Source organism: Phytohabitans aurantiacus (assembly GCF_027923225.1).
In the GTDB taxonomy this organism is placed as follows: Bacteria; Actinomycetota; Actinomycetes; order Mycobacteriales; family Micromonosporaceae; genus Phytohabitans; species Phytohabitans aurantiacus.
Window position 1 is genome coordinate 318,704 of sequence record NZ_BSDI01000001.1, and the last position, 57,201, is coordinate 375,904.

Annotated in this window: 52 protein-coding genes, 2 tRNA genes and 1 riboswitch (2 of these 55 only partly in view); of the genes, 27 read left to right on the forward strand and 27 right to left on the reverse strand. The window is 69.7% G+C overall.

What is annotated here, in order from left to right:
• The 4 genes from QMG73_RS01630 to QMG73_RS01645 form a co-directional block, all read left to right on the forward strand.
• Positions 1–408, forward strand: the end of a protein-coding gene (locus QMG73_RS01630) for an ABC transporter (protein WP_407676734.1). It extends 1,380 nt beyond the left edge of the window; only the last 408 of its 1,788 coding nucleotides appear in the window; its start codon lies beyond the left edge, outside the window; the stop codon is at positions 406–408.
• Between the two features lie 76 nt (positions 409–484).
• Positions 485–2,140, forward strand: a complete 1,656-nt coding sequence (locus QMG73_RS01635; RefSeq protein ID WP_281891918.1) for a GTPase — start codon at positions 485–487, stop codon at positions 2,138–2,140.
• Positions 2,137–2,544 (forward strand): hypothetical protein, encoded by a 408-nt coding sequence (locus QMG73_RS01640; RefSeq protein WP_281891919.1) that lies wholly within the window; start codon positions 2,137–2,139, stop codon positions 2,542–2,544. Before QMG73_RS01635 ends, QMG73_RS01640 begins: the two co-directional genes overlap by 4 nt.
• Before the next feature lie 9 nt (positions 2,545–2,553).
• Entirely contained in the window at positions 2,554–3,756 is a 1,203-nt protein-coding gene (locus QMG73_RS01645; RefSeq protein WP_281891920.1) for a hypothetical protein, read from the forward strand.
• 18 nt (positions 3,757–3,774) lie between these two features.
• Here QMG73_RS01645 and QMG73_RS01650 read toward each other — a convergent pair whose 3' ends face one another.
• Entirely contained in the window at positions 3,775–4,251 is a 477-nt protein-coding gene (locus QMG73_RS01650; protein WP_281891921.1) for a hypothetical protein, read from the reverse strand.
• 428 nt (positions 4,252–4,679) lie between these two features.
• Here QMG73_RS01650 and pdhA point away from each other — a divergent pair, with 428 nt between their 5' ends.
• From pdhA to QMG73_RS01685, 7 genes are all read left to right on the forward strand, one after another.
• The gene (gene pdhA, locus QMG73_RS01655) at positions 4,680–5,813 is read left to right on the forward strand and encodes a pyruvate dehydrogenase (acetyl-transferring) E1 component subunit alpha (protein WP_281891922.1); all 1,134 of its coding nucleotides are present in this window, start codon (positions 4,680–4,682) and stop codon (positions 5,811–5,813) included.
• A complete protein-coding gene (locus tag QMG73_RS01660) occupies positions 5,810–6,799 on the forward strand; it encodes an alpha-ketoacid dehydrogenase subunit beta (protein WP_281892197.1) in 990 nt (329 codons plus the stop codon). Before pdhA ends, QMG73_RS01660 begins: the two co-directional genes overlap by 4 nt.
• A gap of 5 nt (positions 6,800–6,804) precedes the next feature.
• Positions 6,805–8,121: a dihydrolipoamide acetyltransferase family protein gene (locus QMG73_RS01665; protein WP_281892199.1), complete on the forward strand. Its 1,317-nt coding sequence runs from the start codon at positions 6,805–6,807 to the stop codon at positions 8,119–8,121.
• A gap of 817 nt (positions 8,122–8,938) precedes the next feature.
• Complete coding sequence (locus QMG73_RS01670; protein ID WP_281891923.1) at positions 8,939–9,076, forward strand: hypothetical protein; 138 nt, start codon at positions 8,939–8,941, stop codon at positions 9,074–9,076.
• Positions 9,077–9,353: 277 nt separating this feature from the next.
• Positions 9,354–12,710, forward strand: a complete 3,357-nt coding sequence (locus QMG73_RS01675; RefSeq protein ID WP_281891924.1) for an LppU/SCO3897 family protein — start codon at positions 9,354–9,356, stop codon at positions 12,708–12,710.
• A 157-nt stretch (positions 12,711–12,867) separates the two neighbouring features.
• Entirely contained in the window at positions 12,868–13,989 is a 1,122-nt protein-coding gene (locus QMG73_RS01680) for a lytic polysaccharide monooxygenase auxiliary activity family 9 protein (RefSeq protein ID WP_281891925.1), read from the forward strand.
• An 83-nt stretch (positions 13,990–14,072) separates the two neighbouring features.
• Complete coding sequence (locus tag QMG73_RS01685; protein ID WP_281891926.1) at positions 14,073–15,917, forward strand: NHL domain-containing thioredoxin family protein; 1,845 nt, start codon at positions 14,073–14,075, stop codon at positions 15,915–15,917.
• Between the two features lie 23 nt (positions 15,918–15,940).
• Here QMG73_RS01685 and QMG73_RS01690 read toward each other — a convergent pair whose 3' ends face one another.
• The 3 genes from QMG73_RS01690 to QMG73_RS01700 are packed head-to-tail and all read right to left on the reverse strand — an operon-like array spanning position 15,941 to position 18,130.
• Positions 15,941–16,693: a LamB/YcsF family protein gene (locus tag QMG73_RS01690; RefSeq protein WP_281891927.1), complete on the reverse strand. Its 753-nt coding sequence runs from the start codon at positions 16,691–16,693 to the stop codon at positions 15,941–15,943.
• Complete coding sequence (locus tag QMG73_RS01695; RefSeq protein WP_281892200.1) at positions 16,677–17,519, reverse strand: 5-oxoprolinase subunit C family protein; 843 nt, start codon at positions 17,517–17,519, stop codon at positions 16,677–16,679. The genes QMG73_RS01690 and QMG73_RS01695 overlap by 17 nt, the downstream gene beginning before the upstream one ends.
• Positions 17,519–18,130 (reverse strand): 5-oxoprolinase subunit B family protein, encoded by a 612-nt coding sequence (locus QMG73_RS01700; protein ID WP_281891928.1) that lies wholly within the window; start codon positions 18,128–18,130, stop codon positions 17,519–17,521. Before QMG73_RS01700 ends, QMG73_RS01695 begins: the two co-directional genes overlap by 1 nt.
• Positions 18,131–18,206: 76 nt before the next feature.
• On the opposite strand from QMG73_RS01700, the gene trhA reads away from it, so the two are divergent.
• A complete protein-coding gene (gene trhA, locus QMG73_RS01705; RefSeq protein WP_281891929.1) occupies positions 18,207–18,887 on the forward strand; it encodes a PAQR family membrane homeostasis protein TrhA in 681 nt (226 codons plus the stop codon).
• Position 18,888: 1 nt separating this feature from the next.
• On the opposite strand, the gene QMG73_RS01710 is transcribed toward trhA, so the two are convergent.
• Complete coding sequence (locus QMG73_RS01710; RefSeq protein ID WP_281891930.1) at positions 18,889–19,191, reverse strand: DUF6458 family protein; 303 nt, start codon at positions 19,189–19,191, stop codon at positions 18,889–18,891.
• Between the two features lie 72 nt (positions 19,192–19,263).
• On the opposite strand from QMG73_RS01710, the gene QMG73_RS01715 reads away from it, so the two are divergent.
• The gene (locus tag QMG73_RS01715; RefSeq protein ID WP_281891931.1) at positions 19,264–19,761 is read left to right on the forward strand and encodes a SixA phosphatase family protein; all 498 of its coding nucleotides are present in this window, start codon (positions 19,264–19,266) and stop codon (positions 19,759–19,761) included.
• Here QMG73_RS01715 and QMG73_RS01720 read toward each other — a convergent pair.
• From QMG73_RS01720 to QMG73_RS01735, 4 genes are all read right to left on the reverse strand, one after another.
• The gene (locus QMG73_RS01720) at positions 19,758–20,036 is read right to left on the reverse strand and encodes a DUF6458 family protein (protein WP_281891933.1); all 279 of its coding nucleotides are present in this window, start codon (positions 20,034–20,036) and stop codon (positions 19,758–19,760) included. The two genes, QMG73_RS01715 and QMG73_RS01720, sit on opposite strands and share 4 nt — an antisense overlap.
• Positions 20,037–20,070: 34 nt before the next feature.
• On the reverse strand, positions 20,071–21,927 hold the full coding sequence (locus tag QMG73_RS01725) for an acyl-CoA dehydrogenase (protein WP_281891934.1): 1,857 nt from the start codon (positions 21,925–21,927) through the stop codon (positions 20,071–20,073).
• Between the two features lie 340 nt (positions 21,928–22,267).
• Complete coding sequence (locus QMG73_RS01730; RefSeq protein ID WP_281891935.1) at positions 22,268–23,395, reverse strand: PP2C family protein-serine/threonine phosphatase; 1,128 nt, start codon at positions 23,393–23,395, stop codon at positions 22,268–22,270.
• A 67-nt stretch (positions 23,396–23,462) separates the two neighbouring features.
• Complete coding sequence (locus tag QMG73_RS01735) at positions 23,463–24,005, reverse strand: septal ring lytic transglycosylase RlpA family protein (RefSeq protein WP_407676735.1); 543 nt, start codon at positions 24,003–24,005, stop codon at positions 23,463–23,465.
• A 134-nt stretch (positions 24,006–24,139) separates the two neighbouring features.
• Here QMG73_RS01735 and QMG73_RS01740 point away from each other — a divergent pair, with 134 nt between their 5' ends.
• Positions 24,140–24,685, forward strand: coding sequence for a phosphoribosyltransferase family protein (locus QMG73_RS01740; protein ID WP_281891937.1), 546 nt, complete (start codon positions 24,140–24,142; stop codon positions 24,683–24,685).
• An 85-nt stretch (positions 24,686–24,770) separates the two neighbouring features.
• On the opposite strand, the gene QMG73_RS01745 is transcribed toward QMG73_RS01740, so the two are convergent.
• Positions 24,771–24,844: transfer RNA gene (locus QMG73_RS01745), tRNA-Gly, on the reverse strand.
• 102 nt (positions 24,845–24,946) lie between these two features.
• Here QMG73_RS01745 and QMG73_RS01750 point away from each other — a divergent pair.
• Complete coding sequence (locus tag QMG73_RS01750; protein WP_281891938.1) at positions 24,947–25,879, forward strand: zinc metalloprotease; 933 nt, start codon at positions 24,947–24,949, stop codon at positions 25,877–25,879.
• Here QMG73_RS01750 and QMG73_RS01755 read toward each other — a convergent pair.
• Positions 25,821–26,420 (reverse strand): pyridoxamine 5'-phosphate oxidase family protein, encoded by a 600-nt coding sequence (locus QMG73_RS01755; RefSeq protein ID WP_309299413.1) that lies wholly within the window; start codon positions 26,418–26,420, stop codon positions 25,821–25,823. The two genes, QMG73_RS01750 and QMG73_RS01755, sit on opposite strands and share 59 nt — an antisense overlap.
• A gap of 54 nt (positions 26,421–26,474) precedes the next feature.
• Here QMG73_RS01755 and dcd point away from each other — a divergent pair, with 54 nt between their 5' ends.
• The gene (gene dcd, locus QMG73_RS01760) at positions 26,475–27,053 is read left to right on the forward strand and encodes a dCTP deaminase (protein WP_281891939.1); all 579 of its coding nucleotides are present in this window, start codon (positions 26,475–26,477) and stop codon (positions 27,051–27,053) included.
• A gap of 162 nt (positions 27,054–27,215) precedes the next feature.
• Here dcd and QMG73_RS01765 read toward each other — a convergent pair whose 3' ends face one another.
• A complete protein-coding gene (locus tag QMG73_RS01765) occupies positions 27,216–28,187 on the reverse strand; it encodes a C40 family peptidase (RefSeq protein WP_281891940.1) in 972 nt (323 codons plus the stop codon).
• 12 nt (positions 28,188–28,199) lie between these two features.
• Positions 28,200–28,335, reverse strand: a riboswitch (cyclic di-AMP (ydaO/yuaA leader).
• Positions 28,336–28,474: 139 nt separating this feature from the next.
• A complete protein-coding gene (locus tag QMG73_RS01770) occupies positions 28,475–29,176 on the reverse strand; it encodes a LamG-like jellyroll fold domain-containing protein (protein WP_281891941.1) in 702 nt (233 codons plus the stop codon).
• A gap of 145 nt (positions 29,177–29,321) precedes the next feature.
• On the opposite strand from QMG73_RS01770, the gene QMG73_RS01775 reads away from it, so the two are divergent.
• Positions 29,322–31,289 (forward strand): N-acetylmuramoyl-L-alanine amidase, encoded by a 1,968-nt coding sequence (locus QMG73_RS01775; RefSeq protein WP_281891942.1) that lies wholly within the window; start codon positions 29,322–29,324, stop codon positions 31,287–31,289.
• Positions 31,290–31,334: 45 nt separating this feature from the next.
• Here the strand turns inward: QMG73_RS01775 and QMG73_RS01780 are convergent, their stop codons facing one another.
• The 3 genes from QMG73_RS01780 to QMG73_RS01790 form a co-directional block, all read right to left on the reverse strand.
• Positions 31,335–32,294, reverse strand: a complete 960-nt coding sequence (locus QMG73_RS01780; protein WP_281891943.1) for a C40 family peptidase — start codon at positions 32,292–32,294, stop codon at positions 31,335–31,337.
• A 109-nt stretch (positions 32,295–32,403) separates the two neighbouring features.
• On the reverse strand, positions 32,404–33,408 hold the full coding sequence (locus QMG73_RS01785; protein ID WP_281891944.1) for a hemolysin family protein: 1,005 nt from the start codon (positions 33,406–33,408) through the stop codon (positions 32,404–32,406).
• Positions 33,401–34,699, reverse strand: a complete 1,299-nt coding sequence (locus tag QMG73_RS01790; protein ID WP_407676736.1) for a hemolysin family protein — start codon at positions 34,697–34,699, stop codon at positions 33,401–33,403. Before QMG73_RS01790 ends, QMG73_RS01785 begins: the two co-directional genes overlap by 8 nt.
• Positions 34,700–34,884: 185 nt before the next feature.
• Here QMG73_RS01790 and QMG73_RS01795 point away from each other — a divergent pair, with 185 nt between their 5' ends.
• Positions 34,885–35,118 carry a hypothetical protein gene (locus QMG73_RS01795; protein ID WP_281891945.1) on the forward strand — a complete coding sequence of 78 codons (234 nt, stop codon included), beginning with the start codon at positions 34,885–34,887 and terminating at the stop codon, positions 35,116–35,118.
• On the opposite strand, the gene QMG73_RS01800 is transcribed toward QMG73_RS01795, so the two are convergent.
• Complete coding sequence (locus QMG73_RS01800; RefSeq protein ID WP_281891947.1) at positions 35,063–35,626, reverse strand: VanZ family protein; 564 nt, start codon at positions 35,624–35,626, stop codon at positions 35,063–35,065. The two genes, QMG73_RS01795 and QMG73_RS01800, sit on opposite strands and share 56 nt — an antisense overlap.
• 6 nt (positions 35,627–35,632) lie before the next feature.
• Positions 35,633–37,732, reverse strand: a complete 2,100-nt coding sequence (locus QMG73_RS01805; RefSeq protein WP_281891949.1) for a (Fe-S)-binding protein — start codon at positions 37,730–37,732, stop codon at positions 35,633–35,635.
• A 166-nt stretch (positions 37,733–37,898) separates the two neighbouring features.
• Here QMG73_RS01805 and QMG73_RS01810 point away from each other — a divergent pair, with 166 nt between their 5' ends.
• Positions 37,899–40,547, forward strand: coding sequence for a M4 family metallopeptidase (locus QMG73_RS01810; RefSeq protein WP_281891950.1), 2,649 nt, complete (start codon positions 37,899–37,901; stop codon positions 40,545–40,547).
• A 79-nt stretch (positions 40,548–40,626) separates the two neighbouring features.
• Here QMG73_RS01810 and QMG73_RS01815 read toward each other — a convergent pair whose 3' ends face one another.
• Positions 40,627–40,890 (reverse strand): cell division protein CrgA, encoded by a 264-nt coding sequence (locus QMG73_RS01815; protein ID WP_281891951.1) that lies wholly within the window; start codon positions 40,888–40,890, stop codon positions 40,627–40,629.
• 155 nt (positions 40,891–41,045) lie between these two features.
• On the opposite strand from QMG73_RS01815, the gene QMG73_RS01820 reads away from it, so the two are divergent.
• The 5 genes from QMG73_RS01820 (at position 41,046) to QMG73_RS01840 (ending at position 44,752) form a co-directional block, all read left to right on the forward strand.
• Positions 41,046–41,855 carry a DUF881 domain-containing protein gene (locus tag QMG73_RS01820; RefSeq protein ID WP_281891952.1) on the forward strand — a complete coding sequence of 270 codons (810 nt, stop codon included), beginning with the start codon at positions 41,046–41,048 and terminating at the stop codon, positions 41,853–41,855.
• A complete protein-coding gene (locus tag QMG73_RS01825) occupies positions 41,852–43,120 on the forward strand; it encodes a class E sortase (protein WP_281891953.1) in 1,269 nt (422 codons plus the stop codon). The genes QMG73_RS01820 and QMG73_RS01825 overlap by 4 nt, the downstream gene beginning before the upstream one ends.
• A gap of 9 nt (positions 43,121–43,129) precedes the next feature.
• Positions 43,130–43,420 carry a hypothetical protein gene (locus tag QMG73_RS01830; protein WP_281891954.1) on the forward strand — a complete coding sequence of 97 codons (291 nt, stop codon included), beginning with the start codon at positions 43,130–43,132 and terminating at the stop codon, positions 43,418–43,420.
• Positions 43,421–43,424: 4 nt separating this feature from the next.
• Positions 43,425–44,075 carry an aminodeoxychorismate/anthranilate synthase component II gene (locus QMG73_RS01835; RefSeq protein ID WP_281891955.1) on the forward strand — a complete coding sequence of 217 codons (651 nt, stop codon included), beginning with the start codon at positions 43,425–43,427 and terminating at the stop codon, positions 44,073–44,075.
• 77 nt (positions 44,076–44,152) lie between these two features.
• Positions 44,153–44,752, forward strand: a complete 600-nt coding sequence (locus tag QMG73_RS01840) for a hypothetical protein (RefSeq protein ID WP_281891956.1) — start codon at positions 44,153–44,155, stop codon at positions 44,750–44,752.
• 6 nt (positions 44,753–44,758) lie between these two features.
• Here the strand turns inward: QMG73_RS01840 and pknB are convergent, their stop codons facing one another.
• From pknB to QMG73_RS01875, 7 genes are all read right to left on the reverse strand, one after another.
• Positions 44,759–46,504, reverse strand: a complete 1,746-nt coding sequence (gene pknB, locus QMG73_RS01845; RefSeq protein WP_281891957.1) for a Stk1 family PASTA domain-containing Ser/Thr kinase — start codon at positions 46,502–46,504, stop codon at positions 44,759–44,761.
• Positions 46,501–47,931: a serine/threonine-protein kinase gene (locus QMG73_RS01850; RefSeq protein WP_281891958.1), complete on the reverse strand. Its 1,431-nt coding sequence runs from the start codon at positions 47,929–47,931 to the stop codon at positions 46,501–46,503. The genes pknB and QMG73_RS01850 overlap by 4 nt, the downstream gene beginning before the upstream one ends.
• A complete protein-coding gene (locus tag QMG73_RS01855; RefSeq protein WP_281891959.1) occupies positions 47,931–49,430 on the reverse strand; it encodes a peptidoglycan D,D-transpeptidase FtsI family protein in 1,500 nt (499 codons plus the stop codon). Before QMG73_RS01855 ends, QMG73_RS01850 begins: the two co-directional genes overlap by 1 nt.
• Positions 49,427–50,869, reverse strand: a complete 1,443-nt coding sequence (locus QMG73_RS01860; protein WP_281892204.1) for an FtsW/RodA/SpoVE family cell cycle protein — start codon at positions 50,867–50,869, stop codon at positions 49,427–49,429. Before QMG73_RS01860 ends, QMG73_RS01855 begins: the two co-directional genes overlap by 4 nt.
• 79 nt (positions 50,870–50,948) lie before the next feature.
• Positions 50,949–52,418: a PP2C family protein-serine/threonine phosphatase gene (locus tag QMG73_RS01865; protein WP_281891960.1), complete on the reverse strand. Its 1,470-nt coding sequence runs from the start codon at positions 52,416–52,418 to the stop codon at positions 50,949–50,951.
• The gene (locus QMG73_RS01870; protein ID WP_281891962.1) at positions 52,415–52,897 is read right to left on the reverse strand and encodes an FHA domain-containing protein FhaB/FipA; all 483 of its coding nucleotides are present in this window, start codon (positions 52,895–52,897) and stop codon (positions 52,415–52,417) included. Before QMG73_RS01870 ends, QMG73_RS01865 begins: the two co-directional genes overlap by 4 nt.
• A 5-nt stretch (positions 52,898–52,902) precedes the next feature.
• On the reverse strand, positions 52,903–53,697 hold the full coding sequence (locus QMG73_RS01875) for an FhaA domain-containing protein (protein ID WP_281892206.1): 795 nt from the start codon (positions 53,695–53,697) through the stop codon (positions 52,903–52,905).
• Between the two features lie 210 nt (positions 53,698–53,907).
• Between QMG73_RS01875 and QMG73_RS01880 the strand changes: the two genes are divergently transcribed.
• Positions 53,908–53,993, forward strand: a tRNA-Leu gene (locus QMG73_RS01880).
• A 47-nt stretch (positions 53,994–54,040) separates the two neighbouring features.
• Here QMG73_RS01880 and QMG73_RS01885 read toward each other — a convergent pair.
• Positions 54,041–55,786 (reverse strand): ATP-binding protein, encoded by a 1,746-nt coding sequence (locus tag QMG73_RS01885; protein WP_281891963.1) that lies wholly within the window; start codon positions 55,784–55,786, stop codon positions 54,041–54,043.
• 183 nt (positions 55,787–55,969) lie between these two features.
• Here QMG73_RS01885 and QMG73_RS01890 point away from each other — a divergent pair, with 183 nt between their 5' ends.
• Together QMG73_RS01890 and QMG73_RS01895 are read left to right on the forward strand one after the other, a co-directional pair.
• Positions 55,970–57,043: an NAD-dependent epimerase/dehydratase family protein gene (locus QMG73_RS01890; RefSeq protein ID WP_281891964.1), complete on the forward strand. Its 1,074-nt coding sequence runs from the start codon at positions 55,970–55,972 to the stop codon at positions 57,041–57,043.
• Positions 57,040–57,201, forward strand: the beginning of a protein-coding gene (locus QMG73_RS01895; protein ID WP_281891965.1) for a WecB/TagA/CpsF family glycosyltransferase. 651 nt of this gene lie beyond the right edge of the window; only the first 162 of its 813 coding nucleotides appear in the window; its start codon is at positions 57,040–57,042; its stop codon lies beyond the right edge, outside the window. Before QMG73_RS01890 ends, QMG73_RS01895 begins: the two co-directional genes overlap by 4 nt.

Here is a 57,201-nt window from a genome sequence, read left to right on the forward strand (position 1 = left end):
GAAGCGAGCGGCAAGCGGGCCGTGGCACGGGGCGCCGCCTACGCGGTAAACGCCACCGGCCTCCTCGTGATGATCGGCGTGTTCGCGTCGACGGCGTTCATCCCGACCGGAGCCGAGGTGGCGGTGGCCGGCGGCACGACCGTGGCGGCGCAGAAGGTACTCGAAGCGATCTTCGGCGACCAGGCCATCCGTACCCTCGCCACCAAGGCCCGTGAAGACCTGCTCGCGCGGGTCGACGCGCTGCTGGACGCGGAGGCCGCGCGGTATGGCGACCGGATCGCCGGTGCCGGCATCGGCACCGACCCGGGCCAGGCCCTGCGCGACGCCGCGTCGCGCGTGGAGCGGGCGCGCGCGGAAGCGGCGCTCACCGAAGGCGCACCGCTAGCCCTGCCGGAGATCAAGTCATGAGCGAGCGAAGCGAGCGAATCATCAGGCACAGCGCGCTTGGAGCCTCATGGCCGCCCGGAGCGAAGCGAGGACGGCCATGAGCGTACTGAGCAGGCTCCGTGGCGAGCATCGCATCGACGCCGAGCGGCTGGCGGCCCGGATCGACGCGATCGACCGGTTCATCAAGGTGGTCGACGGTCACCTGCCCGAGCAGCGCCTGATCGCGGCGCACACCACTGTGGAGCGTGCCGGCGCCCGGCTGGCGCTGTCGCGCGACCACACCGTCGTAGCGCTCGCGGGCGCTACGGGCAGCGGCAAGTCCAGCCTCTTCAACGCCCTGGCCCGGCTCGACCTGTCACCGGTCGGCGTGCGCCGTCCCACGACGGGCATGGCTCACGCGTGTGTCTGGGGCAACCTGCAGGGCGCCAACCGGCTGCTCGACTGGGTGGGCGTGCTGCCGCGGCACCGGTTCATCCGCGAGAGCGCGCTGGACGGCGACGACGAGGCGGCGCTGCGCGGGCTGGTCCTGCTCGACCTGCCCGACTTCGACTCGGTGGAGCGCTCGCACCGGTTGGAGGTGGACCGGCTGCTCGGCCTCGTCGACCTGGTGATCTGGGTCGTCGACCCGCAGAAGTACGCCGACCGCGTGGTGCACACCCGGTACCTGCAGGAGTTCCGCCGGCACAAGGATGTCACGGTCGTCGTGCTGAACCAGGTCGACCGGCTGCCGCCTGACGAGATCGAGCCCGTCCTCGACGACCTGCGCCGGCTGCTCGACGAAGACGAGCTCGACGGCGTACCGATGCTCGCCACGACCGCTCTCAACCAGGCTGCCATGGGGGATCTGCGCGCCCTGCTGGAGCACACGGTGGCGGAGCGCCAGGCGTCGCTGCGACGGCTGGCCGGCGACGTCGACGGTGTCGCCGAGCAGCTGTCCGATGTGGTCGGTCCGGCGGTGGCCGAAGACGAGATCGACCGCGCGACGGTGCGCACGCTCACGGACGCGCTGGCCGCCTCGGCGGGAGTGCCGGCGGTGGCTGAGGCGACCGAGCGGGCGTACCGGCACCGGGCGGCGCAGACGACGGGCTGGCCGCTGATCCGTGGCTGGCGCCGGCTGCGTCCCGACCCGCTGCGCCGGCTGCACCTGCCGAGCGGCCCGGTCACGGAAGGCACCCCGATCGGCGCGACCTCGGTGCCGGATCCGACCGCCGCACAGCGCGCCGCCGTCGGCCTGGCGGTGCGCACCGTCGCCGATCGGGCGGCCGCGTCGCTGCCCGACCCGTGGGCCAACGCGCTCAACACGGCGGCCCGTTCCCGCCTCGGCGACGTACCGGACGCGCTCGACCGCGCGGTGGCCGGCACCGACCTGCGGATGGATCACACGCCGGTCTGGTGGCGGCTGATCGGCGGCATCCAGTGGCTGGTCACGCTCGCGGCTGTGGTCGGGCTGGGCTGGCTGGTCACGGGGTACGTGGTGCGGGCGCTCGGCCTGCCCGCGCTGGAGTACCCGAAGGTGGGCGCCGTGCCGCTGCCGACCGTGTTGCTAGTCGGCGGACTGCTCGCCGGTCTCGTGGTGAACTTCCTGGTCAAGCCCCTGATCCGGCACGCCGCCCGGCGGGCCCGCCGCCGCGCGGAGAACCGCCTGCGCGGCGCCGTCACCGGGGTGGCTCGGGAGTACGTGGTGGCGCCGGTGCGATCGGTGCTCCACGCGTACGCCGAGGCACGGGAGGCGCTGGCCATCGCCAGGTCATGAACCGGCTCGTCCGCGGTGGTTTGCTGCTTCTCGGCGGCCTGCACCTCTCGTGGGGCGTGCCGGCGGTGCTGGCGCCACGGTGGTTCTTCGACACGTTCCCCGGATTCGGGCGCGCCTGGACGGCGGCGTATCCGCCTTATAACGCCCATCTCGTGACGGACCTGGGTGCCACGTTCCTGACGCTGGGCGTACTCCTTCTCCTGGCGGCGTGGTTCGCGGACCGCAGGGTGACCGCGGTGGTCCTGGCCGGTGTGCTGGTGTTCTCGACCCTGCACCTGGCGTTCCACGCGCGCCACCACGGCGAGCTGGCCGGCGGCGATCTGACCGCGAGCCTCGCCGCCCTCGTGCTCGGCGTACTCATGCCGATAGCGCTTCTCGTATTGGATAGGCGAAACCGGGCGTAAGGTCTGCTCATGGCCACGCCTACGACCCCCTACGACGCGGTGCTCCAGGCCGCGCGCGACGTGACCAAGCTGGACTGCGCGCTCGACGCGGAGATGCTGGCGACGGCGCTGCTCGGCAGCGTCTACGCGGTGGCCGAAGACGATCGGGCGGAAGCGGTGCGTGAGTTCGTGGCCGAGTTCCTGACCGCGACGTCGCGCCGCCGCACGGCGGCGGCGACCACGATCCGCGAGGTCTTCGCCCGTCTCGTGCCGGAGGCGTCGGGCGCCGCGGGGGTGAAGCGCGGCGCGCAGGCACCGGCATGGGTGGGTGAGATCGGCCGGGTACAGGTGACCGGCTGCTACGCCTACGGCGACGTGTACGGCGACCAGACGTCGTACCTGGCCACGTTCGCGTACGACGATCATGAGGCCGGCGGCCCTGAGCATGCCGTCGTAGCCCTCGTCGACCACAACATCGGCATCACCAAGGACGTCTTCGTGGGCGGGCCCGCCGCCGGCATCGTCGAGCGGGTGCGGGAGATGTGCGCGGGCGACGAGCTGACCTGGTTCCGCGAGGAGGATCCGCGGCGGCTACGCGCCGAGGTGGCCCGCCACCTGCGCATCACCGACGGGCTGAGCAACCTGCCGGATGAGGGCTCGCTCGCCACCGACCGCGCGCTGGCCGGCGCCCGGCTCGCGCTGCTGCCCGCTCCCACGCTGGCTCCCGTCAGCGCCGAGCCGCTCTCGTCCGACGAGCGCACCCTGCTCGTACGGCGGTTTCTCGACTCGTCGGAGGCGGCCCGTTTCGGCCTGACCCACGTGAGCGAGGCCGAACTGCCGTCGCTGCACTTCTGCATCAGCCTGGTCCTGGACCACGCGGTCAGCTTCGCCGAGCCCGACCCGATGCGGTGGAGCCCTGCCGTCGCCAGCCTCTTCCTGCTCGACTGGGTGCACCGGCGCGCCGTGCTCGACATGGACGACGCGGCGATGCTGCCGAGGGTGACACGCGCGTGGGCCGCCTACGCCTGCCGCCAACGTGGCCTGCCGCCGACCGCCCAGTCGCAGACGGACACGGCGATCGAGGAGATGATCCCCGAGTTCGTGCGGCTGTACACGACTGGAGAGCGGCGCAGCCCGGCAACAGCGGCCGTGGCGCAGCTCATCGCCGACGGCGTCGACCCCAGCGACCCGGACGCCCTCGACAGGTGGATCGAGGCACACCGCGACCAGTAGTCAAACCGCGCCCAACAGTCAGGGCGTCGGGCACAGTGACCCGGGTAGCGCCGGCCACGACGGCATGTGTGACGGCGGGTGGGGCGGCCGGGGCAACTGCGGCAGCGTCGGATGCGGCACCGGCGGCCACCAGGGCGTCGGCTGGTGCGACGGCGGGTGCGTCGGCTCGGGCGGGAGCGTGGTCGGCACGGGCGGGCGGGGTGCGGGCGCGGACTCCGTCGGCGCGGGCTGCCGTGGCTGCTCCGGCCGTTTCCCGATAGCGCCCGGCCGGCGCGCGTCCCGTTTCACCGGCCGCCGGTTCGCGGGCAGTCCTGGAGCCGCGTGCGCGGCGGCTGGCTCGTCGCTCGGCGTCGGTGCCGGGGGGACGATCACCGGCCCGGTGGGCGGTAAGGCGATGAAGGGCAGGGCGCTCTCCGGCGCGCCCGGGCCCGTGACGCTGCCGGCTCCGCTGGGGACGCCCGCACCTATCGCGACCAGGATCGGCAGGGACGCCATGGTTGCGAGCATGATCACAACTACCGCGTCTCGCCGGACGGGTCCGGAAAATCCCGGTCCCCGGTGGAGACCAGCCGTCCAGCGGTGGCGCGAATACACCGCAGCAGCGTGGCGTATCAGCCCAAACTTCGCTAGCGCCGCAGAGCGTGTCGGAATGCCAACTTTCAGACTCGACGCGCTCGGGATTGTCGAGGTCACACTGTGGCCACCCTCACCACCTCTGCGAATATGGACGCGATGGCAATGCGGCCGTAATCTCCGCCCACCAGCGGTGAGCAGGCCGCGCGGCCGTCGGCCCCACGCACGACCCGCGCGGCAACCCACACCCGGGCTAGGCGCGGCAAGGAGAAGCCTGCCGAGGCAGGCCTGACACGCTGCGCGGTCCGGGACACCCCCGGCAGCGCCGCACCGACGACAGGGAGAGACCGATGACGAAGGGCAGGGGCGCCGGCGGGGAATCCGCGCCGGAGTTCGTCCAGTTACTCACCCCGGACGGCGAGCGGATCGACAAGGTGACGGGCGCCGACGGCGTCGAGTACACGGTCGACTTCACCGACGACGAATACCGCGGGCTGTACCGCGATCTCGTGGTGGTCCGCAAGCTGGACGCCGAGGCGACCGCGCTCCAGCGCCAGGGTGAGCTGGGCATCTGGGCAAGCCTGCTCGGGCAGGAGGCGGCGCAGGTCGGATCCGGCCGGGCGCTGCGCCAGCAAGACATGGCCTTTCCCACCTACCGTGAGCACGGGGTGCTCTACTGCCGCGGCATCGACCCGATCATGCCGCTGAGCCTCTTCCGGGGCGTCGACCACGGAGCCTGGGACCCGAACCAGTTCCGCTTCAACATGTACACGATCGTCATCGGCGCGCAGACGTTGCACGCGACCGGATACGCCATGGGCATCACCAAGGACGGCAAGGTCGGCAACGACGACGGCGAGGCGGTGATCGCGTACTTCGGTGACGGCGCCAGCGCGCAGGGCGACGTCAACGAGGCGTTCATCTGGGCCAGCGTCTTCAACGCGCCGATCGTCTTCTTCTGCCAGAACAACCAGTACGCGATCTCGGAGCCGATCGAGAAGCAGACCCGGGTGCCGCTGTACCAGCGGGCGTCCGGCTTCGGCTTCCCGGGCGTACGGGTCGACGGCAACGACGTGCTCGCCTCGTACGCGGTCACCCGGGCCGCCCTCGACCACGCCCGCCACGGCCAGGGTCCGACCCTGATCGAGGCGTACACCTACCGGATGGGCGCGCACACCACCACCGACGACCCGACCCGGTACCGGATGGCCGGCGAGGTGGAGTCCTGGCAGGCCAGAGACCCGATCGCGCGGGTCCGGGCGTTCATCGCCAAGCAGCAGATCGCCGGCGACGACTTCTTCACCGAGGTCGACGAGCTCGCCCGCCGCGAGTCGCTGGCCCTGCGCGAGCGCGTGCTCGCCATGCCAGACCCCGACCCGCTGACGATCTTCGAGCACGTCTACCCGCACGGGTCGCCCCTGATCGACTCCCAACGGCAGGGCTTCGCCGAGTACATGGACTCGTTCGAGGGGAGCTCGCACTGATGGCCGAGAAGCTCACCATCGGCAAGGCGCTCAACCTGGGCCTGCGTCGCGCCCTCGAGGCGGACCCCAAGGTACTGATCATGGGCGAAGACGTCGGCAAGCTCGGCGGCGTCTTCCGCATCACCGACGGTCTCCAGAAGGACTTCGGCGAGGAGCGGGTCATCGACACCCCGCTCGCCGAGTCCGGCATCATCGGCACCGCTGTAGGCCTCGCGATCCGGGGCTACCGGCCGGTCTGCGAGATCCAGTTCGACGGTTTCGTCTACCCCGCGTACGACCAGATCGTGTCGCAGGTGGCGAAGATGCACTACCGCTCGCAGGGGCGGGTCAAGATGCCCATGGTCATCCGCATCCCGTTCGGCGGTGGCATCGGGGCGGTCGAGCACCACTCCGAGTCGCCCGAGGCGTACTTCGCGCACACCGCCGGCCTCAAGGTCGTCTCCTGTGCGACGCCGGAAGACGCGTACGTGATGATCCAGCAGGCGGTGGCCTCCGACGACCCGATCGTCTTCCTGGAGCCCAAGCGCCGGTACTACGAAAAGGGTGACGTCGAGGTCGACGCCGACCTCGCTGGCGCGTACCCGCTGCATGCCTCCCGCGTCGCACGTCCCGGCACCGACGTGACCGTGCTCGCCTACGGGCCTATGGTTCGCACCGCGCTCGACGCGGCGAACGCCGCGTCGGCCGACGGCCGGGAGCTCGAGGTCATCGACCTGCGCACGCTCTCGCCGCTCGACCTCGACCCGGTCTTCGAGTCGGTGCGCCGCACCGGCCGCTGCGTGGTCGTGCACGAAGCACCGTCCAACGTGGGCCTCGGCGCCGAGCTCGCCGCCCGGATCACCGAGCAGTGCTTCTACTCGCTGGAGGCGCCGGTGCTGCGGGTGACCGGCTACGACACGCCCTATCCGGCCGCCCGGCTGGAGGAAGAGTTCCTGCCCGACCTCGACAGGGTGCTCGACGCCGTCGACCGCACCTTCGGGTGGTGAGCGGCGTGACCCGGATCAAAGAATTCAACCTGCCCGACCTCGGTGAAGGTCTCACCGAGGGTGAGATCCTCAAGTGGCTGGTCAAGGTCGGCGACACCATCGAGCTGAACCAACCCATCGTCGAGGTCGAGACCGCCAAGGCCGCGGTCGAGATCCCGGCGAAGTGGGCCGGCAAGGTGGAGGCGATCTTCCATGAGGAGGGCACGACAGTCGAGGTCGGCGCCCCGATCATCGCCATCGACACCGACCCGACGGCACCTCCCGTGGCACCGTCCGCGTCTTCGTCGGGGTCCGAAGCACCAGCCCGAACCCCGGTCCTGGTGGGTTACGGCCCGCGCTCGGGCGCGGCCACGCGTCGACCGAGAAAAAGCGCAAATGGTACGCCCACCGCCGCCCCGACCACCGAGCGATCCGTGCCTCCAGTGGCGGCTGCGCCGGTTGTGGAGGCACCGGTTGTGGAGGCACCGCCTGCGCTGGTTCTCGCCAAGCCCCCGGTCCGCAAGCTGGCCCGCGACCTCGGTGTCGACCTTGCCGCGCTCGCCGGCACCGGCCCGCAAGGCTCGATCACCCGAGACGACGTCGAGCAGGCCGCGACGCCCGCCCGTCCGGCACCGACCACGGTCGGCGGCGAGCAGCGGGTACCGGTCAAGGGCGTCCGCAAGCTCACAGCCGACAACATGGTGGCCTCGGCATTCACCGCGCCGCACGTCACCGAGTTCCTGACGATCGACGTGACCCGTGCGGTCAAGGCGCTGGACCGGCTGCGCGCGCTGCCCGACTGGCGCGACGTGCGAGTCTCGCCGCTGCTCCTGGCGGCCAAGGCGGTGCTGGTAGCCATCCGCCGCCACCCGATGGTCAACTCCACCTGGGCCGGCGACGAGATCATCGTCAAGCCATACGTCAACCTGGGCATCGCGGCAGCCACCGAGCGAGGCCTTGTCGTGCCCAACATCAAGGACACCGGGCAGCTGTCGTTGCGAGAGCTGGCCGACGCGCTCAACGGCCTTGTACAGACCGCCAAATCGGGCAAGACGTCACCGGCTGACATGTCTGGCGGCACATTCACAATCACGAACGTGGGCGTGTTCGGTGTCGACACCGGCACGCCGATACTTCCCCCGGGTGAATCGGCAATCTTGGCATTTGGTGCGATTCGTGAGATGCCGTGGGTGCACAAGGGCAAAATCAAGGCCCGCCAGGTCACCACGCTCGGCCTGTCGTTCGATCACCGCATCATCGACGGCGAACTCGGCTCCAAATTCCTACGCGACGTAGGCACCTTCATGTCCGACCCCGAAGCCGCCCTCTTGGCCTGGACCTAACGGTCCCACCCTGCTCCGCCCGGCGGCTTTCCGTCGATCAAGGGCAAATGCACGCGGTTCGATCTCTTTCCGCGTGTGTTTGCCCTTGATCGTTTCGGTTCTCCTTGATCGGCGCGGTCGGCTGCACGCTGACACCGGGTCGAGGTGGCGGCGACGAGCGGCGTCCCCGCCGGCCGCAGGCTGACGCCGAGTCAAGGCCGCGGTGACGTAGAGCGGCGCCATCGGACTGCAAGCTGACACCGAGTCAAGGCGGCGACGAGCGGCGTGTTCGCCGGCCGCAGGCTGACGGCAGGTCAAGGCCGCGGCGCGGTAGGGCGGCGGCGGACTGCAGGCTGACGCCAGGTCAAGGCCGCAGCGACGGGCGGCGTGTTCGCCGGCCGCAGGCTGACGGCAGGTCAGGGCCGCGGCGCGGTAGGGCGGCGGCGGACTGCAGGCTGACGGCGGGTCGAGGTCGCGGGCACGTAGAGCGGCGTCCTCGCCGGGTTGGGCGGCACCGTCGCGTGGTGGCGAGATCTTGCCAGGTCCGTGCTGAATAGCCGCTCCAGCTCGGCAGGTTGGGCGCGGCTGCCGTCGCGGTAATGCGCATACCGCCCATATCGCGCTTCCCGACGCGCCCCCGGCGCGACCGAGCGCCGTGACCTCGGCGCGTCAGGCCGCGAGCGCGAAGCGCGTCGGCGAAAGGGGCTGCGCCACGATCGACATCGCGCGAAACCTTCGATCCTTCGGTGCGTGGTCCACCTCACCTACTAATCGTTGGCGCAGCGCCCATCGGCGCGGTTTAATTGAAACGAACCAAGAGGGGAGCCACCAGACCACCATGAAGATGATCGACCGGTACCGCAATCGTCGCGAGGTCGCCCGCCGCAACCGCGCCATCGAGCGCGCCCTGCGTGCCACCGACTCGCCGGCTGTCCGCGATGAGATCCGCATCATGGCGCAGCGCTACTACGGGTAACGCCGCCACTACCTCGCGACCCGCCCGGCTGCTCCGGGCGGGTCTTTCGTATTTATGGCGTCGCACACCGGGATTCCTCCGTCGTTGAGCGCCCGGTACGGTTGGCGGGGTCGCCGCCCTCGCGCAGCGCACCCGCTGGCGTCGATCGAGGAGATCACCGGCGGGCCGCTGGTCAGGGCTGCACCGCCTGCAGGGCCGGTCTCGCCGCACCGGCAGCCAGGCCAGCCGCGCCCCCACGAGGGGGCGGTACGGCCGAGATGCGATGAGGAGGCGCACCATGACGTCCGAGGGGCCGCAGCACCACGCCCCGGAGCCGGCCGACGCTGCGCCGGGCACCGGCGGAACCGCCCCGTACGGCGTGGCGCACGACAGCGAGTGGGGCGCCCCGCCGCCCCCCGGCCAGCCGCCGACCCCCTGGGGCGCCGCTCCCGCGAGCAATGGCAGCGAGCCGGCTTCTCCCGCACCGGCGTTTCCCGCGGACTGGTCCTCCCAGCCCACCGGTTACCCGCCGCCGCCGGCCTACCCACCGGCGCCGTACCCGCCCGCGAGCGGCTCGGCACAGCCTGTCTCCCCGGCACACCCGCAGTCGACCGGCTCTCCGGCGCAGCCCGTGTCTCCGGCATATCCGCAGGCCAGCGGCTCCGCTTCGCCCTACCCGCAAGCTAGCGGTTCGGCGTCCCCCTACACGCACGGCGGTGGCGAGCCCTCCGGGTTCCCCGCCGAGCCACCCTTCCCCGCGCAACCGCAGTCTCCGGCGTACGGTGCGGAGTCCTCCGGTGACTCCCCGTTCGCGCCGCGCCCGCAGAGCCCGGCCACACCGTTCTCCGCCCAGCCGCCCGCCTACGGCACCGAGCCGCCGTTCGCGGCGCCACCTCAGAGCCCAGCAGCGCCATCCGGCTACGGCACGGACCCATCCTTCGCGGCACCGCCGCAGAGCCCCGCCGGTCCATCCGGCTACGGCGCGGTGCCGTCTGAGTCGCCGTTCACAGCACGGCCGCAGAGCCCCGCCGGGCCGTCCGGCTACGGGGCGGAGCCGTCGGCCGAGTCGTTCTCTGGCCAGCGGTCGGTTTATGGCGGCGACGCCTCGGCCTCCGCGGCAGAGTCCCCGTTCGCGGCACGGCCGCAGTCTCCTGCCCAGCCGCCCACTTACGGCACTGAGTCGGCGTTCTCGAACGAGTCGCCGTTCACCGCGCGGCCACAGAGCCCCGCGGCGCCATCTGGCTACGGCACGGAGCCATCCTTCGCGGCGCGGCCACAGAGCCCGGCCCAGCCGCCGACGTACGACGAGCCATCCTTCGCGGCACGACCGCAGAGTCCCGCCCAGCCGCCGACGTACGACGAGCCGCCCTTCGCGGCACGGCCACAGAGCCCTGCCCAGCCACCCGCGTACGACGAGTCGCCGTTCACCGCGCGGCCACAGAGCCCTGCCCATGCACCGGCCTACGACGCCGAGTCGTCCTTCGCGGCGCGGCCGCAGAGCCCTGCCCAGCCGCCGGCCTATGACGAGTCGCCGTTCGCCGCGCGGCCGCAGAGCCCGGCTGAGCCGCCCGCATACGGCGCGGAGTCCGCGTTCCAGAGCGAGGCGCCGTTCGCCGGTCGGCCGCAGTCGCCTGCCGAGTCATCGGCCTACGGCGCCCGCGCCAGCTTCAGCGTCCCGGTGCCGGCCGACTCCCCGGCACAGCCCGTCTCACCGGCCCGGCCTCAGGGCGAACCGGCCCGGCCTCAGGGCGAAAGCGAGCCTGGCGTCTACGGTGCGTCCCTCGGGCGCCAGCCGGCGTACGACGAGTCCGCGCCCTTCGGCGGGCACCCGCAGGCGGGCGCCTTCGGCGGCGACGCGTTCGGAGGCGAGCAGCCGCGGCCACAGTCGCCCGCCGGGCCACCGGCCTTCGACGCGCCGGACGTCCCACCCGCCAAGCCGCCGACCTACGGTGCGCGGGCTTCGGTTTCTCCCCCTGCAACGGCCGGCGAACCGGTCGGACTGCCACCGGAGGCTTGGGCGCCGGCCAGCGCTTGGCCGCCCCAGCCGCAGCAGCAGAGCTTCCCGGCCGCCTACCCGCCGCCACCGAACGAAGCCGCGTACCCGCCGCCGAACGAGGCCGCCTACACACAACCGCCGAACGAAGCCGCATACCCGCCCCGGGAGCCGGAGCCGCAGCAGTACGAGGCGGAACGGTACGAGCAGGCGCCACCGCAGTCTGACCCGACCGGGCCGGGTGGTCCGTTCGCCGGCCAGCAGGTGCGGGTTCCGGGAGCCAGCCTCGGCAACCCGCCGCCCGACTTCGACGAGCCCAGTAGCGGCAACCTCTTCACTCCGCGCGCCGCGGCCGACCCGTACGGCTCGCCACCGGCCGCGGCAGCCAGCCCGGCTTTCGCCAACGGCTTCGACTATGTGAGCCACGGCGGCCCTTCCGCACAGGACAGCCAGGGCGCCCCACCAGAGGTCGCCCCGCCGGTACCGCAGCCGCGCACGCCGAGGGAGGGCTCCGCGAGCGGACGCGTGTCGGTGCCACAGGCGTCCACACCGACGCCTCAGGCCTCGGAGCGGCCGGTCTCGGCCAGCGCGTCCGTTCCGACCGCCAGCCGGGTCGCACCGCCCTCAGACCAGGCGCCACCGCCACAGATGAGCACCCCGCAGCCGCGGGTGTACGGGCGTCCGGCCGCGGCCGAGCCGCCCGAAGACGCGTACCCGCCGGCTGCTCCGCCGGTCGCCGCGTCCGCGAGCGCACGGGTCGCTCCGCCCCAGGCGCCGCAGTCGCCGGCTGATCCGTACGCCGAGCCGACCGGTATCTTCCAGGGCCCACCGCCCAATGAGGACCGCAGCGCCGGTCAGCAGGCCGGGTTCGGCACCGCCCCGCCAGCCGCATACGGCCAGCCGCAAGCGGCTCCCCAGGAGTACGGCGCGCCGTACGGCCAGAATGACTTCGGGCGAGACAGCGGACCGCAGGGGTTCGGACGAGACGGCGGACCGCAGGCCTTCGGGCAAGGCGGAGCGCAGGGATACGGGCAAGGCGGACCTCAGGGGTTCGGGCAGGACGGCGCGCAGCAGGGCTACGCGCGGGATGGGCAACAGGGCTTCGGGCAGGACGGCGGCGCGCAGGCGTTCGGGCAGGGCGGGCCTCAGGGCTTTGGCCAGGCCGGCGGAGCGCAGGCCGGCGGTGCGCAAGCCGGTCCCAACGCGACGAGCCAGATGAACCTGCCGCACGGCACAGCCCAGATGGGACCCGTGCCGGGCTTCCCGCCCGCCGAGGGCGAGTCCGATCAGGGCCGGTTCGACGCTTTCAAGGCGGAGGAGCCGCCCGCCGAGCCGCCGCCCGCGCCGGCTCGGGAGCGCAACGGCCGGGTACTGGCCATGGTGCTGGTCGCGGCCGTGCTCATCCTCGCGGTGCCGCTCGGCATCGTATGGCTGCTCAGTGGCGGGTCCGATTCGGCGTTCAACCCCGAGGTCGGCTCGTGCGTGAAGCAGTCGGGCAACGGGGCGATCGCCGCTCAGTGCACCGATTCGAGCGCGTTCACCGTGGTGTCCAAGGTGGACAACAAGGCGAAGTGCGAAGACCAGAGCCAGCCGCACATCGTGATCGCCGGCGACGGTGGGAAGGACCAGGTGCTCTGCCTGAAGCCGGCCACCGGTAGCTAAAAGGGTCCTTAGTTGTGTTGCCAAACTATTGACAACATGAATTCGTACATGTGAATCTCTGGGCAGACCGGTGCGGGAGCCACGTAGCCGGGCGCGGGTGCAAGGGCAAGCCCCCGCGCACCTCGCTCCTCGTTGCTGCCATCGCGCTGGAGGTCACATGTCCGCCCTCGCACACGCACGCAGACCGCTCGTCTACCGCACGCTCGCCATCGCGGCCGCGGCCATCGTGCTCCTGACCACGTTCATGGCGAATGTCGCGTCCGCACACGGTTCCACTATCAACCCGATGTCACGCAACTACGGCTGCTGGAAACGGTGGGGGAACGACTTCCAGAACCCCGCCATGGCCACGCAGGACCCGATGTGCTGGCAGGCGTGGCAGGCCGACTCGACAGCCATGTGGAACTGGAACTCCCTGTACCGGGAGGGTGTCGCCGGTAACCACCAGGGCGCCATCCCCGACGGCCAGCTGTGCAGCGGCGGCCAAACCGGAGGCACCCGGTACGCCGCGCTGGACAACCCCGGCAACTGGCGCGCCACGGACGTGGGCAACACGTTCACCTGGACCATGCACGACCAGGCCAGGCACGGCGCCGACTACATCCGGATCTACGTCAGCCGGCAGGGCTACAACCCGCTGACGCAACGGCTGCGCTGGGCCGACCTCGAACTGGTACGCGACACCGGCCGCATCCTGCCGGGCGTCGGCCAGACTGAGACCGACCCGGTGCTCAACGGTGTGTCCATCTCGGCGCAGGTCAGCGCGCCGGGTCGCACGGGCCGCCACATCGTGTACGCGATCTGGCAGGCCAGCCACTCCGACCAGTCGTACTACTTCTGCAGCGACGTGCGCTTCCCCGGCGGCGGCACCGAGCCGACCACGCCGCCCACCACCCCACCGACCACGCCTCCGACCACCCCGCCCTCCAGCCCGCCCGCGTCACCGACCAACGGGCCCACGACCGGCGCACCCGGCACCCGCACCTGCTCGGCCACGTACGCGATCACGGGCCAGTGGACCGGCGGCTTCCAGGGTGAGGTACGCGTCACAGCCGGCTCGTCCGCGGTCACCGGCTGGACGGTGAACTGGACGTATGCCAACGGGCAGCAGATCGCCCAATCGTGGGGCGCCACGATCACCAACAGCGGATCGGCCGTGACCGCCCGAAACGTCGCCTACAACGGCAGCCTCGGCGCCGGCGGCAGCACGACGTTCGGGTTCCTGGGCTCCTGGAACGGCACCAACGCGGCACCCGCCCTGTCCTGCACCGCCACCTGACCTGATTCATCCTCCCCTGTGATCGAGGGCAAAGGCGCACCCGCCTTTGCCCTCGATCCACACAATCAGGGAACAATGGACCGATGGCATCACCACGATCCCGGGTCCGTGCGCCTGAGCTCCGAGGCCGAGGCTGGCTGAACACCGGTGGCAAGGAGCTGACGCTCGCCGACCTGCGCGGGCGGATCACGATCCTCGACTTCTGGACGTTCTGCTGCATCAACTGCCTGCACGTGCTCGACGAGCTGCGGCCGCTGGAGGACAAGTACGGAGACGTGCTCGTCGTGATCGGCGTGCACTCGCCGAAGTTCGAGCACGAGCGGGACGCCGACGCGCTTGCCGCGGCCGTCGAGCGGTACGGGGTGGCGCACCCGGTGCTCGACGACCCGGACCTGGTGACCTGGCAGCAGTACGCCGCCAAGGCGTGGCCGACGCTCGCGGTGATCGACCCGGAGGGGTACGTGGTCGCCTCGATGGCCGGCGAGGGTCACGCCGAAGGGTTGGGCCGGCTGATCGACGAGCTGATCGCCACCCACGAGGCCAAGGGCACGCTGCGCAGGGGTGATGGCCCGTACGTGCCGCCCGCCGACGCGCAGACGGTGCTTCGCTTCCCGGGCAAGGCCCTGCCCCTGCCGAGCGGCAACCTGCTGGTCTCCGACTCGGCGCGGCACTCGCTGGTCGAGTTGGCGGCCGACGGTGAGACGGTGGTGCGCCGGGTCGGTTCCGGGGAGCGGGGCCGGACGGACGGTCCCGCCGGTGGCGCGAGCTTCTCCGAGCCACAGGGCCTGTGCGTGCTGCCCCGGCACGAGGCGGACATCGCCGGGTACGACGTGGTGGTCGCCGACACGGTCAACCATCTGCTGCGCGGGGTGCGGCTGGACACCGGTGAGGTCACCACGATCGCCGGCAGCGGCCGCCCCTGGCGGTCCACCGTGGACAATCACGCGCACGACGCGCTGGCGGCCGACCTGTCGTCTCCGTGGGACGTGGCCTGGTACGACGGTCGCGTCATCGTGGCGATGGCCGGGATCCACCAGCTCTGGTGGTTCGACCCGATCAAGCGGACGGTAGGCGTGTACGCCGGCACCACCGTCGAGGCGCTGCGCGACGGGCCGCTGCCGGACGTGTGGCTGGCGCAGCCGTCCGGCCTCTCCACCTCGGCCGATGGCACGCGACTGTGGCTGGCCGACAGCGAGACGTCCGCGTTGCGCTATGTGGAAGATGGCGCTCTGCACACGGCCGTGGGGCAGGGCCTGTTCGACTTCGGGCACGTCGACGGGCCGGCCGGCGAGGCGTTGCTTCAGCACCCGCTGGGCGTCTGCGCCCTGCCCGACGGCTCGGTACTTGTCGCCGACACCTACAACGGCGCGGTGCGGCGGTACGACCCGGAGACCGCCCGGGTGTCCACTGTGGCCAGTGGGCTCACCGAGCCCAGCGACGTGGTGCTGGACGCCGACGGTGGCGTGATCGTGGTGGAGTCGGCAGCGCATCGGCTGGTCCGGCTGGCACCGGGCGCGGTGTCGTCGTCCGGAGCGGTCACGGTGGCAGGCGAACGGCACCGCACCGAGCGGCCGCCGACCGACCTGGCGCCCGGCGAGGTGACCCTGGAGGTCGTGTTCACGCCGCCGCCGGGGCAGAAGCTGGACGAGTCGTTCGGACCGTCGACGCGGCTGGTCGTGTCGGCGTCCCCGCCCGAGTTGCTGCTCGACGGCGCGGGCACCACCACCGATCTGCGCCGCTCGCTGGTGCTCAACGAGGCGGTGCCGGCCGGCGTGCTCCAGGTGGTCGCCCAGGCGGCTACCTGCGACGCCGAGGCCGAACACGCCGCCTGCCACCTCACCCGCCAGGACTGGGGCGTCCCCGTGCGCATCATCGAGGGTGCCGCAACCCGCCTCCCCTTGATCTTGAGGGGGATGGACACCCCATGATCAAAGCTTCATTCAAGTCGCCCTTACGCCTTGAATGACGCAATGATCACGCCGGCGGCGGATAGGGCCGCGCGGATGTGGCGGGCGAGGTCTACCGCGCCGGGGGTGTCGCCGTGTAGGCATATCGATTCGACTGGGAGGTGTAAGACTGTGCCGTCCACCGCCACTACCTCGGATGCGGTCGCCATCCGGACTACGCGTTCGGCCACCTCGTCCAGCGATGTGACCAGGGCGCCCGGCGATGATCGGGGCACGAGGGTGCCGGCGGGCTGATAGCCGCGGTCGGCGAAGCCCTCCCCGACCGCGCGCAGCCCGGCGCCGGCGGCGAGCTGTGCCAGTACCGAGCCGGGCGGGCACAGCACCGGCAGCGACCGGTCATAGTCGACGACGGCGGCCACCACCGCGGCCGCCTGCGCCTCGTCGACCGCCGCGACGTTGTAGAGGGCCCCGTGCGGTTTCACATATCGCACGCGGGTGCCGGCGACGCGGCAGAACCCGTCCAGCGCGGCGATCTGGTACAGCACGTCGTCGCGCAGGTCGCCGAAGGCGTACTCGATGCGCCGGCGCCCGAAGCCCGCAAGGTCCCGGTAGCCGACCTGCGCGCCCACCGCCACGCCGCGGGCGGCCGCCTCGGCACACACGCGCCGCATCGCGGGCGGGTCGCCGGCGTGGAAGCCGCACGCGACGTTTGCCGAGGTCACCACCGAGAGCAGGGCCTCGTCGTCGCCGAGGCGCCAGACGCCGAAGCCCTCGCCGAGGTCAGCGTTCAGATCCATGGAACCTCACCGTAGTACCGGGAAGGGCCTGCGCGAGGGGCGAAACATCGTCCACGACCGCGATGACCGGGTAACCGCCGGTGGTCGGGTGGTCGGCGAGGAAGATCAACGGCTGGCCGCTGGCCGGTACCTGCACGGCGCCGAGCACCACACCCTCGCTGGGCAGCTCACCCTCGCGGGCGCGAGCAAGAGCCGCGCCGGAAAGTCGCGCTCCGACCCGGTTGCTCACCGCGCTGACCGTGTACTGGGTGCCAAGCAGCGCCTCGACGGCAGCCGATGTGAACCAGTCCCGCCGTGGACCCAGCCGCACCCGCAGTTCCAGTACCGCCGGCGGCGCCTGCCACGGCACGAAGTCCACGGTGGAGGGTGTGGCCGCCGGGCCGATCGGCAGCACGTCGCCGTCCCGCAGCGGGGCGGGCCCGAGCCCGGAGAGCGTGTCGGTCGACCGGCTGCCCAGCACGGGCGGTACCGCGATCCCGCCGGCCACGGCAAGGTACGACCGGACGCCGTACTCGGCCCGTCCCACTTCGACCACCGCTCCGGCGGGCGCCGCTACCGGTACCCCATAACAAGCTGGACGCCCACCGACGGTGACCCGGGCGAGCGCGCCCGTGAGCGCGAACGTCCCCGCCTTTCGAAGCCGCACGGCGCAGCCGGCGGCCGTGATCTCCAGCCCGGCCGCGTCTTCGGCGTTGCCGACCAGGCGGTTGGCCAGCCGGAGCGCGGGCGGGTCGAGGGCGCCGGAGCGCGGCACGCCGAGGTGCGCCCAGCCGGGGCGCCCGAGGTCCTGCACGGTGGTCAGCGGCCCGGCCCGCACGATGTCCATCACGCGGGCACCAGCCGCACTCGGGTGCCGGGAACGAGCAGGGCGGGTGGATCGCGGTCGACGTCGAAGAGCACCCGCTCGGTACGGCCAACGAGGCGCCAGCCGCCGGGCGAGGCGGTCGGGTAGATCCCGGCGTACTCCCCGGCCAGCCCCACCGAGCCGGCCGGCACCTTGGGGCGCGGGTTGGCCAGCCGAGGCACCGTCCATTCGGCGGGCAGCCCGGCGAGATACGCGAATCCGGGAGAGAAGCCGCAGAACGCCACCCGAAACTCGGCGCTCGCGATCCGGTCGACGGTGTCTTCCGTGGACAGTTCCCAGTGCTCGGCGACCCACGGCAGGTCAGTGCCGTCATACACGACGGGGACCGTGACCAGCGGCCCTTCCGCCGTACCGGTAGCGGCGGGCGGCGGCCACTCCGCCATGCGGCGCGCCAGGTCAGCGGGGTCGGTGACGCCGTCCAGCAGTACGGTGCGGGCGCCCGGCACGATCTCGGCTACGGACAATTCGCCGCGCTCCCGGCGCCGCCACAGCTCGGCGCGCCACGCCTCGACGTGGTCTCCGTCGGCGCACTCGATCAGCAGCGCGGCCCGGCCCACCTCGGTCATCCGCATGCCCGTCATCTTGGCATCAGCGAATATCGGCAAGCTCACTACTCACAAGTAACCTACGGTACCGTAACCTAGAGGCATGACCACCGACGTGCCCCTCCGTCTGAAGCCTGTCGATCTCGGCAAGCCGCGAATGCGCGGCTGGCTACACGCCTACGCATTCTTCGTGGCCGCGGCCTGCGGCATCGTGCTGACCTCGATCGCCGCGACCCGCCCCGGCATCGCACCGGTCGTGAGCTGCGCCATCTACAGCCTGACGGTGTGCGGCCTCTTCGGCACCAGCGCGCTCTACCACCGCCGGGTCTGGTCCCCCCGCGGGTACGCGATCATGCGGCGCCTCGACCACTCAATGATCTTCGTGTTCATCGCCGGCACGTACACGCCGTTCTGCGCGCTGCTCCTGCCGACGCGGCTCGCCAGCATGCTGCTCGCCGTCGTCTGGATCGGGGCGGTCATCGGGGTGGCGTTGAAGCTGGTCTGGCCGCACGCGCCGCGATGGGCCTCCGCCCCGCTCTACATCGGGCTCGGCTGGGTCGCCGTCGCGGTGCTGCCCGACATCTACCGGCACGGCGGCGTCACGGCGCTCGTGCTGCTCGTGGTGGGCGGCGTGACCTACACGCTCGGCGCCGTCTTCTACGCGCTGCGCCGGCCGAACCCGTGGCCCGAGGTGTTCGGGCACCACGAGTTCTTCCACGCCAGCACGCTCGTCGCCGCGATCGCCCACCACATCGCGATCTACTTCGCGTTGTTCGCCAGGTAGATCACTCGTACAGACGGCCGGTCGGGCGGCGTACCACCCGGCGCTCCTCGATCCGGGTCGCGTCCACTGGCGGCACGACCTCGCGGTCCTCGACGACACGGTCCGTCACGACCGTGGCCGGCGGCGTCACGACGGCGCGGCGACGGTTCTGCCAGAACCACAGGGTCAGGATCAGACCGAAGATGCCCGCCAGCATGAGAACCCAGCCGACGACGTTGATGTCGAGCCAACCCAGATCGAACTCGACGGCGAACGCGAAGATCGCACCCAAGGCGATGAGGAAGATGCTCCCGCCGATACCCATGTCGCCCTCCTTGACTGATGTCGCAGTCTGCTTACCCACGGGTTTTGGTCCTCAATCAGGCAAGCTGGGCGCATGACGGAACGCACCATCGTGCTGTTGCGCCACGCAAAGGCCGACCGCCCTACCCGTATCGACGACATCGACCGGCCGCTGACCGCCCGCGGGCACGCGGACGCGACCGCGGCGGGCGCCTGGCTCGCCAAGCGCCGGCTCCTGCCTGACCTGGTGATCTGCTCACCGTCCAAGCGCACCCGTCAGACGTGGCACGGCGTGGCGGTCGCCCTCGGCGACACGTCGCCGCACGTGCTCTACGAGGGACGGGTCTACGACGGCCGCGCGGGTGACCTGCTCGATCTGATCCGTGCCGCGGACGACGGCGTGTCGACCGTACTGGTGATCGGGCACAACCCGACGGTCTCGCAGCTGTCGGAGCTGCTCGATCCCGGCGCGGATACCGACTCAGACGGGTTGCGCACCAGTGGGGTGGCGGTTCACCGGTTCGAGGGATCGTGGGCCGAGTGCGATTCGGGCAAAGCGCCGCTGACGGCGACCCACACCGCGCGAGGTTAGGGCGACGGCGGGAGCGGTGGCTCCGGCGGCGTCGGGCGGTTCGCGATCGGGTCCGGCGGTGTCGGGAGCCGGCTCTCCTGTGCCGTTGGCGGCACGACCGCGACCGACATCCGGCGGCGGCGCCAGAACCAGAGCGTGACGACCAGGATCGTCGCGCCGGCCAGCATGAGCACGACGCCAACGACATCGAGGTCGAGCCACCAGGGCTCGACCTCGAAGGCGAACGTCAAGACCGCGCCGAGCGCGATCAGGAAGATACCGCCGCCGATGCCCACGGTCCCATTAGAACCCCGGGCGGGCGGCTCCGCATCAGAAGGCGTCCTCCGCCAGATCCATCACGTCCAGGGTGCTGGACTCGATGATCCTGCGGTCGGCGCCGATACGCGGCAACACCTCGTGGGCGAAGAACCGAGCCGCAGCCACCTTGCCCTCGTAGAAGGACTTGTCGGCGGCGGAGGTCTCACCGGCCAGCGCGCGGAGCGCGACCTCGGCCTGGCGCTGCAAGAGCCAGGCGACGACGAGGTCGCCCAGGTCCAGCAGCAGGCGGCGCGAGTTCAGGCCGATCTTGTACAGCGCACGCGGGTCGTCACCCTGTGCCTCGCCGAGCCAGCCGGTCATCACGCCAAGGATCTGCTGTACCTCGGCGAGCGCCTTGCCCAGCGCGAGGCGCTCCTCCTTGAGCTGGCCGTTGCCGCCCTCGGACTCGATGAAGCCCTGGATCTCACCGGCCACGGTCATCAGCGCCTTGCCGCCGTCCTTCACGATCTTCCGGAAGAACAGGTCGAGGCTCTGGATCGCGGTCGTGCCCTCGTACAGGGTGTCGATCTTCGCGTCGCGCACGTACTGCTCGAGCGGGTAGTCCTGCAGGTAGCCGGAGCCGCCGAAGGTCTGCAGAGCCTCGTGGCCCAGCAGCTCGTACGCCCGCTCCGAGCCGGCGCCCTTGACGAGCGGCAGCAGCAGGTCGTTGATCCGCTTGGCGCGCTTGACGGTCTGCTCGTCGCCGGCCGCCTCGGCGATGATGATCCGGTCCTGCCAGGTGGCCGTGTAGCAGACCAGGGCGCGCAGGCCCTCGGCGTACGCCTTCTGCAGGAGCAGCGAACGGCGCACGTCCGGGTGGTTCGTGATGGTGACCCGGGGCGCGGCCTTGTCGGTCATCTGGAGCAGGTCGGCGCCCTGGACGCGGTTCTTCGCGTACTCGAGCGCGTTCAGGTACCCGGTGGACAGGGTGGCGATCGCCTTCGTGCCGACCATCATGCGGGCGTACTCGATGATCAGGAACATCTGCCGGATGCCGTCGTGCACGTCGCCGAGCAGCCATCCCTTGGCCGGCGTGCCGTGCTCGCCGAAGGTGAGCTCGCACGTCGTGGAGACCTTGAGGCCCATCTTGTGCTCGACGTTCGTGGCGAAGACGCCGTTGCGCTCGCCCAGCTCGCCGGTCTTCGGGTCGAAGTGGAACTTCGGCACGACGAAGAGCGACAGGCCCTTCGTACCCGGACCGCCCGCGCCCTCGACGCCGACCGGGCGCGCCAGCACGTAGTGGATGATGTTGTCGGAGAGGTCGTGCTCGCCGCTGGTGATGAACCGCTTGACGCCCTCGATGTGGTAGCTGCCATCGGGCTGCGGGATCGCGCGGGTGCGGCCGGCGCCGACGTCGGAGCCCGCGTCGGGCTCGGTCAGGACCATTGTGGACGCCCAGCGCTTCTCGACGAAGAGCTTCGCCCACTCCTGCTGCTCAGGCGTGCCCTCGCGCCACAGCGTGTGCGCGAAGGAGGGGCCCGACGCGTACATCCAGATGGGCGCGTTCGAGCCGAGTACCAGGTCGGCCAGCGACCACCACAGTGCGCGGGGAGCATTGGTGCCGCCGAGCGCCTCGGGCAGGTCAAGCCGCCAGAACTCGGCGTCCATGAAGGCGTTGAAGGACTTGCGCAGCTCCTCGGGAACGGTCACCGAGTGGGTGGTCGGATCGAAGACGGGCGGCGTCCGGTCACCGGCGACGAAGCTCGGCGCCAGATCTTCCCTGGCCAGCCGGTCGACCTCGGAGAGGATGCTCCGCGCGGTGTCCACGTCGAGATCAGAGTACGGCTCCTGGCCGATGATCTGATCCGCGCCGAAGACCTCGAAGAGGTTGAACTCAAGGTCCCGGACATTGCTCTTGTAGTGCGTCATTCTCGCTGGCCCCCGCTTCGCTTTCGGGCAGGTGTTACCGGTCAGTAACTTTCATTCTATTACTGGCGAGTAGGCAGCGACAAGGCGATCTCGGAAGTGACCGTGACCACAACCCGACGGACAAAAGCCGCATACCCCTTGATTCAGGGCGAGGCAAGTCGGCACGCCGACAGTTGCCGTCACCTCCATGGATCCCCGTCGTTGGGACCGATGCCCGAGTGATCACGGGCCGAGACCGGGGAGGAATGGATGTCACTCGCCACCGTTTTGCACAGGCTCACCCCAGAACCGCGCGTACCGCGCCGCTACGTCGGTCGCCACCGCGCGCCGGCGCCGGCACTTACGTATCGGATGCCCCGAGTTCCCAGCTGGGCACCGCGGCCGCGGTGACGGGGCGGGCGCCGGCGTACTCCATGAGCACCAGCGCGATGTCATCGTCGAGACGCCCATGCACCCACTCGACCAGCGCCGTCTCCAGCGAAACCAGCCCGTCGCCGACCGTGCCATGACCGAGCAGCCGCCACGCCCGGTCCGCGATGGGGAAGAACTCCCCTTCCCGGCGCGCCTCGCCCAGACCGTCTGTGAACAGCAGCAACCGGTCGCCCGGCTCCAGCCGCTCGACGCGCGGCCTGACGACCGGCATGAAACCCAACGGCGGTGCGGGTGCCGGCGGCTCCAGCGGGATCGCCTCGCCCCGCCGCAGCAGCAGCGGCGCCGGGTGCCCGCAGTTGACGATCGTGAGGGTGCCGCCGCGCTCCTCTACGAGAGCCGCGGTGACGAAGTCTTCGTCGCCGACGCTGCGGGCCACCGCCCGGTCCAGGTCGGCCACGATCGCGCGCAGGTCGGCCCGCTCGTACGCCACGTGCCGGTACGAGCCGAGCACGATGCTGGCCAGGCGCACGGCGTCGAGCCCCTTGCCGCGCACATCTCCGATGATCATGCGAACGCCGTAGGGCGTGTCGAGAGCCTCGTAGAGGTCACCGCCGATGTCGGCCGCGGCGGTCGCCGAGATGTATCGCCCAGCCACGGCCAGCGTGCCGACCTTGGGGCCCAGCGGTCGCAGTACAGCTTGCTGTGCCACCGACGCGAGCCGGGACAGCTCGGCGATCCGCTCCGCCTGACGCTCCCGGATCACCGCCACCGCGGACGCCATGCCCGTCGCCACCGCGATGCCCACGACGATGATCGCGTTGGCCAGCCTGTTCTGTTCACCCATCAGAGCGAACGCGCCGCCCAGCACCGTAGCCAGCACGCCGATCGCGAGGACCACCCGCCACGACGCGAAAGCCGCCGCCAGGAACGGCGCCGCCACGATGAGACCGATATACCGGGCCTCGGAACCGTCTGCCAGCTCGATCGCCGCCACGAGCGCGAGCAGCACGAGGGCCGCGCCGAGACCGGCGCGGGATCCTTGGCTCAGCGGGCGGCGGCCCGGCGGCAGAAAATACATGGGTACGCCGAACAGCATGCCTGATCGACGGCCGCGACTGAACGAAGTTGACCCGTCGTCTGATTCGGATTTGGCCGGGCGGCGGTCACCGGAGGATCTCGTACTCCACCGTGATGTGGCCCAGACCGAGGGAGGCGATCGACCGGAAGGCCGCCCTCGAAAGATCAATGCATCGGCCGGAAATATACGGGCCGCGGTCGTTGATCCGTACCACGACCGACTTCCCGTTCGATGGGTTGGTGACCCGGACCCTGGTGTCGAAGGGCAGCGTCTTGTGCGCGGCGGTGAGCGCCTCGGGATCGAACTGCTCGCCGTTCGCGGTGGGTTGCGGCTCGTCGTAGTACGAGGCCCCGCAGCGCTCTTTTGTTGCCGGGCTCGCGCTTGGGCTGCTCCTTGGCGTCTCTTCCGCGCTCCGCGCGTTGCCGCGGGAGGCCCTCTGTGGCGCCTTCGTCGGCGTCGGGCTCGCCGCTTGGGTGGTGGCCTCTGTTCGTGGTGGCACCGGCGCCAGTTCGCCCGACGCCGTCAGCCTTACCGCGCCAAGCCCTCCGCCGACCAGCAGCGACCCCACCACTGCGGCCACTGCGACGACGGGGGTGCGCCTCGACTTACGGTGATGCCTTCCGGTCACTCGGCGGACCGTAGCGGCTGCCCGGCTTGACCTGTCAAAGTGATCTATCCCTTTAGTGCGGTTATGTAGTAAAACGTTCATCCGATCGAACGACGCGACGTGGGTCGGTTGTGCCATAGGCGGAGGATGGAGTTGTGCACGACGACCTGAGGAAACGCCTGATCGACTCGTTCCGCTGGATCGACGTCGGCCCAGACAGCACGCACCTGGTCAGCGACACCTCCGGCTGGTGGCACAACCCGGCGATCCTCAACGACCTCGGCCCAGCGCTCGCCGACCTCTACCGCGCCGACCGACCCACCGTCGTCGTCTCCCCCGAGGTCACCGGCTACCTCCTCGGTCCGCTGGTGGCAATCTCGCTGGGTGTCGGCTTCGTGCCCGCGGTCAAATCCGAGGCCGAACGGCTCATCGCCGAGCCGGTGACATGGGCCCGCGCTGGGCGTGACTATCGGGGACGCAAGCTGGAGCTGGGCGTACGCAGCCGCCAGCTCGGTCCAGACGACCGGGTACTGGTGGTCGACGACTGGGTGTCGACGGGCGCCCAGGTCAAAGCGCTGTACGACCTGACGCGCACCTTGGGCGCGGTGCCCATCGGGTGCGCCGCGATCGTTTCGGAGTGCTCGCCGAAGCAGGCCATGAAGCTCAAGCTCCGCGCGCTGGTGGACGCGGAGGCGCTGTAACCCCCTCAGACCAGTTCGTCCGATCGGGAGGTCCTGCATGACGAAGGCCCCGCCCGGGACTGACGTCCTGGTCGAGGCTTTGACTTGGAGCGGGTGAAGGGAATCGAACCCTCACTGTCAGCTTGGGAAGCTGATGTTCTGCCATTGAACTACACCCGCAAGGGACACCACTGTACCTGGTTGGCCACCCGACGCGCACGCAGGTTGCTGCCGGGGCGTCGATCGGTAGTCGATCGATTGATGTGAGTATATAGTCGGCAAATGCCGCTACATCGATCTTCGCAGATCTGGCCTGCTCTTGCGGCCTTCGCCCTACTCCTCGGCGTCGGGCCAGCCGTTCCGGCCAAGGCCACCGCGCCCGAGGGTGCGGTGTGTGGCTCGAATGCCCGGATCAGGCCGGGGACGCCGGGGGTGCAGGATCCCAACGATCTCGCGCCAGGGCAGGTGGCTGAGCGGGAGCGGGCGCTGATCGCCAGGCTGGAGGAGCGGGCGAAGTCGGGCAAGGCGCTCACGTTCGCGACCGTCACGGTGCCGACGGTGGTGCACGTGATCTCCGAGGACGCCACGCGGGGCGGCGGCAGCGTGCCGGATTCGATGATCCAGCAGCAGATCCAGGTGCTCAACGACGCGTACTCCGGTGCGACCGGTGGGGCGGAGACGGCGTTCGCGTTCGAGCTGGTGGAGATCAATCGGGTGGTCAACCCCGCGTGGTACCCGATCGTGTACGAGTCGACCGCCGAGTTCGAGATGAAGAGCGCGCTGCGTAAGGGCGGGATGGAGACGCTCAACATCTACACGGGCGACCTGAGCGACAGCCTGCTCGGCTGGGCCACGTATCCGCAGGCGGAGTCGCACCCGACCGACGGCGTCGTGCTGTTTGCCGAGTCGTTGCCGGGCGGCACCGCAGGAATCTACGGCGAGGGCGACACGGCCACCCACGAGATCGGGCACTGGCTGAACCTGTACCACACGTTCGAGGACGGCTGTGCTGGCGGCGACCAGGTCGCGGACACGCCGGCGGAGGCGACGTCGGCGTCGAACTGCCCCGTCGGGCGAGACACGTGTGTGGACGATCCGGGTGAGGACCCGATCCACAACTTCATGGACTACACGGCCGACTCGTGCATGTTCGAATTCACGCCGGGTCAGGCGACCCGCATGTCGAGTGCATGGGCTGCTTATCGCGCACCGTAGCCGAGGCTGTGGCCGCTCCCGCGTTGCGCCGGTGGCGGCCGCGCCCTCGGGGCTTCGGCGGCACGACGCCGCCCGGGTCGAGCCAGACCTGGACGGCTGGACGCTCGACCGGCTCGGCGAACGGGGTGGCGCCGTTGCGCCCGTGGCGGGCGAGCATGGCGACGTCGACCGTGAACTCGAACAGGCGCCAGTCGACGTGCGGCGCGGCCCGCAGGTGGTCGGCCAGGCGGGCGACCTTGGCCCCGTCAGTGACGACGCTGGCGTGGCCCGCCAGGTAAGCCTCGTCGTCGCTGTCTTCGGGCGGGAACGAGTGAAGTGCGTATCGGCCGTCGCGCTCCAGGTCTCGGCGCTTCGGCGAGTCGATCACAAAGCAGTACAGCCCGTCGTCGGTGATCACGGGGGACACCGGGTGCACCCGCGGGCCGCCGTCGGATCGGACGGTGGCCAGATAGCCCAGGCCAGGCCCGTACTGCTGCATGAGAGTGCGGATCGAGTCGGCCAGGCGGGGCTCGTCGGCGACGAATTCGGACCAAGATGCCATGCCAGCATTGTATCGAACATATGTTCGATCAAGGTAGTCCCCTATGGTGTGTCAATGCTGCTCTCCGACCGCGACCTCGTCTCCGAGATCAAGGCGGGCAAGCTCGCGCTCGAACCGTTCGAGCCGGCGCTGATCCAGCCGTCCAGCATCGACGTGCGCCTCGACAGGCACTTCCGGGTGTTCAACAACCACCTATACACCCACATCGACCCGTCGGTACAGCAGGACGATCTCACCTCAGAGGTGGAGGTGCCGGAGGGCGAGCCGTTCGTGCTGCACCCGGGCGAGTTCGTGCTCGCGTCGACGCTCGAGGTCATCTCGCTGGGCGACCAGCTCGCCGGCCGCCTGGAGGGCAAGTCAAGCCTCGGCCGGCTGGGGCTGCTCACCCACTCGACGGCGGGCTTCATCGACCCGGGCTTCTCCGGTCATGTGACGCTGGAGCTCTCCAACGTCGCCAACCTGCCGATCACGCTCTGGCCCGGCATGAAGATCGGTCAGCTCTGCATCTTCCGGCTCTCGTCACCGTCGGAGCACCCGTACGGTGCCGAGGTCTACGGCTCGCGATACCAGGGGCAGCGCGGCCCGACCCCGAGCCGATCGTGGCGCAACTGGCGCGTCTGGCCCACCCAGTAGAAGGCACACGGCCGCGCCAGTTCGCCGGTGCCGGCTGATCGCGCTGAGCCTGAGAGAAAGACGCCCTCCCATCCCGGATGGATGGGAGGGCGTCTCCTGCTGGCCGGGGCAGTCGCGTGACGGGGGAAACACGCGACGGGCAGCGGCCACGGGGGTGCGAGGTCAGTCAGGGCGGCCGAAGCTGTGTACCGGCGCGGCGTCGAGCTTGCGCATCCGGATCGGCTCGCCGGTGCGTGAGGCGTGCACGATCCATCCGCCGCCGACGTACATGCCGACATGGTGCAGGTCGCTGTAATAGAAGACGAGATCGCCGGCCCGGAGGTTGCTTCGACTTACGTCGTCGACCGCTTTTCGCTGGGCGGCGGCGTTGTGTGGCAGGTACACGCCGGCCTTTGCCCAGGCCGCTGAGGTCAGGCCGGAGCAGTCGTACGTGCCGGGACCGCCGGCGCCGTACTGGTACATCTTGCCGATCTGCGCGCAGGCGAACTTGACCGCTACGCCGGCCGCGCCACCCGGGTAGGTGTACGGGCAGGGCACCGGGGCCAGAGCGCCCGTCGTGCCGCCGTTGCCGTACGCCTTGAGGCGCAACTGCTCCAGCTTGTCGATCTCACCGTCGATCTGCTTCTTTCGCGCCGCCAGCTCCGCCTCGGTCGTGCTGAGCTGGGCGACGAGCTGGTCGAGCGGCTCCTTCTGTTTGTTGTACTCGTTGCGCAGGTCGATCACGTCTTGAATGTCGGCCTGGGAGCGCCGCGCGAACTGGTCGAGCATCACCAGCCGGTCGCTGAACGTGGTGGGGGAGCCGGTGCTCAGCAGCGCGTTGAGCGTCGAGAGGTTGCCACCCTTGTACTGCTCGGCGGCGAACTCGCCCACGCGGGCCATCGCGACGTCGATCTGGACCTGCAGCGGCTCCATCTTCTTGGTGAGCGCGGCCACCAGCTTCTGCTTCTTGTCGAGGTCGAGCTTGGTGGCGTTGTGCCGCTCGATCACGGGTTCGAGCTGGTTCCAGGCGACGTCGATCTGCTTCTCGATTTCCGCGGCGGACGGCTCGGCCCGAGCCATGGTGCCGCCGCCGAGTACGACGGCGCAAGTGGCGAGAACGGTGATGACGGAACGACGCACGGCATAACGTGCCACCGGAGTCCGCACTCCTTCTCCCTGAACCGCCTGCCGGGTTAGCTGACGGGTTCGGGCGGGAAGAGCGCCCTACCGCAAGATTGCGGATTCACCCCGAGGTGCGGTTGGGTCCCCGGCTCGGAGACGACCGATTCGGCGGATCGAACCGTGGTCTTCCAGGGTGGAAGGCCGGCCTCCGGCTCGACGATCCCCAAGGGTAGGAGCGCCGCATCCGCGTGCGCAAGCGGTACCGGCGTGTTTATTCGGTGCGTATACGACTCCGTAGCGGAACGTACATCGAAACGACGTCAGTCAATGACAAGGAATACGTCGTCGAGCAGGCCGGCGTACTGATCGTTGTTAGGCGACAAGTTTTTCCCGCCGATTCGGAGTGGTTCGGAATTCACAATGGACACGTCGGCCGGTACGGGCACGCGGCCACGGGGTGCACCGTCGACCGATATGGACAGATTGGTGCTGGTACGCGCGCAGGCGAGCGCGTGCCAGCGGCCGTCCGCCACGGTCACCGGTGCGATCACCCGGTAGATCTTGGTCTTGCTGGCCACGACACAGCTCGGCTGGCCCGCGGCCCCGTCGACCTGAAGCTTGAGCTGCGTGACGCCCCCGGTCGAGTACCCCTTCTGCACCACGTTGGCGCCGTCACCGGTGTCGGCGGCGGTCATGAGCACCGACGCGCCGTACCGCATCGAGCGGGTGCCCGGGTTGAACTGCTCCACCGGACCGCTCTCCAGGATGGCGCGCGGGCACTCCGGGTTGTCGCACCGAGCCGGGTACCGGGCCGCCCAGCCGCCGTCGCGCGGCGCGAACGCCATCGCGCCGCGCACGTAGATCGGGTACCGGCCAGCGGTGTCGAGGACGGAGCCCGAGTACCAGCCGTCGAATGTGTACCGCACGGAGAACGACGGTGGCCCGCTGTGCGCCGGCCGGGCCAGACCGGCGAGCCCGATACTGACCAACGCCAGGAGTGCTACGTGTAATTTGGGCGACATTGCTCGATTGTGGAGATTTGGAACGGCTTGGGGCAATCCTCCTGGCGGTGAAGATTTTTTACGTCTGCGTCGCATGCTTCGGAATCTATTGACGGCAACGGCCGGCCGGGACAGGGTGAACGCAAGGCCATCGATAGGAGGTTCGATGCACCGTTTAGCAACGCGGATCACGGTTAGTGCCGCCGTGGTCGGCGCCGCGACGCTGGTAGCGACCAGCCAGTCGCCCGCCACGGCGGCACCGGAAAGCACCCGGCAGGAGCAGTACGCCGCCGCGGCGGTCGAGTACGGGGTACCGGAGGCGGTCCTGCTGGGCGTCTCCTACCTGGAGTCGCGGTGGGACACCAATGCCGGCACGCCGAGCACCAGCGGCGGGTTCGGCCCGATGCACCTGACCGACGCCGTCTACGTGTCGGCGCTGCCGGGCAACCACCACGACGGTGACGAGGAGGACCCGCGCGGCGACGAGGCGCGGCCGGTGAAGCAGGTCGACTCGGGTGGCTCCGGCGCGCCGCCGGCGACCGAAGCGCTCCAGAGCCTCGACCGGGCCGCCGAGCTCACCGGCGCCGCCGAGGAAGCCCTGCGGGCCGACCCCAACACGAATATCAAAGGTGGGGCGGCGCTTCTGTCCGCGTACCAGAAAGCCATAGCTGGACCGATGGGGAGCGCGAGCGATCCGGCGGCCTGGTATGGCGCGGTGGCCAGGTACAGCGGCGCGGACAGCGCCGATGCCGCGGCGGCCTTCGCCGACGAGGTCTACGCGACGATCCGCGACGGCGCGACCAGGGTGACCGACGACGGGCACCGCGTCACGCTCGCCGGTCGCGGCATCACGCCGGCGCGCGGCTGGCTGGACCGGCTCCACCTGCGCAAGCTCGCCCGACCCGACGGCCTTGAGTGCCCGGTCGACATCTCCTGCGAGTGGATCCCGGCGCCCTACGCGCAGTGGACCGACGCCAACGGCAACCCCGACTACGGCAACCACGACAAGGGCAACCGGCCCAAGCAGCAGAAGATCGAGTACATCGTCATCCACGACACGGAGGGCTACTTCCGGCCCTCGATCAACCTGGTGCTCGACCCCACGTACGTGAGCTGGCACTACACGCTGCGGTCGGTCGACGGGCACATCGCCCAGCACCTGAAGGCGAAGGACGTCGGCTGGCACGCCGGCAACTGGTTCGTCAACGCGAAGGCGATCGGGCTTGAGCACGAGGGCTTCGCGGCGCAGGGCACGTGGTACACGGAGGCGATGTACCGCACGTCGGCCAAGCTCGTGCGGCACCTGGCGACCCGGCTCGGCATCCCACTCGACCGGAACCACATCATCGGCCACGACAACGTGCCGGGCACGCTGCCCTCGACGGTGCGCGGCATGCACTGGGACCCGGGCCCGTACTGGGACTGGTCGCACTACTTCGACCTGCTCAAGGCGCCGTTCCGGCAGTTCGGGACGCCCCGGACCGGCCTCGTGACGATCGACCCGGACTTCGTGAACAACAAGCCGGCGTTCACCGGCTGCGCCGGCGGGGCGAACAACCCGTGCCCGGCGCGCGGTTCCTCGGCGGTCATCCTGCGCACCGCGCCGGACCCGGCCGCGCCGCTGCTCAAGGACATCGGGCTGCGGCCGAACGGCGCCGACACGACGATGCAGGTGTCGGATCACGGGTCGCGGGTGTCGGCGGGGCAGACGTACGCGGTGGCGGGCCGGCAGGGCGACTGGACCGCGATCTGGTACCTGGGCCAGAAGGGCTGGTTCTACAACCCGCCTTCGGCGCCGGCGGCGAAGTGGTCGACCGGCCTCATCGTGACGCCCAAGCCGGGCCGGGCGACGATCCCCGTTTACGGCAGGGCGTACCCGGAGCAGGCCGCGTATCCGACCGGCGTGCCTTACCAGGCGATCACACCGCTGCAGTACACGTTCGCGGCCGGTCAGCGGTACGCCGTCGGCAACGTGCTGCCGAGCGAGTACTACCGGGCGACCACGTTCGGCGGCACGTCACCGGGTGACTGGACGGTGATCCGGGGCGAGACGAAGTACGTGCAGATCCAGTTCGGACACCGGATCATGTTCGTGAACCTGGCGGACGTGCAGATCCTGCCGTCGTTCCTGTAACCGATGTGATGTGGGCCCGGCTGGAAGGCCGGGCCCACATCACACTCAAGACGGGCGGCGGAAGCCCGCGACGGGCATCGTGTCGATGTTCGCCATCCGCACCGGCTTGCCGGGCTGCGGCGCGTGCACCATCAGGCCCTTGCCCACGTACAGGCCGACGTGGTGCAGGTCGCTGTAGAAGAAGACGAGGTCACCGGGGCGGGCGTTGGCGCGGCTCACCACCGCGCCCTGCTTCCACTGGGTGGCGGCGTGGTGCGCCAGGCCGACACCGGCCTTGCCCCACGAGAACTGGGTCAGCCCCGAGCAGTCGAACGAACCAGGCCCGTCGGCACCCCACACGTAGGGCTTGCCGATCTGCGCGCACGCCGTCTTGACCGCCGTGCCGGCCGCTCCACCGATGTACTCGGCAGGGCAAGGCCCGATCCGCAGCGCGCCGCCCGATGTCGAGGACCCGTACGCGCTCTCGCGCAGCTTCTGGAGCCGGTCGATCTCGCCATCGATGGTCTTCTTGCGGGCGGCCAACTCGGTGTCCTGCTGCTTCTGCTGCTCGATGAGCGAGTCGAGCTTCTCCTTCTCCGACGCGTACTTGTCGCGCGCCTCCACCACGTCGGCGACCTGAGCGTTTTCCTGGGAGGCCAGCCGGTCGAGGATCGTGAGCTGGTCGACGAACGTGGTCGTCGAGCCGCTGGCCAGCAGCGCGTTCAGGTCGGAGCCTGGACCGGTCATGTAGTACCGGGAGGCGATCGAGCCGATCCGCAGTGACGCCAGGTCTGCCTGGAGCGACAACGGTTGGATCTTCTTCTCCAGCTCAGTGGCCTTCTTCTGGTTGGCAGCGAGCTGGTTGTGCACCTTGTTGTACTGCTCGATGACGGGTTCGAGCTGCTCCCACTGCGCGTCGATCTGCTTTTCGATCTCGTCGACGGAGGGGGCGGCGTGCACCGGGGTGGCGGGCAACAATCCGGCGAACACCGCGGTGGCCAGCAGTACAAGGCCGCGCAGAGACAAAGGTCCGGCTCCTTGGAAGTGTGGCCGAGGGAGCCTCCGGAGGGGGGTAAGGGAGGCGAGCGGGTCCACATCGGCCGTTGGTCACCTTAAGGAAGATCAGCGACAGAAATCAAGCGCCGACGACGGCGGTCAAGACATCGTCGAGCGTCACGACACCGAGCGGAGTACGGCCGTCACTCACGAGCGCGATGTGCCGGCGTTCCCGCCGCATCGCCAGCAGGAGCTCGGCGAGCGTGCGGTCGGGCGGTACCAGCGGCAGCGGACGGATGATCTCCGGCGGCACAGCTGCGATCCGCTGCGCGCCCTCGTATCCGAGGACGTCCTTGACGTGCACGAAGCCGAGTACCCGCCGGGTGTTGCGCTGCACGACGGGGAAGCGCGAGCGCCCGGTGCGGGTGGCGAGTACCTCCAGCGACGCGGGCGACACGTCGTCGGCGACCGTGGTGACCGTCGACCACAGCCGCATCGCGTCGGCGGCCGTGCGTTCGTTCAGCGCCAGCGCGCCGGTGATGCGGGCGTGCTCCTCGGCGTCGAGCAGGCCCTCGGTGCGCGCCTGCGAGACGAGCCCGGCCAGCTCCTCGGCGGTGAACACCGTCTTCACGGCGTCGGTGGCCTCGACCCGCCAGATCCGCAGCACCATCCGGGAGGCCCAACGCATCGCCACCAGCAACGGCTTGGTGGCCAGGCAGAACGCCAGCATCGCCGGGCCGAGCCACAGCGCGGACAGCTCGGGACCCGCGAGCGTGATGTTCTTCGGCACCATCTCGCCGATGACCGTGTGCAGGAACACCACCACGCCGAGGGCCAGCACGAACGCCACCGGGTGCAGCGCCCGGTCGGGGATGCCGAGCGCGTGGAACGGCCCTTCGAGGAAGTGCGCGAGCGCCGGCTCGGAGATCGCACCGAGCAGCAGCGCGCACACCGTGATCCCGAGTTGGGCACCGGCGATCATCAGCGGGATCTGGTTCATCGCCGACAGCGCCCAGCGGGCTCGCTGCGAGGTCTCCGCGAGCGGTTCGATGACGGTACGCCGGGACGCGATCAGCGCGAACTCGCTGCCGACGAAGAAGGCGTTGCCCAGCAACAGGAGCACGGTGACCAGCACGCTACTCATCGGCGGCCACCACCCGGACCTGCTCGATGCGGTGGCGGTCCATCTCGACGACGGTGAACTCCCAGCCGTGCTCCTCGACGGTCTCGCCCACGATCGGGATGTGGCCGAGGCGCGCCATCAGGAAGCCGGCCAACGTCTCGTACGGGCCCTCGGGCAGCCGGAAGCCGGTCTGCTCCTGCAACTCGTCTTCGCGCAGCACGCCGCCGACCAGGAAGCTCTGCTGGCCGCCGGGCGCGGTCAGCTCGACCGGGCCGGTGTCTTCGACCGAGTCCGGGTCGAACTCGTCGGCGATCTCGCCAACCAGCTCCTCCACCAGGTCTTCGAGGGTCACGACGCCGTCGGTGCCGCCGTACTCGTCGACCACGATCGCCAGATCGGCGTCCGCCGCGCGCAGGGCGGCGAGCACGCTGTCGAGGTCGAGGCTCTCGGGCACGTAGACCGGCTCGCGCGCCACCGCGGCCACCGTCGTGGTCGACCTTCTGATCGGCGGTACGCCCAGCGCGTCCGGCACACCAACCACGCCGGTGACGAGGTCGAGCGTGTCCTCGTACACGGGGAAGCGGGTGTGGCCGGTCTCCTGGGCGGCCGCGATCAGCTCGGCCACCGTGGCGTCCGCCTTGAGCGCGACCACGTCGACCCGGGGCGTCATCGCCTCGGCGGCCCGCTTCTCACCGAACCGGATCGTGCGCCGCAGCAGCATCGCCGTGTCGGCGGGCAGGGCACCGGCTCGCGCCGAGATCGCGGCGAGCAGGCCCAGCTCCTCGGGCGACCGGGCGCTCGCCAGCTCCTCCTGCGGCTCGACGCCGAGGCGGCGCACCAGCCAGTTGGCCGAGCCGTTCAGGGCGCGGATGAGCCAGCCGAACATTATCGAGAACGTGCGCATGGGCGCCGCGGTGGACAGCGCCACCGGCATCGGGCGGGCGAGGGCGGCGTTCTTGGGTACCAGCTCGCCGAACAGCATCGACAGCAGCGTGGCGAGGCCGAGCGCCAGGGCGGGAGTGACGCTGTCGGTGGCGTCGCCGGCGATCGGCCGGATCGCGGGGCCGAACAGCTTCGCCAGGGCCGGCTCGGCGAGGTACCCGGTGAGCAGCGCGGTGATCGTGATGCCGAGTTGCGCGCCGGAGAGCTGGAAAGACAGCTCGCGCAGCGCCTTGCGAACGGTGCGGGCCCGCCGGTCGCCCTCGTCGGCGCGCTTGTCGATCTCGGCCCGGTCGACGGTGACCAGCGCGAACTCGGCCGCGACGAAGAACGCGTTGCCGGCCGTAAGCGCCACGAATCCGACCAGCGGCAGGAGCGCGGTCAGTAACAGGCCGTCGATGATCGGTTCACCTCGGCGGTCATTGTCCCACGATCGAGTGTATCGATGGATGTGCGCCTGTCAGCGTTATGACTTTCACTTTGCCCAGCCCAGCCATCGCCCGGCAAGCTGCTGGCACGCACGGGGGGATTAGGCACGGCCAATGTCGGGGAGGGCGAATGGCCGGGTTTACCTTGGGAGTCGTCGTCGCTTTGTTCGTGGGCGTCTGGTTGGGAAAGATGCATGTCGCGGCAAAGGGAAAGCGGTCGGATTACGCCAAGGCCAAGGCGGGCCTGCCGGGTCTGCGCAAGGGCGCGCGGGCGGCGAGCATCCGTTACCTCGGGTATCTGCTCGTGGTCATTCTGATGGTGGTGGCCCTGATGTATGGCGTAGCGGCGAACGGCGAGCCTTAGAAAGCCGGAGCACCGCCACGGCGAGGGCGACGCCGAGGACCGCGCCGATCGCGTTGTTGGCCCAGTCGCGCGCGGCGCAGTCGCGGCCCAGATCCAGTAGCGACTGCGTGACCTCGATGGCCAGCGGAAGCAGGACTCCCACGAGGGCGACCGGCCCCGGCCGGCGGCTGGCCAGGGTGGCGAAGAACGTGAACGGCATGAACATCAGCACGTTGCCGACGCGCTCGCCGCGGTCGCTGGTGGCGACCAGGGCCCGTGCGAAGTCTCCGATATCGGTGAGTGCCCGGCCGCAGGCGGCCAGCTCCCGCGAGTAGCCCTCGCCCGGAGGCGGTGGGAGCGTGAGCGCCGCGATCGCCGCCAAGCCGAGCAGGGCGCCGAGGGTGGGCAGCGGCGGCCAGCCCAGCTTGCGCGCGAGCGGCTGGAACAGCGCCACCGCGGCGGTCGCTAGGAAGAAGAGCGTCAAGGCGGGCCACGGCTCGGCCAGGAACGCCTTGGCCCAGCCGATCACCGGCGGTCAGCCCTGCTTCTGTACGGAGCGGAGCAGCACGGTCGCCACGTCGACGACCTCGACCTCTTCGGCGGCGCCCTTGCCGGTGACGCCGTCGCCGATCATCGTGTAGCAGAACGGGCAGCCGACGGCGATCGTCTTGGCGCCCGTCGACAGGGCCTCCTCGACGCGCTCGACGTTGATGCGCTTGCCGATCCGCTCCTCCATCCACATGCGAGCGCCACCGGCACCGCAGCAGAACGACCGCTCGCTGTTGCGCGGCATCTCGGTGACGGTACCGGCCTGCGCCAGGATCTCGCGGGGTGGGGTGAAGACGCGGTTGTGCCTGCCCAGGTAGCACGGGTCGTGGTACGTGATGCCGCCGTCGATCGGCTGCACCGGCGTGAGCTTGCCGCTCGATACGAGGTGGGCGAGCAGCTGCGTGTGGTGCACCACCTCGTACTGGCCACCAAGCTGCGGGTACTCGTTGCCGAGCGTGTTGAAGCAGTGCGGGCAGGACGCGACGATCTTCTTCACGCCCGCCTCGTTGAGCGTCTCCACGTTCTGCTGGGCCAGCATCTGGAAGACGAACTCGTTGCCGATACGGCGGGCCGGGTCGCCGGAGCAGGTCTCGCCCTCGCCGAGGATCGCGAACTTCACCCCGGCCTCGTGCAGCAGCGTCGCCACCGCTCGGGTGGTCTTCTTCGCCCGGTCTTCGAACGCGCCGGCGCAACCGACCCAGAAGAGGTACTCGAAGTCATCGGCCTCGCCGACCCGGGGCACCTCGAAGTCGAGGCCCTTCGTCCAGTCCTCGCGGGTGTTCTGCGGGGCGCCCCACGGGTTGCCCTTGTTCTCCAGGTTGCGCAGCATCACGCCGGCCTCGGACGGGAACGACGACTCGATGAGCACCTGGTACCGCCGCATGTCGACGATGTGGTCGACGTGCTCGATGTCGACCGGGCACTGCTCGACGCAGGCGCCGCAGGTGGTGCAGGACCACAGCACGTCCGGATCGATCACGCCGCCTTCGTCGGCACCGCCCACGAGCGGCTTCTGCCCTTCGGCAAGCGCGAGCGCGTCGACGTTGCTGTGGTCGTCTCCTGCCAGCAGGTACGGCGCCTTGGCGTACGCGTGGTCGCGCAGCGACAGGACGAGCAGCTTCGGCGACAGCGGCTTGCCGGTGTTCCAGGCCGGGCACTGCGACTGGCAGCGGCCGCACTCGGTACAGGTCGTGAAGTCGAGCAGGCCCTTCCACGTGAACTGCTCGACGGCCGCCACGCCGAACTGGTCCTTCTCCGGATCGGCCTCCTCGAAGTCCAGCGGCTTGCCACCGGACATCATCGGGCGCAGCGGACCGAGGCCGGAGCCGGCCGGGCGAGCCGGGTCGCGCTTGAAGAAGATGTTGAAGAACGCGGCGAACCGGTGCCACGCCACACCCATGGTCACGTTGAGCGCGATCGTGATCAGCCAGGTCATCGAGATGACGATCTTCACGAGGGCGGTGACGCTGAGCGCCGCGTCCGAGGCCGGAAGGATCTCGCCGAGGGCGTGCGAGACCGGCGCGGCCCACACCGGCCACTCGCCGTGCCCCGTCGCGTACTTGAACCCGCGGATCAGGAACCCGCAGATCAGCACCGCGACGATGACGAACTCGACGAAGTAGCCCTGCCACATCGTGGAGCCGGTGAACCGGGACAGGCCGCGCGCCTTGCCGGGCCGGTTGCGCAGCCGGATCGCGATCAGCACGAGGATGCCGAGCAGGCCGAACACACCGATCAGCTCGGTGGCCAGGCCGAAGAGCGCCCATCCGCCGATGATCGGCAGCCCGGCGTGCGGGTCGACGACCTCGAAGTAGGCCTCCAGCACCAGCAGCGACAGGATGATGAAGGCGACCATCACGAACCAGTGCGCCGCGCCCACGACGCTCCACTTGAGCATCCGGGTGTGGCCGACTGTCTCGGTCAGCATCCGCTTGGTGCGGGTGCCCTTGTCGCCGAAGCGCTCCGGATCGGGCTGCCCCAGCCGGATCACCGAGAGCATCGTGCGCACCGCGCGTACAGCCAGCGCGACAGCCACGAGCGTGATGGCGGCAGCCAACACCGTTGTCACGATTTGGACAGTGCCCATGCGCCCCTGGCCTCCTGATCCACGTTTCCGGTGCTCCCAGACTACCCACAAGGTTACCGGCCAGTAACGTGGGCTTCCCCCCTGACCTTAGGACAAGCAGGGGATAGCGCGGCGGTGACGCGTCTCTCTAGACTTCGCGCCGACTTCAATACGGGGAGGAATTCTTTTGCGACCACGCGTACGCGCGGCCGGTGCTGGCGCCTGCCTGGCACTCGCTGCCATCGTCGGCGCCGCGGTCATCGTCGCGTCCAACGACTCAGACGGCTCGGAAGCACGGTTCGTCGGCGCCGGATCCGCCGCCGACCCCGTCGCCGCCGCGGCAGCCGCCGCAGCGGCGGCACCGGGCGACCCGACCCCCAGCCCCGGCCAGGCCAAGCCCGGCAATCGGCTCACGTCCGCCGCAGCGCTCCAGGAGCTGCGAAGGGCCGGCGGCAAGAAGCCAGCCGCCGTGCGGGTGGTCGACGGCCGGGTACGCACGCTGACGGCGCCCGCTGGCGAGGCACTGAAGCTGCCGCTCGGCGTACCGGCCGGCGCCAGCGCCGAGACCACCGCTGGCGCGTTCGTCAACCGCTACGGGCCGGCCTTCGGCATCGAATCGACCACGAGCACCAAACGCACGAGTACCGCCAGCCTGTCCGGCGGCGACACGGTCGTGCGGTTCGGCCAGTACGCGGGCGGCGTGCCCGTGATCGGTGGCGAACTGATCGTCACCCTGAACCGCGCGGGCGGCGTGCTCGGCGCGACCGCGGAGACCGCGATCAGCGCGCCCGTCAGCACCTCGGCCCGCACCGGCGCGGCGGCCGCCCAGCGCACCGCCGTCGAGGCAGTCGCCAAGGACCTCGGCGCCGACGCCAGCACGCTGACCGCTGGCGAGGCGAAGCTGTGGCTGTACGACCCGCGCCTGGTGGGCGGCCAGGGTCCGGGCGAGCTGCGGCCGACCTGGTGGATCGAGGTACACGCCGCCGGCGGCACCGACGCCCACGGCATCGGCTCCGCCCTGGTCGACGCCACCGACAACAAGTCCGTCCTGGTCATCTCCGAGCACCGGACCGCGCGCAACCGCATCGTCTGCGACATGGCGAACAGGCCAACCGACCTCGACGAGGTCGGCAACTACTGGTGCAGCGCCGACCCCGCCGGACCGGCCATCACCCGCACCGAGAGTGGCCCCGCCTCGACGGTCGCCGACGTCAACGCCGCGCATACCTTCATGGGGCAGACCTACGACTACTACGCCAGCCAGTTCGGGCGGGACTCGATCGACGGCAAGGGCATGCAGATCCGCTCCACGGTCCGCGCCTGCCACCTCTCCTGCCCGTTCGAGAACGCGTTCTGGGACGGCGCCCAGCTGACCTTCGGCAGCGGGCTCGTCACCGACGACATCCTGGCCCACGAGTACACCCACGGCGTCACCGAGCACACCTCGAACCTCTTCTACGCGTTCCAGTCCGGCGCGATCAACGAGGCGTTCTCGGACATCTTCGGTGAGTTCGTCGACCTCGCCTACGGCACCGACGGGCCGCGCTGGCGGATCGGCGAAGAGGCCAGCATCGGCGCGATCCGCGACATGGCCAACCCCAACATGTTCGACCAGCCGGCGTACGTCGGTGGCCCGTTCTACTACATGGGCTTCCTCGATGGCGGCGGCGTGCACTACAACTCGGGCGTCGCCAACAAGGCGGCCCAGCTCATCGCCGACGGTGGCTCGCTCAACGGCAGCACCGTCACGGGCATCGGGCTCACCAAGTCGGCACAGCTCTGGTACCGGGTGATGCACCTCGTCACCTCCGGCTCTGGCTTCGCCGACCTGGGCGCCGCCATGCAGAGCGCCTGCCGGCAGCTCGTTGGCCGGTTCGGGATCACCCGTGGCGACTGCACCCAGGTCGACAACGCGGTGACCGCGACCGCGATGTTCGCCCAGCCGACCGTCCCGTCGTCGGCGGTGGTCGACCGGTGCAACGTCGCTGGCCAGCAGCCCGCCGTCCGGCTGTACCAGGACGACATGGAGCGCATCGGCGGCTGGACCTTCGACCGGGCGTACTGGCAGGTCATCCCGTCTGGCGACGTGCCGGTGAGCCTGGCGCACTCGGGCCAGCGCGCGATGTACGGCTGGGTTCCCAGCGCGGCTCCGGCCGGTACGACCGGTTCCGCCACGATGGCGGCACCCGTCGTCATTCCGGCTGGTGAGACGCACTTCGCTCTGCACTACAACGTGCCGACGTTCAACACCACCACGGGCGGGTTGGCGATCGAGTACAGCACCGGCACCAACTGGGTGGCCCTGCCCGCCGACCCCAGCACGCCGACTCCGAGCGGCGCCGCCACGCGCGGGTACGTCACCGCGTCGTACGACGTGAGCAGTCTCGCCGGTCAAAGTGTCCGGTTCCGGTTCCGGCTCACCCGCGGGTCGTTCGACCGGGAGTGGCTGGTCGACGACGTCCGGCTGTACCAGTGCGTGGCCGCCCCCTCGGTGCCGCGCAACGTGACCGCCGAGTGGACCGCCGGCAACACGTCGACCACGGTGACATGGGACCGGCCGGCCGCTGGCACTGCGGTCGACCACTACGAGGTATCGGTCGACGGAGACCCGAACCGGACGAACGTCGCGCCGGGCGGGGATACCACGTCGCTGGTACTCAACGGGCTGAACGCCACCATGGGTCACATCGTCCGGGTCTGGGCGGTGGACGCGGCGGGTCGCCGGAGCCTGCCGGCGGAGCTGCGGTTCGCGGTCAACCCGCCGGTCGCGTGCACGCCGGGCAGCGTGGTTGTGGTCAACGGCAAGCCGGTGCCATGCCGGAAGCCGTCATTCTGACCCTGTGATCAGAGAAGGGCCGGGGCACTTCGGTGCCCCGGCCCTTTGCGTTGTGGCGCCTGCGTTGTGGAGCGGCGCGCTAGCGCCAGCGGGAGAGCAGGATCAGCGAGGTGACCATCGCGCCGAAGCCGACCGCGAGGTTCCAGTACCCCCAGGAACCGACCGGGTACGCGGTCTCGGACAGGTAGTACACGACCAGCCACGCGATGCCGGCGGCGATCAGGCCAACCGCCGTGATCGGCAGCCAGATCGGACTCGGCTTCTTGGTCGCCTGCGTGCCGGCTGGCCGGACGTCGGCGGGGGGCGTGTAGACCTTCTTCTTACGGACCTGAGACTTAGGCACGACGCTTACTCCTGTCAGAACTCGTGTCCATAGACTAGCGCCGCTACGCCTTGGCCGTCAGGTCAGTCGAGGACCGTCAGGTCGGGCGAGGATCGCAACAACAGCTAGAGTAGTCAAGCCGACGCGCGCAGCACGAGGGGGGCACGGGAGACTCGGTGGAATACACGTCGGGCGCCACCTCATGGCGCGAGGCGCTTCGTCGGGCTGTTGCCGGTTTGCTGCCCCGACGGTCGGAGCGTCCGCGTTCGGGGTGGTCGGTGGTGGTTCCGCTGATCGCCGTCGCGGCTGGGCTGCTGTTCACCACCAGTGCGACCACCGCCGACGGCACCGCGTTGCGCGAAGATCGCCGTCCCCAGCTCGCCCAGCTCATCGAAGACCGGCGGGAGCGCGTCGAGGCGAGCGACAAGCGACGAGCGGCCCTGCTCGCGCAGGTCGAGGCCGAGACCGACGTACTGGCCGGGTCCGACCAGCCGATCGCCGAGCAGCAGACCAGGGGCGACAAGAGCCGGCAGGCCGCGGGCTTCACCGCGCTGCGCGGCCCGGGGCTGACCGTTCAGCTCGACGACGCGCCGCGACTCGGTGACACGAACCGTCCGGGCAACCCCAGCAACGACGACCTCGTTGTACACCAGAGCGACGTGCAGGCCGTGGTCAACGCACTGTGGGCCGGCGGAGCCGAAGCCATGTCGATCATGGACGTACGGGTGATCTCCACGAGCGCGGTACGCTGCGTCGGGAACACGCTGCTGCTACACGGGCGGGTGTACTCACCACCGTTCAAGATCACGGCCATCGGCAACCCGACGGCGCTCCAGCAGGCACTCGCCACCTCGGAGGGTGTGCAACTCTTCCGCGATGCCGTCTCCCATTTCGGGCTCGGCTACCGGGAGACCGTGGAAGGGAGCGTGACCGTGCCGGCGTACGACGGTTCGAGCGCGCTCAACTCCGTCGAGGTGCCCGAATGAGCCGCCATCGCGCACCCGATGGTGAGGACGAGACCGCCTACATCCCGCGCGTCGACGACGAGACGCCGCCGGTGATACCGGAGCCGACCGCCGCGCCGCCGGTCATTCCCGGACCGACGGCCGCACTGCCGGTGATCCCCGGGCCGTCGACCACGCCGCCCGCTCCCACCCCCGCGGCCGATCGGCCCACGCCGCGGCCCAGCCCGCGCCCGGCGGTCCCGCAGCCGGCTCCGGCTTCGCCCCGGCCGCCCGCCCCAACGGTCACCGTGTCGTTCCAACCCGCACCCGATGCTGCGACGACTCTGTCGTTTCAGCCCGCCTCCGACACGGCGGCCACCGTTTCGTTTCGCTCCCCTGCCGACGCGGCAGCCACCACGCTGATACCCGCCGTTGGCAGCCTCGATCCCGAGACCACGGGCCTGCTGGGCGCGGTACCGGCTGCTCCCGCTCGGCCCGACGAGCCGCCGGCCGGCGACGGCGACGGCACGCCCGCGGAGCCGCCCAAGCCCCGCCGCGGCGAGCGGGTCGTCAAGCTGCGCCCCGAGCAGACCGACGAGGGCTACAAGAGCGTGTATTCCGAGCTCACCCGGCCGACGGTCGGCTCACGCATCCGCACCGGTGTCCGCGGCCTGGGCGAAATCATGATCACCTTCGGTGTGATCGTGCTGCTGTTCGCCGCCTACGAGGTCTGGGGCACCACAGCGGTCATCGGCGACCACCAGAACGACCTCGACCAGCAGCTCGCACAAGACTGGGACCAGCCCGCAGACGCTCCGGTCGTCGGGCCCAGCCCGTCGGCGTCCCCGACCCTCGGGCCGCCCACGGGCATCGCCCGGCTCTACATCCCCAAGCTGGACAAGCAGTGGGTGGTGGTCGAGGGCGTCACGCAAAAGGCGATCAGATACGCGCCGGGTCACTATCCCAGCAGCGCCGACCCCGGCCAGATCGGCAACTTCGCGGTCGCCGGCCACCGAAACAGGGCCACATTCTGGCGCCTGGACGAGCTCAGGGTCGGCGACGCGATCGTGGTCGAGACCAAGCGGGAGTGGTTCGTCTACAAGGTCACCCGTAGCCACATCGTGAAGCCGAGCGCGATCGAGGTGGTCGCACCGGTGCCCGGTAGGCCCGGCGCGAAGCCCAGTACGGCGATGCTGACGCTGACCACGTGCAACCCGAAGTTCGACAACTACCAACGGCTGATCATCCACGCGCAACTGAGTCGCGAGCAGGCCCGCTCCGATGGCCGCCCTGCGGAGCTCGGCTAGGAACGGCCAATGTACGGATGGATTTGGCGCCATTTGCCGTTTCGCCGATGGCAGTACAAGCTGGTCACGTCGCTGGTACTGGTCAGCGCTATCGGCGCGCTCATGTGGTACGTGGTCTTTCCCTGGGCCGAGCCGCTGCTGCCGTTCGACGACGTTCAGGTCGAGCAGGATTCCGGTAACCCTGGCTTCGCACCCGAAGGGCCGGGCGCCGACCCGTCGGCATCCCCGGGGAACGAGCACGAAATCCCCTACGAAACAGACGAAAACAATCCCGAACCGACCACAACACCGAACAGGTGATGGCATGCGCGTCCTGGTGATCGACAACTACGACTCGTTCGTCTTCAACCTGGTGCAGTACCTGGGCCAGCTCGGCGTCGACTGCGAAGTGCGTCGCAACGACGAGATCGACCTGGCCGCCGTCGGCAACTCCGGCGCCGCCGGGATCCTGCTCTCCCCCGGTCCCGGTACGCCGGAACGCGCCGGCATCTGCATCGACGTCATCAAGGAGTACGGCGGCAAGCTGCCCATCTTCGGCGTATGCCTTGGCCACCAGGCTTTCGGTGCGGCGTTCGGCGCCACCGTCACGCGGGCGCCCGAGTTGCTGCACGGCAAGACGTCCGACGTGCACCACAAGGGCGAGGGGGTACTGGTCGGCCTGCCGGACCCGTTCACCGCGACCCGGTACCACTCACTGGCCGTGGTCGAGTCGACCCTCCCGCCAGAGATCGAGGTGACCGGCCGCACCGCGTCCGGCGTGGTCATGGCCATGCGGCACCGCGAGCTGCCGATCGAGGGTGTGCAGTTCCACCCTGAGTCGGTGCTGACCGAGGGCGGTCACATCATGCTGGCCAACTGGCTGGCGGCGTGCGGCATGCCGTCAGCGCTGGAGCGCGCGCCGGCGCTGGCCGCCGAGGTCGAACACCGCCGCCGATCCGCCTTCGCCACCTCGTAATCCACAGGCACCCAAAGTTATCCACAGCCTCATCCAGCCCGCTTTACTTGATATTTCTAGCGGGCTAGACATACGCTGTGAAGCGAACGGACTTGCTCCGAAAGATCAGGCGTACCGCCGCGTTCGCGGGGATCGATTTTGTGCTGGTGCGCGAAGGTGGCAGCCATTCGATCTTTCGGTGCGGCTCACAAAACGTGGTCGTCCCCCGGCATGGCGAGATCAACGAGATCACGGCCAGGGGGAATCATGCGCGATCTGGACCATACATTGGGGAGGGACTGGTGGAAGTGACGACCTACATTGCCGCCTGTCGGCGGGTGGGCGACTGGTGGGCGATCAGCGTGCCGCAACTGAAGGGTGTGCACAGCCAGACCCGGCGCCTCGACCAGGTCGAAGCGATGGCCCGAGAGGCTATCGCGCTGATGCTCGATGTGGATCCAGCATCGATAGCCGTCGACGTACGCCCGGAGTTGCCCGGCGTCGTGTCACACGCGCTGGAGGCGCGCCGGGCCGCCCGCCAGGCGGAAGAAGATGCCGAGCGGGCCACGGCCGCCGCGGTTCGCGCACTGCTCGACGACGGCTACACCGTGCGTGACGCCGGCGCCATGCTCAGCCTGTCGCCACAGCGCATCTCGCAGATAGCACCAGGAGCCAAGGCTCGCCGCAAGGCCGGCTGATCAGCGTCAGCCGTTTTGACTGGGGGATGCCGTCGGTGACGGGCTCCCGGACGGGCTTGGCGAGTTGTCTTCGCGCGGCTGGCTCACCGTGATGACGATGGTGTCGCCGGTCTTGCCCGTGCCGCGCTTGCTCTGAGAGGTCACCTGGCCAGCGTCTTCGGGATCGACCAGCGCACCATCTTTGATGTCGACGTCGAAGCCAGCGGCCTCGAGCTCGTCGCGGGCGTCGTCTTCGGTCTTGCCGACGACGTTGGGGATCTCCCGAATGTTGGCCTTGGATACCCGGACGGTGACGATATCGCCCTTGGCCACCTCGGAGCCCTCCGGAGGATCGATCGAGAGGACAATGTCTTTGGCCTCCTTACCGTCGACCTCTTCCTTCCTGACGTCGAGGCCGAGTTTTTCCAGTTGACCCTTGGCGAACTCGTACGGGCCGCTGACCAGGCCGGTTGGGATCTTGACCGGCTCGGGGCCGCCGCAGACCTGGAGCACCACCTCGGAGTTGCGTTCGACCTTCTGGCCGCTCGTCGGCGTCTGCTGAGCGACCTGGCCCTTGGTGCACTCGTCGTTGAAGATCTGGTCGCCGACCACCGGCACCAGGCCCGCGTTCTTGATGTCGTTCTGGGCGATGGTCAGGGCCCGGCTGGTGACGTCTGGCACCTGCGCCTGCGGGGTCTCGTTGCCTCGGTTGGAGAGGATCAGGCCCGCGACCAGCGCGACCACGGCCAGCACGCCGAGGGCGGTCAGGGCGGAGATCACCCAGGCGGAGGCCTTGCGGCGGCGCGGGTCGCCGACCCGGGCCACGGTCGGCCGGTTGCCGACCGCGTTGATCTGCCGGGTGGCCGCGCCGGCGCCCATCATCGCCACCGTCTCGGACTCGCGAAGCACGGGCGTCGCCATCACCGGACGGCCGGCGGCCGCGCGCAGCAGGTCGGCGCGCATCTCCTGAGCGCTCTGGTACCGGTTCAGCGGGTTCTTCGCGAGCGCCTTCAACACGATCGCGTCGACATCCGGGTTGACGTCCGGGTTGATCTCGCTCGGGGCACGCGGGTCTTCCCGCACGTGCTGGTAGGCCACGCTGACCGGGCTGTCGCCAACGAACGGCGGGTGACCGCAGAGCAGCTCGAAGAGCACACAGCCGCCCGCGTACACGTCTGATCGCGCGTCGACGGCCTCGCCGCGTGCCTGCTCCGGCGACAGGTACTGCGCGGTGCCGATCACGGCGCTGGTCTGCGTCATCGTGGTGGCGCCGCTGGCCAGGGCTCGGGCGATGCCGAAGTCCATGACCTTGACCTGGCCGTTCTGGGTCATCATCACGTTGCCGGGCTTGATGTCCCGGTGGATGATGCCGTGCCGGTGGCTGAACTCCAGCGCCGCGCAGATGTCCGCCGTGATCTCCAGGGCGCGCCGGGGCATCAGCCGCCCCTCGGCAGCCAGCACCTCCTTGAGGGTGCGCCCGTTGACGAACTCCATGACGATGAACGGAAGCGTCTCGCCGGTGGGCGCGGTCTCCTCACCGGTGTCGTAGACGGCGACGATCGCGGGGTGGTTGAGCGACGCCGAGTTTTGCGCCTCACGCCGGAACCGCTCCTGGAAGGTCCGGTCGCGAGCGAGGTCGGTACGCAGCATCTTGATCGCCACATCGCGGCCGAGCCGCAGGTCGCGACCGCGGTGTACCTCGGCCATACCGCCGTAGCCGAGCAGCTCGCCGACCTGGTACCTGCCACCGAGCAGGCGGGCCTGCGCAGTCATCTCGTCTGTCGTCCTTCGCTCGTCTGGTCGTCGGCCTGCCGGACCGCGTCGCCACTCCACCGGAATGCCGAGTCTGCCCCAACCGACGGTACGGCCCGTTCCACCGACACGTCGCGACTGACCGAGATCTGCAACCCGGTTGGAATCGGACCTGCGGTGTTATTGCCGCTCTGTCTCACCAAGTAGGAAATCAGGCCCGCGCAAAGAAGTACGAGCACTCCAAGTACGACCGCGAGCACGATGAGTATCTGCCGGTTGGCGGAACCTTCTTCGGGCTCGGGCTGGGTCTGCGGGTACCCGTACTGCGGCGGCCCTGGCGGGCGAGCCGGTGCCGGCACTGGGCCCGGGCGGGTCGCCGGTGGCACGGAGGCGGCGCCCCTCGGGAATCCGGGCTGGGTGTGCGGGGCGGCGTGCGGAGAGCGGACCGGCGCCGCGACCGGACTGTGCGGGGCCGGCGGTGGTGGATACGGCGGGGCGGGACGGGCACCGCTCTGCGGGGCGATGGGCGGCGCCGGAGCGGAAACGGGTGACGGGTGGGCTGCCGAATGGGCGGGCGCCGGCGAGGCCGGGTGGGTCGGCGCGGCGGCCGGCCGGGCGGGCGGGGGCGCGCCCAGGGTGGCGGCGGCCTGCCGGGCGACCGCCGCGAGGGTGGCGGCGCTGGGCCACCGGGCCGCGGGGTCCTTGGCCATCGACCGGTCGACGATCGCGCGCACCGCGGGCGGGATGTCGGCGGGCAACGGGCGGGCCGTGTCGCGCACGTGCCGCATCGCGATCTCGAGAGGGTTGTCGCCCTCGAACGGCCGGTGGCCGGACAGGCACTGGTAGGCGACCACACCGAGGGCGTACACGTCGGAAGCCGGCGTGGCGGTCGCGCCGGCCGCCTGCTCGGGCGAGATGTACGACGCTGTGCCCAGCACGGAGCCGGCGGCGGTGAGCTGCCCCACCATGGCCGAGCGGGCGATGCCGAAGTCGGTGAGGACCAGCGTGCCGTTCGGGCGTACCAGGAGGTTGCCGGGCTTGACGTCGCGGTGGACGATGCCCTTCTCGTGCGCGGCCTGCAGCGCGTCGGCGGCCTGGGCGAGGAGCGCCATCGTCCGGGCCGGCGTGAGCCGGCCGACCCGGCTCAGGGTGCGGGACAGGGCGTCTCCCTCGACGTACTCCATGACCAGGAAGGCGATCTGCTGGTCGCTGCCATAGTCATACACGTCTACGACGCCCGGATGGTTGATGGTCGCCATCGTGCGGGCCTCGCCCCGGAAGCGCTCGGCGAACCCGGGCTCTTCCAGTAGGGCAGGGAGCAGGATCTTCACGGCGACGGTGCGACCGAGGACCTCGTCGGTGCCGCGCCACACGTCGCCCATGCCGCCGCTGGCGATGCGCTCGTCCAGCCGGTACCGGCCGCCGAGCATGACTCCGGGGCTGAGCATCAGTTGCCACCCCCGTCGGCGATCACGGCCTCCATGATGTCGCCGCCGATCTTCGCCGCTTCCGCGCTGCCGCCCGCTGTCGCACGCTCCAGAAGTACGCAGACGGCAGAGATCGGTTCACCGTCCTTGAGGACGAACCCGATGAACCAGCCGTGATCGTTGGGGTCGCCCCCATCCTGGGCGGTGCCGGTCTTGCCCCCGACGGTGTACCCGTTGATCCGCGCGTTCCTGCCGGTGCCGCCTTCGACCACGTTGACCATCATGTCTTGCAGCTGGGCGGCGACCGTAGCCGAGACCGGATTATTGATCTTCTTGGGCGACGTGGTGCTGATCGTGCGGCGGTCGGGACCGAGCAGCTGCTGCACCAGGTACGGCCGCATGCGCTCGCCGCCGTTGGCCACGGTGGCGGCGATCATCGCACCCTGCAGCGGGGTCATCCGCACGTTGTTCTGGCCGATGCCGGACTGTGCGAGCGCCGCGGGATCGTCGCCACCGTCGGGGTTCTGGATGGTGCCGGTGCGGCTGGCCGCGACCGGCAGGCCCGAACCGTCAAGGTTGCCCACCGTCAGGCTCTCGTCTTCGAACCCGAACGCCCGCGCCTTGTCCTTGATCTTCGTGGCGCCCAGCCGGACCGCGAGCTGCGCGAAGCCGGTGTTGCACGACTCCCTGAGCGCCTCGGCCAGCGTGACCTGGGACTCGGGGCAGACCGAGGAGGCCGCGTTGCGGATCGGCGTGCCCGAGGTGGGTGCGGTGTACGAGGGCCCGGCCGGGATGTTCGTCTGCGGCGTGAGGCCGTTTTCCAGCGCGGCCGCCGTGTCGATCACCTTGAACGTCGACCCGGGCGGCAGTACCTCGCCCAGCACGCGGTTCTTGAGCGGGCTGTCCTTCGCCTTCTCCAGCTGGTTGAACGCGGCCTCGGCGGCGTTGGTGTCGTGGCTGACCAGCGGGTTCGGGTCGAAGCTCGGCATCGAGACGAACGCCTGCACCGCGCCGGTCTTCGGGTTGATCGCAACCGCAGCGCCCCGGGTGGAGCCCACATCGTTATTGGCCAGGCCCTTGACCGCGGCATCCTGAGCACGCAGCGAGAGGGTCAGCACCACGTTGCCGCCGGCGGTCTCCTCGCCGGTGAACATGTCGCGGAACCGGTCACCGAAGAGCCGGTCGCTGGTGCCGGCGAGAAACTCGTTCTCCGCCTTTTCGATGCCGGTGGCCGCGAGGTTGACGGGCTTGTACCCAACCACGTGCGCGAACTCGGACTTGAACGGGTACGTCCGCAGGTACTTGAGCTCGCCGGTCGTGACCTTGCCGTCGGCGAGCGCCTTGCCACCGACCTCGATGACCCCGCGCGCCCGCTCGTACTCGGCCACCTGGACACGACCGTTGAAGTCGCTGTTGCGGTACTCGTCGGCCTTGTAGCCCTGTACCCAGTTGAGGTTGGCGAAGAGCAGGCCAAAGAGGATCATCACGACCACGCCGGCCCGACGCAGTGGACCGTTCATGACCTGATCACCTCCGTCGGGGCGCCGTGCAGTTTGACCGGTGGCCCAGCAGGGCCGTCACCCTGCGCCGACGCGCTCCCGGTCACCGGGCGCCCCGCGGCGTCAGAGATCCGGAGCAGCATCGCGATGATCAGCCAGTTCGCCATCAACGAAGAACCACCCGCCGACAGGAACGGGGTGGTCTGGCCGGTCAGTGGGATGAGTCCGCTGACGCCACCAACGATGACGAACACCTGCAAGCCCAGTGTGAAGGCGAGACCGCCGGCCAGCAGCTTGCCGAACGAGTCGCGTACCGCGAGGCCCGCGCGCAGGCCACGCTCGACGATCAGCAGGTACATGACGAGGAACGCGGACAGGCCGAACAGGCCGATCTCCTCGCCCAGACCGGCGAAGATGAAGTCGTCTTCGACGTCGGGCACCTTGGTGGGCTGCCCACCGCCCGGCCCCGCGCCGAAGAGCCCACCCGTGCCGAGCCCCAGCAGCGACTGCACCGGCTGGTACCCCGCGTTGTACGGGTCGGCGAACGGGTCCTGCCAGATCTGCACGCGGTCGTAGAAGTTGGCGAACGGCCCGCCGATGCTCGCGCCCAGCGAGTACGCCAGCGTGGCACCGCCGAAGAAGAGCAGCAGACCGATGATCAGCCAGCTCACCCGCTCGGTGGCCACGTACAGGATGACCACGAACATGCCGAAGTAGAGCAGCGCGGTGCCCAGGTCTTTCTCGAAGACCAGGACCAGGAGGCTGAGCAGCCACACCGCGACGACCGGACCGAGGTCGCGGCCGCGTGGAAAGTCGATGCCGAGGAAGCGGCGGCTGGCCAGGGACAGCACCTCACGCTTGCGTACGAGGTAGTACGCGAAGAACGAGACCAGTGCGAGCTTGGCGAACTCGCCCGGCTGGATCGAGAACCCGCCGATCAGGATCCACAGCTTGGCGCCGTTGATCTCGGAGTACCTGCTGGGCAGTACCGCCGGGATCATCACGAGCACGATGCCGACCAGGCCCAGCGTGTACGCGTACCGCGAGACGATCCGGTGGTCACGCACGATGATCAGCAGACCTGCCGCCATGATCGCGGCGAGCAGTGTCCACGCGAGCTGGCGGCCGCCGTCACCGGCGAAGATCGGAAAGTTCGCGCGGTCGGCGGCGTCGGCGCGTCCCAGGTCGATCCGGCGCAGGAAAGCCACGCCGAGCCCGTTGATCAGCGCCACCGCCGGTACGAGGGCCGGATCGGCGTACGGCGCGAGAAACCTGATCACGATGTGCAGACCGAGGAACACCAGGGACACCAGGGCGGCCGGTATCCAGAAGTCCGGGGTCACCGAGTCGAGCATCGTCGCCTCGACGGTGGCCGCGTACGCCGTGATCAGCGCCATCGCGAAGAGCAACAGACCCAGTTCGGCGTTGCGCCGGCTCTTCGACATCCGGATACGCGGCATCTCCCCCGTGACGGCGGGCGACGCGGCCGGTGTGGTCCGAGCGGTCACAACAAGATCCTTGGAGTCCTTCGCACTCCGCTCAATCCACCGACCGGCAGCCTGCCGGGTCGACCGGCGACTCCGTGTTGGTGGGCTGGGCGTCGGGCGTGCTCGCCGGCGCCGGGCTGGCCGGGGACGAGGGCGTGGCCAGCGGGGTCGGCGATCCGCTGGCGACCGGCGCGCTCGGTGAGGCGGCGGCGCTGGTCGCGGTAACCGTCGGCGTGGCGACCGCCGCGCCCGCGTCGGGGCTCGGCGACTCACTCGGCGGGCAGGTCGGCTTGAGGTTCAGGTTTGTCGGGCTGTCGGTGATGAGCTCGGCCAAGCGTCGCTCGGCGTCAGGCTCGTCATCGGCGTGGATGCCCTGCTTGACCCGCTCCTGGGCGACCGCCGTGAGGTCGTCGAGCTCCATCTCACTGGTCTGGTGGACGCTGGAGAGCCGCAGCCCGGCGATCTGGCCAGGGACGCCCTGGAACACCGCCAGCTGACCCTCGTCGGTGGCGCCAACGTAGTACTGCCGCTGGGTGTAGGTCCAGCCCACCGCGAGCCCGCCGCCGAGGATGATGAGGAGGCCAGCCAGGAGCAGCGCCGTACGTGCCGGATGGCGGCGCGGCTCTTCGGTGTCGCTCTCCCTGCCGCCGCCGTTGTCGGAACCGTTCGGCTCCGGCGTCGCCGGACGCGGTGCGGCATGCAGGGCGGACGCCCGCGACGCGGGGGTCGACTCTTCCACCGTCGTGGACATCCCGCGGTCACGCGCGGCAGCACCGCCCACGATCGGGGCGAGCTCGACGATGTCTTGGTCGGTCGCGTCGGCGATCACCACGGTGATGTTGTCGGGACCACCGCCGCGCAGCGCGAGCTGGACCAGCCGTTCGACGCACTGCTGCGGGTCGGTGAACTCGCGCATGGTGTCGCCGATGGTCTCCGCGCTCACCACGCCGGACAGACCGTCGCTACAGATCATGTACCGGTCGCCGGGCAGCACCTGGCGGACCTTGTACTCCGGGTCGATGTCGCGGCCATCGAGCGCCCGGGTGAGCAGCGAGCGCTGCGGATGGCTGCTCGCCTCCTCGGGGCTGATCCGGCCCTCGTCGACCAGCATCTGCACGTAGGTGTCGTCTTTGGTGATCTGCGCGAACTCGCCGTCGCGCAGGAGGTAGGCACGCGAGTCCCCAATGTGGACCATGCCCAGCTTGCTGCCTGAGAAGAGCGCCGCCGTCAGCGTCGTGCCCATGCCCTCCAGGTGCGGGTTGGCGTCGACGGTGTCGCGGAGCTGCTGGTTGGCCGTATCGACCGCGCCGCGCAGGGCGTCTACCAGGGCATCGCCTGGAACGTCCTCGTCGAGCGGGGCCATCGCGCCGATGACGATGTTGCTGGCGACGTCACCGGCGGCCATGCCGCCCATGCCGTCGGCAACGGCAAGCAGCCGCGGTCCGGCGTAAACGGAATCCTGGTTTCCGTCTCGGATCAGACCGCGGTCACTGCGAGCCGCATAACGCAAGGTCAGAGTCATGGCCGTAACTCAATAGATGTGCGGCCGATACGGATCGGCACGCCGAGGGGCACGGGGGTTGGTCCAGTGACCTTAGCGCGATCCAGGTAAGTCCCGTTGGTCGAGCCGAGGTCTTCAATGATCCACTGACCGCCACGCGGGAGGAGCCGGGCATGCCGGGCGGACGCGTAGTCGTCAGTGATCACAAGAGTGGAGTCTTCGGCTCGTCCTATCGTGATCGGAGCCTCACCAAGCGTGATCCGCGTGCCGGCGAGCTGGCCGGCGGTGACCACTAGCTGGTGCGCGGCGCGGCCCCGCTTCACCTTCGCTGGCTGAGCGTGCCCCGCCGACGCGCCTACCCCCCGTGGCGCGGCGACGAGGCGACTGCTCTTGGCCCCGGCGAAGAGGTCCCGGCGGATGACCCCGACCACTGTGAACACGAAGATCCACAGCAGGACGAGGAAACCGAACCGGGCGACAGTAAGGACGAACTCAGGCAAGGTGGCTAGCCGTCCACTCGGAACGTGAGGGTGGTCGTTCCGAGCTGGATCATGTCACCTGGGTTGAGGGCCACGGCGGATACGCGCTGGCCGTTGACCATCGTCCCGTTGGTGGACCCCAGATCGGTCAGCACCACCTGGGCGCCATCGAAGTCGAGCCGGGCGTGCCGGCGCGAGATACCCACGTCGGGCAGACGCAGGTTGGCCTGGTCGCCACGGCCGATCACCGTGGAGCCCATCTGTAGCGGATAGGTGCGGCCGTCGCCCGAGACCAGCCGCACGTTGCGGCCGCCACCGTGCTGCTGCGGTGGACCGTAGCCACCGCCGGCCTGCTCATACGGCGGGTACGCGGGCGGGGCCGGCGCGTCGTACGCCGGCTGCTGCACCGGGGCGACCTCGCCACCGGTGTAGACCTCGGCCGTGACCCGGAACATACCGGTATCCAGCCCGTCACCGCGCTCGATCTCCACGATCACGTCGCCGTAGACCGTCCAAGCCTGCTCGCCGATGAACTCGGCCTGCGACTGGGCGAGCTCCTGGGCGAGCGCGGCCGCGTACGGCGCGAGCCGGCTATGGTCGTACGGAGAGAGATCGATCACGTAGCGGTTGGGCACAAGGGTGCGCCCGCCGGCGAGGATCGCTTTGTGCGCCTCTGCCTCCCGCTGCATGGCGTTGAGGATCTCCACAGGGTGGACGACCCCCTTGAAGACCTTGGCGAAGGCACCTTCTACCAGGCCTTCCAAGCGCTTCTCAAAGCGTTGTAGCACGCTCACCGGCTCCTCCTCGGGTTCCGAGGACATGATGGTATCCGGCCGCCGCACACGTAAGTTGCGCGCCAACGACCGCCTGCTGCCGACCCATGTCAGGAGGCCGGTGTTGCCGTGCTAATCTTCCCCACGCGCCACGAGCAGTAACCTGTTCGCGGGTGCAGCCACGCACAGCGTAATATGTGGTCGCATCCTGTCTAGGGGGAAACGTGAGGTTCCTCCCGGTCAAGTTGTGACAGCCACGGGGAAGTGGCGGAATGGCAGACGCGCACGGTTCAGGTCCGTGTGCCCGAAAGGGCGTGGGGGTTCAACTCCCCCCTTCCCCACCAGCTTGCGAAGGCCCGTCCATCTCGGACGGGCCTTGTTCATGATCAGATCACAACCCGGGTAGCGTGCCCGGATTGTCCGGTGACCTCCGCGTCCGCGCGCGGCGCGTCTGCAGGGCCGGAAATCTTGCTCCCGGTCCGTACTCGACGCTTGGTCCGCGCTGCGCACTCGATGTCTTGATGAGAATCTCCCGCGACACCAGGTCTGCGAGGATCTGCCGAGCGCGGTGCATGCTGACGGTGAAGAGGTTCTGAACTGTGGCGTTGGTGATCCGTTCGTACTCGCGTACGTGCGCGACGACCCGGCGCTCGATCTCGTCTGCCTTGTGCCGGGCGTACGGCACGGCCGGACCCAGGTGCTTGAGCGCCTCCTCGCGGAGGCGGTAATACGGGTGTGCCGCCCGAGCTGTCTGCCGGGTCGGCTCGATCATCGCGACAGCTTCGCTTGCGAGATGTCGCAATGATGCCTCGGTCTCGTCCACACCCTTCTGAAGCAGCGGAGCCATGACGTCGGCCGTGACGGTGCGTACCTGGCACAGCTTGATCAGGACGATCATGGCATCTGTATCGTCACGAACGAAACCAGGCAATTGCGCCACATATCGAGCGATATTCAGATTCGGCGCGGTGCCAACCAAGGCCACCCGAACTCGCTCATAGGATGCCTCGATAGTCGGTGTGGGCCGGCCGGACCTGACCATTTCCCGGTACATCCGGTCGATCCCGCGACCAACCTCCTCGGCCAGTTCCACGGTTCGAGCAGCGACAGTGAGCGCCCGGTTGCGTGGCTTGGACGGGTGGGTCAGCAGGTTGTCGACGCTCACGCCGGCGACCAGAGGGCCTGGTGACGAGATCGCGAGAACCTGTGGCGAATGCTCGATGGTCACGGGATCGGCAAGGTGGTAGTCCCGATGAATCAACGCATTGGTCAGGGCCTCGCGGACGGCGAGTTCGGGAAAGTCTTCGACCTGGAGTTGCTGCCCGTCCGGAAGCGTGAGAGGAGTCAAACGACGACGCAACGTGATGAGGTCCATGACTCGCTCGTAGACGGTAAGCAGCGGTCCGGTCAGGCGCTCGATCGCGATCGGCTCACCGCCAGGGCTCTCGCGGTACTGATAGGTCGCGCTTGTGCCAGTTGTTCCTACGAAGACCAGGCCCGCCCTGAGCAGCGTCCCATCCCTTGTCACCAATCCCAGAGCTCGCAAGAGATCCTCATCGCTGAGGCGAGCCAAGGCACGGCGCGCAGGATTCAGCGAGGCGTCGAGCCGGCGTCGAGCTGCCGCCATAGCCGCCGCAGACACGTCATACAAGTCGGCAACGGGCTTGGCGGACCAGTCGACCCCAGAACGGTCCTCCCGCAGCCGCAGCTGTTCCTCCGGGCTCATCCCGAAACAGTCGGTACCAATGCGCCTGGGCGCTCGGCCCTTGGCGTCCGAATAGATCTCCCCGCCCTCCGGGATGTCGAGCAGCAGGAGTCGTTGTCCCTGGACAAACTCCACGCGGACATCGACGAGCAACGGCGGACGCGTGCTTGAGTGGATCTTCAGACGGGCGGCATCGGCAGCGAGCGCTGTGCCGAGGAACGCGGCTACGCCCGGCACCCTGTCGGCGACCCCCAGCACTACAACGCCGCCGCGGTTGTTCGCCAAGCACAGCGTCGCATCGACGAGCACGCGGAGGGTCTCGCCATCCCCACGATCGCTTTCCTGCTTGAAGTCAAGAATCTCCGACTCCTGCGCGGCGGCCGTACTGCCAGCCAGGATGGCATCGAGGGCGTCTCTGACGTGGCCCTTCACAACGGGACCTCCCACGCGAGGTTTGACGGGAGTTTCGTAGTACCCTTCACTTGAATGTAGGCTACTACGAAACTGTGTAGAAACTCTCCCAGGTTCGCGCCAGTGCGGTCGGGGAAAGCTGAGCCACACAGCGAGCGCGTTATGCTCCTGAACGGTTTCGTGTCCCCGAACCTGGAGTGACGTGTGAGTGTCGCGCTGGTGACCGGCTCTGGCGGGCTGATCGGATCGGAAGCAGCTCGGCACTTCGCCGGGCTGGGTCTCGACGTGGTTGGCATCGACAACGACATGCGCCGGCAGTTTTTCGGCGACGAGGCGTCCACAGCGTGGAACGTCCTGCGCCTCACCAGCGACCTCAGCGGGGCGTACACCCACCATGACGTCGACATCCGCGATCGGGACGCGCTGGGCAAGATCTTCCAGCGGTACGGGCGGGACATCGCGCTCGTCGTGCACACCGCCGCCCAGCCGTCGCACGATTGGGCCGTCCGCGACCCGTACACCGACTTCGACGTAAACGCGGTCGGCACGCTGAACGTCTTACAGAACGTGCGGGAGCACTGCATCGAGGCACCGGTCATCCACTGCTCCACCAACAAGGTGTACGGCGACCGGCCCAACAGCCTGCCGCTGGTCGAGCAGGCGACCCGGTGGGAGATCGAAGCCGGCCACCCGTACGAGCAGGGCATCGCCGAAGACATGTCGATCGACGCCTGCCTGCACTCGATCTTCGGCGCCTCCAAGGTTGCCGCCGATGTCATGGTCCAGGAGTACGGGCGCTACTTCGACATGCGCACCGCCTGCTTCCGGGGCGGCACCCTGACCGGCCCGGCACACTCCGCCACCGAACTGCACGGCTTCCTCGGATACGTCATGCGGTGCAACATGGAGCGCCGTACGTACAAGATTTTCGGGTACCAAGGAAAGATGGTCCGCGACGCCATCCACTCCCACGACGTGGTCAGCGCGTTCGAGGCGTTCTTCCGCAGCCCCCGGTCCGCGGCCGTCTACAACCTCGGCGGCGGCCGGCACTCCAACTGCTCGCACCTGGAGGCCTTCGCGCTCGCCGAGAAGATCACCGGCGTCGAGATGCGCAGCGAGTACCACGAGGCCAACCGGGTCGGCGACCACAAGTGGTGGATCGGCTCCAACGCGGCGTTCGAGCGGGACTATCCAGACTGGAAGCAGGCGTACGACGTTCCGATGATCCTTCAGGAGATCTACGAGGCCAACGTCGGCAAGTGGGTGCCCCGCCCATGATCGCCAAAGGTAAGCGCAACGTCCTTGGCGTCCTCGTCGACGCCGTCGACTACGAGGCCGCCACCGCACAGGTCATCGCCGCCGCGCACGAGCGCCGCCCCCTCGCCCTGACCGCGCTCGCGGTGCACGGCGTGATGACCGGGGTGCTCGATCGGGCA

Coding starts and splice junctions, on each gene's coding strand:
- QMG73_RS01635 (WP_281891918.1), top strand. CDS start 485: ATGAGCGTACTGAGCAGGCTCCGTGGCGAGCATCGCATCGACGCCGAG.
- QMG73_RS01640 (WP_281891919.1), top strand. CDS start 2,137: ATGAACCGGCTCGTCCGCGGTGGTTTGCTGCTTCTCGGCGGCCTGCAC.
- QMG73_RS01645 (WP_281891920.1), top strand. CDS start 2,554: ATGGCCACGCCTACGACCCCCTACGACGCGGTGCTCCAGGCCGCGCGC.
- QMG73_RS01650 (WP_281891921.1), bottom strand. CDS start 4,251: ATGGCGTCCCTGCCGATCCTGGTCGCGATAGGTGCGGGCGTCCCCAGC.
- pdhA (WP_281891922.1), top strand. CDS start 4,680: ATGACGAAGGGCAGGGGCGCCGGCGGGGAATCCGCGCCGGAGTTCGTC.
- QMG73_RS01670 (WP_281891923.1), top strand. CDS start 8,939: ATGAAGATGATCGACCGGTACCGCAATCGTCGCGAGGTCGCCCGCCGC.
- QMG73_RS01675 (WP_281891924.1), top strand. CDS start 9,354: ATGACGTCCGAGGGGCCGCAGCACCACGCCCCGGAGCCGGCCGACGCT.
- QMG73_RS01680 (WP_281891925.1), top strand. CDS start 12,868: ATGTCCGCCCTCGCACACGCACGCAGACCGCTCGTCTACCGCACGCTC.
- QMG73_RS01685 (WP_281891926.1), top strand. CDS start 14,073: ATGGCATCACCACGATCCCGGGTCCGTGCGCCTGAGCTCCGAGGCCGA.
- QMG73_RS01690 (WP_281891927.1), bottom strand. CDS start 16,693: ATGGATCTGAACGCTGACCTCGGCGAGGGCTTCGGCGTCTGGCGCCTC.
- QMG73_RS01695 (WP_281892200.1), bottom strand. CDS start 17,519: ATGGACATCGTGCGGGCCGGGCCGCTGACCACCGTGCAGGACCTCGGG.
- QMG73_RS01700 (WP_281891928.1), bottom strand. CDS start 18,130: ATGCGGATGACCGAGGTGGGCCGGGCCGCGCTGCTGATCGAGTGCGCC.
- trhA (WP_281891929.1), top strand. CDS start 18,207: ATGACCACCGACGTGCCCCTCCGTCTGAAGCCTGTCGATCTCGGCAAG.
- QMG73_RS01710 (WP_281891930.1), bottom strand. CDS start 19,191: ATGGGTATCGGCGGGAGCATCTTCCTCATCGCCTTGGGTGCGATCTTC.
- QMG73_RS01715 (WP_281891931.1), top strand. CDS start 19,264: ATGACGGAACGCACCATCGTGCTGTTGCGCCACGCAAAGGCCGACCGC.
- QMG73_RS01725 (WP_281891934.1), bottom strand. CDS start 21,927: ATGACGCACTACAAGAGCAATGTCCGGGACCTTGAGTTCAACCTCTTC.
- QMG73_RS01730 (WP_281891935.1), bottom strand. CDS start 23,395: ATGCTGTTCGGCGTACCCATGTATTTTCTGCCGCCGGGCCGCCGCCCG.
- QMG73_RS01750 (WP_281891938.1), top strand. CDS start 24,947: ATGCCGCTACATCGATCTTCGCAGATCTGGCCTGCTCTTGCGGCCTTC.
- QMG73_RS01755 (WP_309299413.1), bottom strand. CDS start 26,420: ATGGCATCTTGGTCCGAATTCGTCGCCGACGAGCCCCGCCTGGCCGAC.
- dcd (WP_281891939.1), top strand. CDS start 26,475: ATGCTGCTCTCCGACCGCGACCTCGTCTCCGAGATCAAGGCGGGCAAG.
- QMG73_RS01770 (WP_281891941.1), bottom strand. CDS start 29,176: ATGTCGCCCAAATTACACGTAGCACTCCTGGCGTTGGTCAGTATCGGG.
- QMG73_RS01775 (WP_281891942.1), top strand. CDS start 29,322: ATGCACCGTTTAGCAACGCGGATCACGGTTAGTGCCGCCGTGGTCGGC.
- QMG73_RS01785 (WP_281891944.1), bottom strand. CDS start 33,408: ATGAGTAGCGTGCTGGTCACCGTGCTCCTGTTGCTGGGCAACGCCTTC.
- QMG73_RS01795 (WP_281891945.1), top strand. CDS start 34,885: ATGGCCGGGTTTACCTTGGGAGTCGTCGTCGCTTTGTTCGTGGGCGTC.
- QMG73_RS01805 (WP_281891949.1), bottom strand. CDS start 37,732: ATGGGCACTGTCCAAATCGTGACAACGGTGTTGGCTGCCGCCATCACG.
- QMG73_RS01825 (WP_281891953.1), top strand. CDS start 41,852: ATGAGCCGCCATCGCGCACCCGATGGTGAGGACGAGACCGCCTACATC.
- QMG73_RS01830 (WP_281891954.1), top strand. CDS start 43,130: ATGTACGGATGGATTTGGCGCCATTTGCCGTTTCGCCGATGGCAGTAC.
- QMG73_RS01835 (WP_281891955.1), top strand. CDS start 43,425: ATGCGCGTCCTGGTGATCGACAACTACGACTCGTTCGTCTTCAACCTG.
- pknB (WP_281891957.1), bottom strand. CDS start 46,504: ATGACTGCGCAGGCCCGCCTGCTCGGTGGCAGGTACCAGGTCGGCGAG.
- QMG73_RS01850 (WP_281891958.1), bottom strand. CDS start 47,931: ATGCTCAGCCCCGGAGTCATGCTCGGCGGCCGGTACCGGCTGGACGAG.
- QMG73_RS01855 (WP_281891959.1), bottom strand. CDS start 49,430: ATGAACGGTCCACTGCGTCGGGCCGGCGTGGTCGTGATGATCCTCTTT.
- QMG73_RS01860 (WP_281892204.1), bottom strand. CDS start 50,869: ATGCCGCGTATCCGGATGTCGAAGAGCCGGCGCAACGCCGAACTGGGT.
- QMG73_RS01865 (WP_281891960.1), bottom strand. CDS start 52,418: ATGACTCTGACCTTGCGTTATGCGGCTCGCAGTGACCGCGGTCTGATC.
- QMG73_RS01875 (WP_281892206.1), bottom strand. CDS start 53,697: ATGTCCTCGGAACCCGAGGAGGAGCCGGTGAGCGTGCTACAACGCTTT.